This is a genomic window from Nakamurella endophytica, assembly GCF_014646215.1.
GTDB classification, from domain to species: Bacteria; Actinomycetota; Actinomycetes; order Mycobacteriales; family Nakamurellaceae; genus Nakamurella; species Nakamurella endophytica.
Genome location: NZ_BMNA01000001.1, coordinates 326,799 through 383,826, shown reverse-complemented (window position 1 = coordinate 383,826; position 57,028 = coordinate 326,799). Strand labels below are relative to the sequence as shown.

Sequence of the window (57,028 nt, the reverse complement as noted above, 5' to 3'; positions counted from 1 at the left end):
TGGACGCGGTCACCCTGGCGCACTCGTCCGGCTACCGCTGCATGATGAGCCACCGGTCCGGCGAGACCGAGGACACCACCATCGCCGACCTGGCGGTGGCCACCGGGTGCGGTCAGATCAAGACCGGCGCGCCGGCCCGGTCCGAGCGGGTGGCCAAGTACAACCAGCTGCTCCGCATCGAGGAGAACCTCGGGGACGCCGCCCGGTACCTGGGCGAGCTGGCCTTCCCGCGGTACTCGGCCAAGTAGCCGCCCGTGCCGTCGCAGCAGCAGGGACCTGGCGGCACCGGGCCCCACCGGCCGTCCCGGCGATCCGGCGGCCGCGGGGCCCGCGGACCCCGGTCCGGCCCGCGCCGCGACGCCGAGTCGGCGCCGCGGCAGGCCGGTCGCCGCGGCGGCCCGGCCAGCCGGACCGGCGGGTCCGCCCCGGTCGGCGGGCGGCTGTCACGCAACGGCCGGCGGCCGTCCCCGGTGGACGGCGGCTCCCGGCCGCCGGCGGTCCCGCGCCGCCGTTCGCCGCTGGCGCGGCAGATCCTGGTACTCGGCCTGGTGCTGTCGGCGGTCGCCCTGGTGCTCGCCTTCCCCTTGCGCACGTACCTGTCCGGCCGTGCCGATCTCAACGACGCGGTGCGCACCGAACAGACCCTGCAGCAGCGGCTCGACGACCTGGCGCTGCGCAAGGCCGCACTGCAGGACCCGGACTACATCCGCGCAGAGGCCCGCCGCCGGCTGCAGTACGTCAGCCCCGGCGACACCGTCTACGTCATCGCCGCGCCGGCGCCCGCCCCGGTGAGCGCCGGGACGCCCCGGCCCGCGGCGCCGGCCCGACCCTGGTACTCGCAGATGTGGACCTCGCTCACCGAGCAGCCGGCGTCCGCCGACCGGCCCTGACGCGCCGATGGACCGGCCGTCCGACCTCGACCTGCTGCAGCGCCTCGCCGCCCTGCCAGGCGGTCCGGTGGACCCGCGGCCGCCCACGTCCGACGACCTGGAGACGCTGGCGCACGAGCTGGGCCGGCCGGCCCGCGGGGTGCTGGCCGTGGCGCACCGGTGCCGGCACGGCGTCCCGGCGTCTGTCCTCACCGCGCCGCGGCTGCCGGACGGCACCCCGTTCCCGACGCTGTACTACCTGACCTGCTCGGTGCTGTCCGCCGCGGTGAGCCGGCTGGAGTCGGCCGGTGTCATGCGGGAGATGACCGCGCGGCTCGCCGCCGACCCGGACCTGGCGCAGCGGTACCGCACCGCGCACGAGACCTACCTGGCGACCCGCGACGCGGTCGAGGACCTGGGCATCGCGGTGACCGCCGGGGGCATGCCGGACCGGGTCAAGTGCCTGCACGTCCTCGTCGCCCACACCCTGGCGGTGGGGCCCGGGATCAACCCGCTGGGCGACGATTCCGTGCTGCTGCTCCCGGAGGCCTTCCGCGGAGAGCCGCCGTGCGTCGGGCCGGTGCCCGGGTGAGCCGCGTCGGGGTCGCCCGGATCGGCGCGTCCGCCGCCGTCCGGGTGTGACGGCGCCCCGCCCCGCGGACCTGCCACGTCCTGGTGGGCACACTGGCACGGTGCAGCACCAGACAGAGCCCCGGACGCCGCAGCCCGCACCCGGCGCCGCTCCGGATGACGGACCGGCCCCGGGGACCCGGACCGGCGACGAGCTGGAGTCGGCGATCCTCGGGCTGCTGGACCGCCGGGCCGCCGACGCCAGCATCTGCCCCAGCGAGGTGGCGAGGGCCGTCGCCGGGGACGGCGACTGGCGGGCACTGATGGAGCCGGTACGGGAAGCGGCACGCCGGTTGACCCGCGACGGCACGGTGGAGATCACCCGCGGCGGCGAGGTGGTCGAGCCGGGCACCGGCAAGGGACCCGTCCGGATCCGGCGGGGACGCCGGTGAGCGGCCGGGCGGTTGCGGTCGCGTCCTGCGGTCGGGGCACCGCCGGCGGCCGGCGGCGGGCGACGACGAGCGGCAGGAGGCGACGGTGACGGATCGGGAGCCGGCCCGCGGGACGGGCGGACCGACCCGGGTCGCGGCGATCGACTGCGGCACGAACTCGATCCGGCTGCTCGTCGCCGACGTCCGGACCGGGCAGGGACGGCTGGCCCGGCTGGTCGACGTGCACCGCGAGATGCGGGTGGTGCGGCTCGGCGAGGGCGTCGACGCCACCGGCCGGCTGTCGCCCGGTGCGCTGGACCGGACCTGGCACGCCCTGGCCGAGTACGCCGCCGTGCTGCGCGGCCTCGGTGCCGTCCGGGTGCGGATGGCCGCCACGTCGGCGACCCGGGACGCGCAGAACCGCACCGACTTCGTCGCGATGGTGCGTGGGGTCCTCGGCCAGGATCCCGAGGTGATCACCGGCGCGGAGGAGGCGGAACTGTCGTTCCGCGGGGCGGTCGGGGACCTGCTGCCGGACCGCGGGCCGTTCCTGGTCGCCGACATCGGCGGCGGCTCCACCGAGCTGGTCGTCGGGAGGCTGCGTGCGGACGCCGGCGGGGACGGCCCGGCGGTCGAGGTCACCGGCCGGGCCAGCCTGGACATCGGCTGCGTGCGGATGACGGAACGGGTGCTGCGCGGCGATCCGCCGACGCCGGACGAGGTCGCCGCCGCAAGGACGTGGGCCCGCGAGACCCTGGCGTCCGGGCTGGACGGCCTGCCGCTCGCCGGCGTGCACCGGTTCGTGGCGGTGTCCGGCACGGCGACGACGGTGGCGGCCGCCGCCCTGCGGTTGCCCCGGTACGACGCCGACCGCATCCACCTGTCCCGGATCCCGGTGGCGGACGTCCACCGGGTGGCCGCCGACCTGCTCCGGCAGCCGCGGGCGCAGCGGGCCGTGCACGGCTACATGCACCCGGGCCGGGTCGACGTCATCGGCAGCGGCGCGCTGATCCTGTCGACGCTGACCGACCTGGTGGCAGCCCGCACATCGGTCGACGAGGTGACCGTGTCCGAGCACGACATCCTGGACGGGCTCGCCCTGTCGCTGGCGTAGTGACCCGCCGCCGGGCCGGGAGCGGTCAGGCGTCCGGGTTCGGCCCCCCGGTGGCCCACCGGACGAAGTCGGCCAGGTCCGCGGACTGCGCGACCCGGGTCGGCTCGTGGACGTACATCATGTGGCCGGCGGGGTAGTAGCGGCGCGAGATGTCGGCGCGGCGGGCGTCCGGGATCCGCAGGTGCGCCAGGCAGTGCTCGGCGGCGGCCATCGGTGTGGCGCCGTCGTAGTAGCCGAACGCCACGTGCACCTTGAGGAACGGGTTGGCCCGCATGGCCTTGGCCAGGTCGTCGAGCACGGACACCGACCGGTTCTCGAACTCGCGGTAGGACCAGGGCTGCACCCGGTCGGTGAGGATCTCGTAGGGCAGGTCCGACTCGTACCCCAGCTCCGCCCGCAGGTAGTGGTTGGCGGCGGCGGTGTACGGCGCCTGGATGTGCCAGTAGGACGCGTCGTCGTCGATGGTCGCCGCGGTCAGGTCGGCCGGCGCGCCGGTGAACCGGCCGTCCAGCCGGCCGATCATGCGCCCGCGGTGGCGCAGCAGCTCGGCGAAGAAGTGCTGGTGCTCCACCCGCAGGTCGGCGCGGAGCAGGTAGTCGACGGACAGCCCCGTCACGTCGGCCAGCCGGGTGGCCATCTCGGCGCGCTCGTCCGGGGTCAGCCGCGACCCGCGCTCCAGGGCCCAGCGGTAGTCCCGGTCGGCCAGCGCCTGGGCGTCGGCGACCGCCTGCTGCAGGGTCCGGTCGGGCAGCAGCCCGTGGTAGTGGGCGAGGGCTGCGTAGGTCGGCAGGTAGTGCACGTAGGGGTCGTCGTCCCCGGGGGTGAAGAACACCGTGCCCAGGTCCAGCACGGACGAGACCAGGATCAGACCGTTCAGCGCCATCCCGGTGCGCTCGGCGAGGTGCCCGGCGAGCGCCGCGGCCCGCAGGGTCCCGTACGACTCGCCGACCAGGAACTTCGGCGACAGCCACCGGTTGTTGCGGGTGGTCCACAGCCGGATCAGCTCCGCGACGGCGTCCCGGTCCGGGGTGAAGCCGTGGTAGTCGGCCGGCTTGCCGCCGGTGACGGTGCGGGTGTAGCCGGTGGAGACCGGGTCGATGAAGACCAGGTCGCTGTGGGCCAGCAGGCTCTCCGGGTTGTCGGCCAGACCGTAGGGCGGCGGGGCCGGGTCGTCGACGTCGCCGGCGACCACCCGCCGCGGGCCCAGCAGCCCCAGGTGGAGCCAGACGGACGACGAGCCGGGGCCGCCGTTGAAGGCGAAGGTGACCGGCCGGGTCGCCGGATCGGCGCCGTCGAGCATGTACGCCACGACGAACATCTCGACCTTGGCGCGGTGCCCGCCGAACGCACCGTCCGTGATCACCTCCTCGCGCAGCACCACCCGACCGGCGGAGGCGGTGTAGGTGGCGTCGCCGAACCGGTGGGAGGTGGTGACCAGGTCGTCGGTCGGGTCGGGCGCCGGCTCGGCCCGGCCCCGACCGTCCGCGGCGGTGTCCGTGTTCGTGTTCGCGCTCGTGTCCGTGCTGGTCGTGGGACTGCCGGAGGCGGAGTCGTCGCCCTGCTGCAGCGGTGGACGGGGACTGTCCGCAGGACGGTCGGGGTCGGCCATGGACCGACCCTAGGCGGTGCCGCCGACAGTGCCGGTGACCGAGTGCAGCGGGCGCCCGCGCCGATCAGGTGTCGGGGCGAAAAACGTCACGTCTCGGGGCAGATTCAAAATGGTCACTTTCATGTAACGTACCCCGCGGCACCTACACCCGCCGGTCGGGCGGACCCGTGATCGACACGCGGGAATCTTCTGAGGAAAGCGAGATCGATGAGCGCTCACAGCGCTGTGAACACCACCGTTTCGCGACGGGACGAGCAGGCCGCGCAGCGCGGGCGGCGCCGCCGGGCGCGGCTCGTCGGGTCCGCCGTGGCAACCGCCGTCGGTCTCGGCCTGCTGGTCGGCCCCACGGTCGGGACCGCCAGCGCGGATCCGACGGCGGAGGACTGGGCCAAGATCCGCCAGTGCGAGTCCGGCGGCAACTACCAGATCAACACCGGCAACGGCTACTACGGCGCCTACCAGTTCGACCTGGGGACCTGGCGGAGCGTCGGCGGGTCCGGGTACCCGAACGAGGCCAGCCCGGCGACGCAGGACGCGCTCGCACTGCGGCTGTGGCGCTCCCGCGGCTGGAGCCCGTGGGCCTGCGCGTCGATGGTCAGCCTGAGCGACGGCACCGCCCCGCCCATCGCCACCGCTCCGGCGCCCGCGCCGAAGCCCAAGCCGCGGTTCCCGCAGCTGAGCCACCGCGCGGCCGCCGGCTACGTGAACCACCTGTTCTCGTCGGTGCTGCGCCGCACCGGCTCGCCGGCCGGCGCCTGGATCGCGGCGCTCGAGGCGGGAACCGCACCACGGTCCAAGGTGGCCGCGGCCATCGCGACGTCGTCGGAGCGGCGGGAGCGGATGGTGCGCAACACCTACGCCGGCTGCGTGTCCCGCACGCCGAGCGGGGCCGAGCTGGCGTCGCGGACCCGGGCGCTGGCCAAGGGCACGGTGCAGGCGCTGTGGGAGTCGGTCTGCGGCACCTCCGAGTCGCTGCACCGGTCCGGCGGGCTGGCCGCCTGGGTCAACCGCGTCAGCGTCGTGCTGATCGGCCGCACCGGCACGCTGGCCGAGCGCCGGCACTGGATCGGCACCGCGCAGCACTACGGGCTGCGGGCCGTCGTCGGCAACATCGTCAAGTCGGCGGAGTGGCGCAACGCGCAGCTGGACGCGGTGTACCGGGCGATGCTGGGCCGCACGGCCGACGCAAACGCCCGGAAGGTCCTGGCGGCGTCGATGGCCCACCGCGGCCTGTTCGGCGCGGTGACCTTCGTCGCCGGCTCCGGGGAGTTCGCCCGGAAGTCGTGACGACGAGCTGAGGCGGGCCCGGCCGGGCCTGCAGACACCGACGGGCCGGTGGGGGAGACCCCACCGGCCCGTCGTCGTCGGTGCCGTGTGCCGCGGTCGCCGTGCCGTCCCGTCCCGCCGCCCGGCCGTGCTCGCCGGCATTCGGCAGCCGGGCCGGCGGACGACCGCCGGCCCGGCGGACCGCCCGCTGCGGCGCCGTGACGCCGGGGCCGGCAGCCCGGGCTAGCGTGGGCGGGCGCCGCGCGACGCCCGCCCCCGTAGCCCAATCGGCAGAGGCAGCCGACTTAAAATCGGCCCAGTGTGGGTTCGAGTCCCACCGGGGGCACGCACCATCGGGGCAACCCCGGACGGGCCCCCGTCCTGGTCCGGCCGGGGCCGCAGGTCAGCTCTCGGTCCTGGTGATCGGCGACTCGGACAGGGCCGCGTCGACGACCAGGCCGACGCCGATCGCAGCGAGCCACAGGTCCTTGGCCAGTCCCACGCCGTTGCCGACCGGCCGGTAGTACCGGTCGTGGACGCCCTCGGTCCTGGCGTACAGACCCACCAGGCCGCCGGCGAAGGCCGTCAGGCCGATGCCCACCAGACCGGCCGGGATGACGGGCAGCAGCAGCGCGGCCCCGAGCGCGGTCTCGGTGACGGCCAGCGCCCGGGTGAACGGCGTCGGGGTCAGCTTGTTCAGGAACGGGTATGCACCGGTGGCCATGCCGTGCAGTCCCTGCGCGGTGCCCTCGTCGGCCTTGAGCTTGCCGATGCCGGAGTTGAGGATGTACGCCCCCGCGGCGATGCGTACGGGAGCCCGGCGCAGCTTGGCGGCGATCGACATGTGCACTCCTATCGTGGGCGGCCGGGACCGGTGTCGGCCCCGTCGGTGTGCGTTCTTTCTAGTCCTCCCGCGGCCATCCGGACGCACCAGCCCCGAGCACCAGGCCCGATCGGGTCCCGCAGGGGTCGGACCGGTCGGCGGGCGCCGGCGGGAACCGGCGGTGGCCGCGGGGCCGGCGCAGGCGGATCGCGGGCGATCGCAGTGGGGAACCTCTCGACGGACGTCCGCGTTGCACAGGTGGACCGGCCGGACCGCTGCCCCGATCGAGGTGTGGTGGCCACCCCCACCGGTGGCTTCCGTCATCACTTCGTGATCCGGAGGCGGCACCTGGCGGGTCCGATGTCGATAGCGTCTATCGAGTCGTCCGACGGGCAAGGAGCCAACCGTGCAGAGCAGTAATCCGGCCTTCCGGAATCTCGGCCAGGCGCCCGGGGGCAATGTCGCGCCCCCGCCGCCGAGCGCCGACTACCTCCAGCAGATGTACAACCAGCCGTCCACCACGGCGCCGGCGCGCGAGCGCTTCCTGACGCTGGACGACGTGGTCGCCAAGACCGCGACCGTCCTGGGCGTCGGGATCGTCGCCGCGATCCTGACCATGTACTTCAGCTCGACCTGGGTGCTCGCGCTGCCGGCCCTGCTCGTCGGGTTCGTGCTGTCGCTGGTCATCATCTTCAAGCAGTCCTCGAACCCCGCGCTGATCCTGACGTACGCGGTCGCCGAGGGCATCTTCCTGGGCGCCATCACAGGCGTCTTCGAGTCGATCCCGAACTACCAGGGCATCGGTCTGCAGGCCTTGGTCGGCACGCTCGGCGTCTTCGCCGGGATGCTGGTGGTCTACAAGACCGGGGCCATCCGGGTCACCCCCAAGTTCACCAAGTTCCTGCTCGGCGCGATGATCGGCGTCGTCGTGCTGGTGCTGTTCAACCTGGTGATGAGCCTGTTCGGGGTCAACACGCACCTGCGCGACGGCAGCCCGCTGGCCATGGTGATCTCCGTGGTGATCATCGCCATCGCGGCGCTGAGCTTCCTGCTGGACTTCGACCAGATCGACCGCGCGATCAAGGGCGGCGCCCCGGCGCGGATGGCGTGGTACTTCGCCTTCGGGCTCATGGTCACCCTGGTCTGGCTGTACCTGGAGATCCTGCGCTTCCTGAGCTACCTGCGGGACTGAGTCCCGTCGGCGGTCACCCGGAGCACGCACGGCCCCGGGCGGACCGCACGCCTCGCGACGACACCCCAGGCCCGCAGGCCCGTGCCCTGGCACGGCGCCTGCGGGCCTGGTCGTCGTCGTCCTGGCGGCACGCGGACCGGCTCGACGACACCCGCGCCGCGCTGCAGCGCCTGGCGGACCTGGCCGCGGCGGCGCGCGGGGGACCGCGCCGCGCGGTGCCGGACGAGGGTTGGTACGTGCTCGCCGACCAGCTCGTCGTGCTCACCGACGACGCGGTGGCCGCCGGAGCCGACCCCGGGGCGGTCGCCGCGGAACTGGCCGGCCTCGCCGCTCGGTCCGGGTTCCGGTCCGGCTGACCGGGGGCACCGCTGCGAGGTCAACCGGCGGCCCGCTCCGGACGCTGCCCCCCGACGGCGGCGACCACTTCCGGCAGCAGCGCCGCGACCGCCCGGGCGTAGCCGGCCCCGGACGGGTGGAACCCGTCGTCGGCGAACAGCTCCGGGTGCCCGGCGAAGCCGGGGCTGACCAGCCGGCCGATCGGCACGGCCCGCCCGCCGGCCGCCTCGGTGGCCCTGGCCTGCAGCGCGGCCAGCCGCCCGGACCAGGCGTGCAGCACCGACCGCAGCGGTTGCGGGATGGGTGCGATGACACCGAGGTCCGGACAGGTTCCGACCACCACGGGCACGCCCTGTGCGACGAGCGCGGCGACCGTCGCCCCCAGCCGTTGCGCGGACTGCCACGGCGGCACCTTGTCGGTGACGTCGTTGGCCCCGATGACGATCACCGCGACGTCCGGGGCGTCCGGCAGGGCCGCCGCGACCTGCCGGGTCAGGTCCGCCGCGCCGGCCCCGACCAGGCCGTACGTGTGCAGCAGGACGGGCCGGCCGACGGCCGCGGCCAGCTGCCGGGACAGCGCCACCGCGGGCAGCTCGTCGGCGTCGTGCACGCCGTAGCCGACCGCCGTCGAATCGCCCAGCATGGCCAGCACGAGGGGCCGGCCGCCCGGCGCCCGGAGCGGCGCGCCGCCGTCCGGCAGCGGGAGCCAGCCGCCGTCGGGCAGGTGGAGGCCATCCCGGCGCGGCACGGGCAGCTCGGCGACGCGCAGCCGGCGACCCGTCTCCTCGAGCAGACCGGCGGCACGCGCGGCGTCCAGCGCCGCGGCCTCGATCGCCTGCCGGGCGGTGCCGGCCTGCCGCAGCAGCGCCACCAATGCGGCCCCGGCCAACCCCGCCAGCAGGCCTGCACCGGCCGCGGCCGTCACCACCGCCCGCGCGGCCGCCGCATCCTCGCCGCCCCTGTGCCCCCGCCTGTCCGCCGGCATCGCCGCTGCCTCCTTCGCATCCGCAACGATTCTGCGCCGTCGGTCAACGGCCGCGGCGAGGCCGGCCGCCGGGCGGCCGTCGGGGCACGGCCCGACCGGCGGATAACCTGCAGGCGGCACGGCGCAGGCCGGGCGACGGCCGTCGCGGACGGCCGTGGGACGACAGCAGGGAGACATGCCGTGCGGTACGCCGAATCGGTCATCGACCTCGTCGGCGGCACGCCGCTGGTGCGGCTGAACCGGTTGACCGAGGGCCTTGCCCCGCTCGTGCTCGCCAAGGTCGAGTACTTCAATCCGGGCGGCTCGGTCAAGGACCGCATCGCGGTCAAGATGGTGGACGCCGCCGAGCAGTCCGGCGAACTCCGTCCCGGCGGCACCATCGTCGAGCCGACCAGCGGCAACACCGGCGTCGGCCTCGCGCTGGTCGCCCAGCAGCGCGGCTACCGGTGCGTGTTCGTCTGCCCGGACAAGGTCAGCGAGGACAAGCGCAACGTGCTGCGGGCCTACGGCGCCGAGGTCGTGGTCTGCCCGACCGCCGTCGCGCCGGAGGACCCGAAATCGTACTACTCGGTGTCCGACCGGTTGACCCGGGAGATCCCCGGGGCGTGGAAGCCGAACCAGTACGCGAACCCGATGAACGCCGCGAGCCACTACGCCACCACCGGACCGGAGATCTGGACGGACACCGAGGGGCGCATCACGCACTTCGTCACCGGTGTCGGCACCGGGGGCACCATCTCCGGAACCGGCCGGTACCTCAAGGAGGTGTCCGACGGCCGCGTCCAGATCATCGGCGCGGATCCCGAGGGCTCGGTCTACTCGGGCGGCACGGGCCGGCCGTACCTGGTCGAGGGCGTCGGCGAGGACTTCTGGCCGGACGCCTACGACCGCACCGTCGCGGACCGCATCGTCCCCGTGTCCGACGCCGAGTCGTTCGAGACGACCCGCCGGCTGGCGCGCGAGGAGGGCCTGCTGGTCGGCGGCTCGTGCGGGATGGCGGTGGCCGCCGCGCTCCAGGTCGCCCGGGACCTGACGGCCGACGACGTGCTGGTCGTGCTGCTGCCCGACGGCGGCCGCGGATACCTGTCGAAGATCTTCTCGGACCGGTGGATGGCCTCCTACGGCTTCCTCAGCCGGGACGGCAACACCACGGTCGGCGACGTGCTGCGCCGCAAGGGCGGTCAGCTCCCGGCGCTGGTGCACACCCACCCCACGGAGACCGTCCGCGACGCGGTGGAGATCCTGCACGAGTACTCGGTGTCGCAGATGCCGGTGGTGTCGGCCGAGCCGCCGGTGATGGCCGGCGAGGTGGTGGGTTCGGTGTCCGAGCGGGCGCTGCTCGAGGACCTGTTCACCGGCCGGGCGTCGCTGTCCGACCGGGTGTCCGCGCACATGGCCCCGGCGTTCCCGCTGGTCGGGTCGGGGGAGGACGTCCCGGCCCTGCGGGTGGCGCTGGAGCAGTCGGACGCGGTGATGGTGGTGGACGACGGCAAGCCGGCCGGCGTGCTCACCCGCGCCGACCTGCTGAGCTTCCTGGCGGACTGACCGGCGGAACCGCCGGCCGGACGGAGCGTCGGCGTGCCGACCTAGAGTGGCCGGGTGAGTGACCTCCCGCCGGTGCAGCCGGCACCGGATCCGGCCGACCGCACGTCCTCGCAGGCGGGCGCCGGCGACGGCTTTGCCACCCGCGCCATCCACGCCGGCCAGGAGCCGGACGGCGGGACCGGCGCGGTCGCGGTGCCGATCTTCCAGACCTCCACGTTCGCCCAGGACGTCGTCGGCGAGACCAGGGCGGGGTACGACTACTCGCGCGCCGGCAACCCGACGCGCACCGCACTGGAGACCGCGCTGGCCGCCCTGGAGGGCGGCCGGCACGGCACCGCCTGGGCGTCCGGGATGGCGGCGGCGGACGCGGCCATCCGCGCCCTGCTCCGTCCGGGCGACCACCTGGTGATCCCGGACGACGCCTACGGCGGGACGTTCCGGCTGGTCGACCGGATCTGCGTGCCCTGGGGCATCACCTACAGCACTGCGCCGCTGCACGACCCGGCGGCGGTCGCCGCGGCCGTGACCGACCGCACCCGGTTGATCTGGTGCGAGACACCCACCAACCCGCTGCTCGCGGTCGCCGACATCGCCGCGCTGGCCGAGCTCGCGCGCCGCAGCGGTGCCCGGCTGCTGGTCGACAACACGTTCGCCTCGCCGTACCTGCAGCAGCCGCTGGCGCTCGGTGCCGACGTCGTCCTGCATTCGACCACCAAGTACATCGGCGGCCACTCGGACGTCATCGGCGGCGCCCTGGTGACGTCGGACGACGAGCTGGGCGAGGCCTTCGCGTTCCACGCCAAGTCCATGGGTGGCGTCGCCGGGCCGTTCGACTCCTGGCTGACCCTGCGCGGCCTGCGCACGCTGGCTCTGCGGATGCAGGCGCACTGCGCCAACGCGGCCGCCGTCGCCGACATGCTGCTCGGGCTGCCGAAGGTGGGCCGGGTGCTGTACCCGGGTCTGGCCGGCCACCCGCAGCACGAGGTCGCCGCCCGGCAGATGCGCGACTTCGGCGGCATGGTCTCGTTCACCGTCGTCGGCGGGGTGGAGGAAGCCGTCAAGGTCTGCTCGCGGACCCGGCTGTTCACCCTGGCCGAGTCGCTCGGCGGGGTCGAGTCGCTGATCGAGCACCCGGCGCTGATGACGCACGCGAGCGTGGCCGGTTCGGCGCTGCAGGTCCCGGACGACCTGATCCGGCTGTCCGTGGGCATCGAGGACGTCGACGACCTGCTCGCGGACCTCGCGGACGCCCTGGCCTGACCCCGCTCGCCGTGCGGGGCCCGGCGGCCCCGGCCGTGCCGCACAATCCCGGTGTGGCCGCCGCTCCCGCACCCGCACCGGACCCAGGGCCGGACCCCGGCTCCGTGCGTCACGGGACCGGGACGGACTGGTCCCGGCGGGCCCTGGCGGTCGACATCGGCGGGACCAAGTTCGCGGCCGCCGTGGTCACCGAGCTGGGCGAGATCGTGGCGTCGCGGCGCATGCCCACGCCCCGGAGCCGGGACGGCGACGTGCTGTTCGCGGCGTTGACCGAGGCGGTCGACGCGGTGCTGCACGCCGTCGGGCTGGAGCCGCACGAGGCGGCGGTGCTGCCGGCCGTGGGCGTCGCCACTGCAGCCCCGCTCGACCTCGGCGCCGGCACGGTGTCCCCGGTGAACATCCCGGGATGGCGGGACTTCCCCCTCCGGGACCGGCTGGTCGAGCGGTACGGCTGCGAGGTCCGGATGCTCGGCGACGCGGTCGCCGTGGCCGTGGGGGAGCACTGGCGGGGCGCGGCCCGCGGTCGGCGCAACGTCCTGGGGATGGTGGTCTCGACGGGGGTCGGTGGCGGGGTCGTGGTGGACGGCCGCGTCGTGGCAGGTACCACCGGGAACGCGGGCCACATCGGCCATGTCAGCGTCGACCCGTTCGGACCGGCCTGCGTGTGCGGCGGCACGGGGTGCCTGGAGGCCGTCGCCAGCGGCACGTCGATCACCCGCTGGGCGCGCGAGCACGGCCTGGCCGACGGCGACGCGGCCGCGGGGGCCGCCGGGGTCGCGGACGCCGCGCTCCGCGGCGACCCGATCGCGCTGGCCACGTTCCGCCGTGCCGGCGAGGCCATCGGGCTGGCGGTGGCCGGTGCCGTCACGCTGCTGGACCTGGACGTCGTGGTCATCGGCGGCGGGGTCGCGCTGGCCGGTCCGGTGCTGTTCGACCCGATCGCGGACGGGTACGCCCGGTACGCGGCCCTGGGCTACGCGTCGTCGCCACGGGTGGTCCCGGCACTGCTCGGCGGGGACGCCGGACTCATCGGCGCGGCCGGCGCCGTGCTGCGGGCCGACGCCTATTGGCCCCACGGCCGCTGAGCGCGGCTGGCAGTATGGCGCGGGTGGCGAGCGCGCAGCTGGACCGGATCGGTGTCGAGGAGATCCGGGAGGCGGCGCGGGTGTTGACCGGCGTCGTCCGCAGGACCCCGATGGAGTCCTCCCGGCCGCTGCAGGAGCTGGTCGGCGGCCCGGTCCACCTCAAGTGCGAGAACCTCCAGCGCACCGGCTCCTTCAAGATCCGCGGGGCGTACCTGCGGATCTCCCGGCTGTCGGAGGACGAGAAGGCTGCCGGCGTGGTCGCCGCCAGCGCCGGCAACCACGCGCAGGGCGTCGCGCTGGCGGCGGCCATGCTGGGGGTCCGGGCCACCGTCTACATGCCGGTCGGCGCGTCGATCGCCAAGCTCGCCGCCACCCGCGCGTACGGCGCCGAGGTGCACCTCGTCGGCGAGACGCTGGACGACTCGCTGGTGCACGCCCGCGAGTTCTCGGCCACGACCGGTGCGGTGCTGGTGCACCCGTTCGACCACCCGGACATCCTCCGCGGCCAGGGCACGGTCGGGCTGGAGATCCTCGAGCAGTGCCCGGACGTCGCGACCGTCGTGGTGTCCGCGGGCGGCGGGGGTCTGCTGTCCGGCATCGCCGCGGCCATCCGCCCGCAACGTCCGGACGTCCGGATCGTCGGGGTGCAGGCGGTGCAGGCCGCGGCCTGGCCGGGCTCGCTGGCCGCCGGGCGGCCGGTGCGGCTGGCCCAGATGTCGACGCTGGCGGACGGCATCGCCGTCGGCGAGCCGACCGCGCTCACCTTCGCGCACGTCCAGCAGATGGTGGACGACATCGTCACCGTCACCGAGGACCAGCTGTCCCGGGCGATGCTGCTCTGCCTGGAGCGCGCCAAACTGGTCGTGGAGCCGGCGGGCGTGGCGGCCGTAGCCGCGGTGATGACCGACCCGGAGCGGTTCCGGCCGCCGGTCGTCGCGGTGCTGTCCGGCGGGAACATCGACCCGCTGGTGCTGCTGCACGTCACCGAGCACGGGCTGGTCGCGGCCGGCCGGTTCCTGTCGCTGCGGCTCGAGATCTCCGACCGGCCGGGCTCGCTGGCCCGCCTGCTGTCCCGGGTCGGGGAGCTCGGGGCATCCGTGGTGGACGTCGAGCAGTCCCGGCTGGGCGCCGGGCTGGCCCTCGGCGATGTCGAGGTGGACCTGCGGCTGGAGTGCCGCGGCGACCAGCACCGCGACGACCTGATCAAGGTGCTGTCCGACGCCCCGGGCGTCCGCATCCTCGACCACAGCTGACCCCGGCCGGGCGGCCCGGCCGGGGACGGCGCGGCTCAGCCGGTGAAGGGCTCGACCTCGATGACGGTGACCTTCTGCGTCCGCCCGTTGGGGAGCAGGTACTCGCGCGAGTCGCCCGGCGCGGCGCCCAGGATCGACTCACCCAGCGGGGACTGCGGCGAGTAGACGGCGAGCGAGCCGTGGGAACCCTCCTCGCGCGAGCCGAGCAGGAAGGTCTCCTGGTCGCTGTCGTCGCCGTCGTAGGCGACCGTGACGACCATGCCCGGCTCGACGGTGCCGCCGTCCGACGCGCGGACGCCGACCTGCGCCTGCCGCAGCAGCTCCTGGATCTTGCGGATCCGGTCCTCCTGCTTGGCCTGCTCGTCGCGGGCGGCGTGGTAGCCGCCGTTCTCCTTGAGGTCGCCCTCCTCGCGGCGGGCGTTGATCTCCGCGGCGATGACGGGACGCTGGGCCACGAGCTCGTCGAGCTCGTGCTGCAGCCGGTCGTAGGCCTCCTGGGTGAGCCAGGTGATGGCGGTTCCGGTCATGGCGACTCCTTCTGCTGTGGTGCCGGTGCCAGCCGTTGCCCGACCTGCGCCGGGACGCGGCCGACGGTGTGCGGTCGCGAGCGGCGACGAGGCGGGTGAGCGACAACCCGAGGCGGTCGCGAGGCGCGGTTCTCGCACTCGTAGGTCGCTGCCAAACGGCTGACGGCCCCCGAGGGGGCCGTCCTGTGCGCCGATTCTACCACGGTGACCCCTTCGGGGACCCGGATGCGACGGCCGCCGCAGGGCCGCCGCGCCGTCCGCGGGCGGTCCCCGGCCGCCGCCGTGACCAGCGGTGACACCGCCGCTGGAGCCTCGCGGAAGGCGCCGGACGGGCACGGCCAGGCCGCGGCGCTCCTCGCGCGGCCGCGGCGGCCGAAGCTGTCGGTGGGACGGGGGACAATGGTCGACGGTGGGTGCCCCGAGTGGGCACCACCTCCCGGTTCACCGGCCGCGGGCGTCCGTGCCCGTGGCGGCGGAGTGGGGGGCTGCCGGGACGGTGCAGCCGTCGCAACGGGGCGGTCGCCGGAGGACGGCGGCACGAGGAGAGGATCTGGACAGGCGTGAGCGAGACCGTGTTCGAGACGCCGGCGACCGGACCGGCGGCGGCCCACGTCGAGCGCCCGGTGGTGGCGTCCGAGCGCCGCGCTTCGGTGGCCGCCGAGGCGCCGCTGCGGTTGATGGCCGTCCACGCGCACCCCGACGACGAGTCGAGCAAGGGCGCGGCGAGCTTGGCCAAGTACGGCGCCGAGGGTGCCGGCGTGATGGTGGTGTCCTGCACCGGCGGTGAGCGGGGCGACGTGCTCAACCCCAACTTCGTGCTCGGCGACCGCGACATGCCGGCGTTGCGGCAGGCGGAGATGGCGCGGGCGGCGGAGATCCTCGGTGTCGCGCACACCTGGCTCGGCTTCGAGGACTCCGGCTACCACGAGGGCAGCCCGGACAGCTGGCAGCTGCCGCCCGGCAGCTTCGGCGCGCTCGACGCGCAGATCGAGATCGAGGCCCTGGTCCGGGTGGTGCGGGCCTTCCGGCCGCACGTCATGACGACGTACGACGAGAACGGCGGGTATCCGCACCCGGACCACATCCGGTGCCACGTCGTCTCCGTGGCGGCGTTCGAGGCCGCGGGCGACCCGGACGCGTTCCCGGACGCGGGCGAGCCCTGGCAGCCCTTGAAGCTCTACTACAACGTCGGCTTCTCGCGGGAACGGCTGACCCGGATCAACGACGCGGTGCGCGAGCGGACCGGCACCGGGCCGTTCGACGAGTGGCTCGCCCGGTTCACCAACGAGGAGAACCCGCGGCCGGACCCGGGTGCGCGGATCACCACAAGGATCCCGGTCGCCGACTACTTCGACCTCCGGGACGCCGCGCTGCGGGCCCACGAGACGCAGATCGACCCGGACTCGCACTGGTTCTCCGTGCCGCACGACATCGAGGCCGAGGTCTGGGGGACGGACGACTACGAGCTGGCCCGCTCGCTGGTGGAGACCGACCTCCCGGAGACCGACCTCTTCGCCGGGGTCCGCGAGCAGGTCGTCCGATGAACGGGCTGACGGCCGCGCTGGCCGCGGTCCGCGGGTCGGTGTCCGCCGTGCCCGACGCGGTCGGGCGGGTGCTCGCGGGCAACTCGCCCGCGGACGTCGACCCGACCACCGGCAAGGGCCCGGAGTGGGGCAAGGCGGCCCCCATCGGGCTGCTCATCATCGTCCTGATGTGCGTCGTCTGCTACTTCCTCGCCCGCTCGATGAGCAAGAACCTCAAGCGCGTGCCGGAGAGCTTCGACACCCCCGCCGACGCCGGTGACCCGGCCGGCGCCGGATCACCCGCCGACGCGGCGGCCACCGCCGGTGCCGCGACGGGCAAGGGTGCCGGGGCGGCCCGTCCCGCGGCCGGTGCGGCGGGGCGTCCCGGCGCCGCGAAGTCCGGGCGCAGCGATCCGCCGTCCGCGCGCTCCGGCCGCAAGCGCTGACCCCGGTCCGTCCGGCCCGCTGAGACCGGGCGGCTCGCGGACGTCCAAGTTCGGGGCGCGCCGTGCTCGCGCCCGTCCGCCGGCTGAGGGGTGCCGGGTCGCCGCCGCGCCGAGCGTGGAACGGCGGTGACTCGCGAGCGGTGAGCCCAGGCACGGCGAACTGCGATCGCCGGACCGGCCCGGTGCGGCGCAGGCGTCGGACCCGGGGGCCGGGACCTCGCCGGAACGGGGGGCAGCCGGGCGGGGGCACCGTGCGGTCCCGCCGTCCGGTGGTTCCTGCTCGTTGCCGCGCGTTCGTCGATCGACGCTGTGGGGCGAACGGCCGCCGGCCGACCGCCGCGCCGGTGGGTCGTACGCGCCACCGGACTTCCGTTCCAGGCTCAGGCAGCCGGTGCGGACGTTGGCCCCGGTCCACCCGCGGCGGTCGGTCCGCTGGGCGGGCCAGCTGCTGACGCGGGCCAACGCGGCGTACGTCCGATACGAACCTCCCCTCGCGACGCTGTCCGTTGCGCCTGCCTCGCCCCTCCGTACTGCCGGGCAAGCCAGCGCCGGCCGTCCTGCGCGGTGTCCTGTCCTGCCGCCGCGCCCCCGCTCCGTCCGCCTCGCTTGCCGTCGCGCCTCTCGCCTGCGGTCGTGCTGGCCGGCCCTCGTGCCGAGCTGCCAGCCGTCGTGCCGTGCCGCCTGCCGTCGTGCCGTGCCGCCTGCCGTCGTGCCTTTGCCGTCATGCCGTCGAGCGGTCGGGCCGTCCGCCATCTGCCGCCCGGCGCTGCGCCGTCCTGTGCCGTCCGTGCCGTCCTGCCGGCCTCCGGTCGTCCGGTCGCCGCCTACTGCGCACGTCGACGAGACGTAGCCACTGGTGCATCGTCTGCAAGAGGTGTAACAATGTAATCATCACATCACGTGACAAGGAGAGAGCATGAGGCACAACCATCCACACCACCCCCGGTCCTTCGGACCGGGCTTGCCGGCGTTCGGACCGGGACAGGACGACGACGAACGCGGGTCGGGCGGTGGTCCGCGACGCGGTCCCGGCGGTCCCGGCTGGCCGTTCGGTCCCGGCGGTCCCGGCGGTCCCGGCGGTCACGGTGGCCCTGGCGGTCGCGGCGGCCGCGGCTTCGGTCCGCGGGGACGGGGGCGCGGGGGTGCCCCCGACGCTCCCGACGCCTCCGGCGCCTCCGGCGCCGCCGGCTGGTTCGCCGGCCGGTTGTCGGACCAGTGGTTCACCGGCACGCCCTCGGTGACGGTCGACCGCGACGAGATCCTGGTCGTCGGCCAGCTGCCGCCGCTGGAGGGTCAGGACGGCGCCGATGCGGCGACCCTGGCCGCTGCGGAGGCCGGGCGGATCGCCCGGTTCCGCGAGGAGACCCGGGAGCAGCGCATCGAGATCGCCCGGCAGGCCGAGCACCAGTACGGGCGGCAGGTGTCCTGGGGTGCCACGGTCGGCGGCACCACCGAGCTGTTCACCACCGCGTCCGTCCCGGTGATGACCCGGCTGCGCCAGCCGGAGCGGCAGATTCTGGACACCCTGGTCGACTCCGGGGTGGCCCGGTCCCGGTCGGACGCGCTGGTCTGGGCGATCCGGCTGGTCGGCGACCACGCCCAGGAGTGGCTGGGACAGCTGCGGGAGGCCATGTCCGAGGTCAACCGCCTCCGCGACCAGGGTCCGGACCTCGGCTGAGACGCGGTCCGGAACAGCCGGGTGGGCGGGCCGCACACCGGGCGGGCCGCCCGTCCCGTCCGACGTGCGCTCCGGCCGGTGCCCGGTGTGCCCGCCGCCCGTCGTCCGCGAGCGGCCGCGCTGCTACAGCAGCAACCAGATGGCGACGCAGTGGCAGATCGCGGCCAGCGAGACGGCGGCGTGGAAGCACTCGTGGTAGCCGAAGGTCAGCGGCCACGGGTTGGGCCGGCGGGTCGCGTAGAACACCGCGCCCACCGTGTACAGCATCCCGCCCGCCACCAGCAGGACGACGGCGGCGACACCGCCGCTGTGCAGCAGGTCCGGCATGACGAAGATCGCGACCCAGCCGAGTGCCAGGTAGAACGGCACACCCAGCCAGCGGGGTGCGTGCGGGAACAGCATCTTCATGGCGACCCCGCCGACCGCGCCGGCCCAGACGACGGTCAGCACCCACCGGGCCGTCGGCGGCGGTAGCGCCAGCGCCGCGATCGGGCTGTACGTCCCCGCGATGAACACGAAGATCATCGAGTGGTCGGCCCGCTTCATCCACGTGCGCGCCCGCACGGACACCCAGGTGTGCCGGTGGTAGGTCGCGCTCACGCCGAACAGACCCACGATGGTCACGGCGTACACCGCGCACGCCACGGCGGCACCCGGACCGGAGGTCCCGGCGGCGACCGCCACGAGCGCGATGCCCATGAGCGCCGCGACGCCGGTCGAGTAGAGGTGGATCCACCCCCGGGCGCGCGGTCGCGCCAGGGGTGGGCGGACCTGCAACGCGGTGTCGGGCACCAGGCCCATGTTCCCCGAGCGGCGCCCGCCGTACCACCCGGGGCGGTATCGCACAGGACACTCCCATGCCACCGCACCGACGCTGGGCGGTCCCGGCCGTCGGCCCCGGCGTCCGTCCCGGTCGCCGGACCGGGGCGGCCCACCGACCATCCCGACCGCCGCCCGCTGGCCGACCGCTGCCGCCCGGGCGCCGGACGGTCGCGCGGCGCCGTCGGGTCCGCCGGGTCGGCTCAGTAGGGTGCAAGCCGTGAGGTTGCCCGCCCTGCTGTACCGGGTGTACGAGGAGCGGCTCCGGCGAGGGCTGACGGGTGCGCCGCTGCCGCGGCACGTCGGCGTCATCATCGACGGCAACCGGCGCTGGGCTCGGAAGATCGGCCTCGCCGATCCGAGCGACGGGCACCGGGCCGGCGCCGCCCACATCGCCAACCTGCTCGATTGGTGCCGGGAGACCGGCATCGGCATGGTGACGCTCTGGTTGCTCTCCACCGACAACCTGCACCGGCGGGACGAGGCCGAGCTGCAGTCGCTGCTGTCGATCATCACCGACGTGGTCGACGACCTTGCCGCACCCACCACCGGCTGGAAGCTGCGCATCGTCGGCTCGATGAGCGTGCTGCCGCCGTGGATGGTCACCAGGCTGACCGCCGCCGAGATGCGGACCGAGGGGCGGACGGGCGTCGAGGTGAACATCGCCGTGGGCTACGGCGGCCGGCAGGAGATTGCCGACGCGGTCATCTCGCTGCTGCGGCAGCAGGCGCAGGCCGGCCACACGCTCGAGGAGGCCACCGCGTCGCTCACCGTCGACGCGATCGCCGAGCACCTGTACACGTCCGGCCAGCCGGACCCCGACCTGGTGATCCGCACGTCGGGGGAGCAGCGGCTGTCCGGATTCCTGCTCTGGCAGAGCGCGCACTCGGAGTACTGGTTCTACGAGGCCGACTGGCCGGACTTCCGTCGCGTCGACTTCCTGCGGGCTCTGCGCGACTACGCGGCACGACACCGCCGCTTCGGCGAGTGACCCGGTCCGGCTGTCGGTGCCCGGGCCTACCGTGGGCCCGATGGACGTGAGGCAACCCGGGTCCGCTGCGGTCGCCGGTCCGGACGTGGTGCGCGAGTACGTGCGGCTCGGTCTGCGGTTCGGCCGGCTGGTCGACGGCTTCGTCGACGCGTACACCGGTGATCCGGCGCTGGCCCGCGAGGTCGACGACGAGCCGGCACCCGATGCCGCCGGGCTGGCCGCCCGGGCGCAGGAGCTCGTCCGGGCGCTGCCGGACGCCGGGCTGCCGGAGCCACGGCAGAGTTTCCTGCGGTCGCACCTGTCGGCGCTGGCCGTGGCGGGTCGCCGGCTCGCCGGCGACGAGCTGTCCTTCGTCGACGAGGTCGAGGCGTACTTCGACGTCCGCATCGAGCCCACCGATCCGGACGTCTACGCCGCCGCGCACGACCGCCTCGGCGAGCTGCTCGGCGGTTCCAGGACCGTGGCGGAGCGCATGGCGCGCTTCCGAGCCGCCGAGGCGTGCCCGCCGGACCAGGTCGAACGCGCCGTGCGGGCGGTGGCGGCGGCGTTGCGGCCGGAGGTCGTCCGGCGCGCCGGGCTGCCCGACGGCGAGCACGTCGACTTCGAGATCGAGCGGGACGTGGCCTGGAGCGGGTTCAACTACTACGGGGGCGACTACCGGTCCCGGGTGGCCGTCAACGCCGACGTCGGTCACCGGATGAGCGGCTTCCCGGTGCTGGTGGCGCACGAGTGCTACCCGGGCCACCACACCGAGCACTGCCGCAAGGAGCTGCTGCTGGTCCGCGGCGACGACCAGCAGGAGCAGACCGTCTTCCTGGTCAACACGCCGCAGTGCGTGATGGCCGAGGGCCTGGGCGACCTGGCGCTCGCGGCCGCGGTCGGCCCCGGCTGGGGGCGGTGGGCGGCACAGGTGCTGGACGGCATCGGCCCCCGCTTCGACGCCGACCTGGTCGAGGAGCTGGAGGTGGCCGCCCGGCCGCTGAACAGCGTGCGGCAGGACGCGGCGATCCTGCTGCACGACCGCGGCGCCGACCCGAACGACGTGCTGGAGTATTTGCAGCGGTGGGGGCTGGTGGACGAGCGGCGGGCGCGGCAGCAGCTGCGCTTCGCGACCGATCCCCTGTGGCGGGCCTACACGTCGACCTACGTCGAGGGTGAGCGCCTGCTGCGCCCGTGGCTCGAGGCCCGGCCGGCCGGCCAGGACCGTTTCGACCGCTTCCGCCGGCTGCTCGACGAGCCGCTCACCCCTGAGGTGATCCGGCAGGAGCTCGACGCCGCGGGCGCCGGGACCATCGGAACGGCGCCGACCGTCGCCACGGCTGGGGGCGCAGGGTCCGTGGCCGCCGCCGGTCCGGTGACGCCGGGGTCCGACGGTCCACCCGGGTAGGCTCGCGGCCGCCGCAAGGTCACCGCGGCCGGCCGCCCGGGCCGGGTGACGGACGCCTCGCCGACGCGGGCGCAACCGGTGCCCACCCCCGGGGCGTCCATCCAGGCCACCGCCGGACCTGCGCCTGCCGGTCCGTCCCGGTCCGTCCCGGACCAGGCCGTCCGGCCCATCCCTGTCAGGAGTCCTGCACCCGTGACGTCGTCCCAGCCCGCCGGTCCGTCCGGCGCCGCCGCCCGGATGCCGACCACCGGCGTCCGCGCGGCCGGCGCCGACCCGCGGTCCGGTGCCCGGCCGTCGGACCTGTCCGGTGCCGGGTCGACCCATTCGTCCGGCGCCGGCCCGGTGGACGTGTCCGGCGCCACGGCGACGGACGTCCCCGCCGTCCCCGCCGTCCCCGCCGACCCGGCCGCGCCGGTCGCTGCACGCTCCCGCGGCCGCTCGCTGTCGCGGCTGTTGCGGATCGGCTTCCTCGTCCTGGTGGTCCTGTTCGCGGCGTACTGGGTGTGGCGCAACCGGTCCGAGGTCGGCCAGGCCTGGCAGCGGGTCGACGTCTGGGCGGTGCTGGCCGCGGCGGCGCTCGGTGCGGGCGGCGCGTGGTCGGGCGTCCCGGCCTGGCGCGACCTGCTCACCGGCCTGGGCTCGCGGCTACGGCTGCGGGACGCCCAGCGGGTCTTCCTGATGGGCCAGCTCGGCAAGTACATCCCCGGCGGGGTGTGGACCGTCGTGGCCCAGGCGAGCATGGCGCGCGACCTGCACGTCCCGCGGTCCCGCAGCGCCACCGCCAGCCTGCTGTCCATCCTGGTCTCCGTCGTCACCGCAGGGGTCCTGGGTGCGGTCGGCCTGCTGTTCGGCGGCAGCGCGGTGCTCGGCCGGTACGGGTGGTTGCTGCTCTTCCTGGTGCCGCTGATCGTGCTGCTGCACCCGGCCGTGCTGGTGTGGGTGGGGCGGCTGGCCGCCCGGGTCACCGGCCGTGCGGTCGCCCTGGAACGGATGCCGGCGCGCGACCTGCTGGGCGCGGCCGGCTGGCTGGCCGCCGGGCAGGTCCTCATCGGTGCGCAGTTCTACGTGCTGGTTGGCAGCATCAGCGGCCGGTGGGACCAGCCGCTGCTGGACATGGGACTGTGCCTGCTCGCCACCGCGGCCGGCGTGGTGGTGGTGTTCGCCCCGGCCGGGGCCGGTCCCCGCGAGCTCATCCTGGGCATCGGCCTGTCCGGTGTCCTCGACCCGGGGTCCGTGGTGCTGGTGGTCCTGCTGTCCCGGCTCGTGCTGACCGTCGTCGACGTCCTGCTGGCCGCCGGCGCCGCGGCGCTGGCCCGCCGCGCCGGCGCCACCGCGGCGGAGCCTGCCTAGCGGCCGGTGCGTCCCGTGCGGTCCCCGGTCGGGCAGGATGCTGCGTCGACGCCGGCCGCGCGGTGCGGGCGCGGTGCGGGCGGCGCCAGGCGGACGCGCACCGGGCTCCCGGCTCCGCCCGTCCCGACCCGCAGGCAGCGCCGCGCCCACCGATCCCGAGGAGGACACCGACGTGCGCATCGTCGCGTTCGGCACGTACCAGGCCGACTCCCACCCGAGGGTGGCCGTGCTCATCGAAGGCCTGCGGGCGCACGGCCACGAGGTCGTCGAGCTGAACGAGCCGCTCGGGCTCTCGACCGCGGACCGGGTCGGCATGCTGCAGCGGCCGTGGCGCCTGCCGGTACTGGCCGGCCGGCTGGCCTCGCGCTGGTACCGGCTGTGGCGGCGCGGCCGGGCCCAGCTGCGCACCGCCCGGCCCGACGCGGTGCTCGTCGGCTACCTCGGCCACTTCGACGTCCAGCTGGCCGCGCTGACCTTCCGCGGCATCCCGGTCGTCCTCGACCACCTGATCTTCGCCGCCGGCACGGCGATCGACCGGGGGACCCGGCAGGGGCTGCGCACCCGGCTGCTGTCCGTGCTCGACCGGCGGGCGCTGGCTGCCGCGGACGTGGTCGTGCTGGACACCGAGGAGCACCGCCGCCAGGTGCCGCCCGACCTGCAGGACCGCGCCGTGGTGTGCCCGGTCGGCGCGGACGCCCGGTGGTTCGCCGCGGGCCGCTCCGCCGCCCCGGACCCCGCCCCCGGCGAACCGGTCCGGGTGGCGTTCTTCGGCCTCTACACACCGCTGCAGGGCGCGACGGTGATCGGCGCCGCCCTGGGCCGGCTCGCGGGCCGGGACGACCTGCAGGTCACCATGATCGGCGCCGGTCAGGACCTGGCGGCCACCCGGGGGGCGGCCGGCCCGGACGCTCCGGTGGTCTGGCGCGACCTGGTGCCGGCTGCCGAGCTGCCCGCCCTGATCGCCGGGCAGCACGTGGCCCTGGGCATCTTCGGCACGTCCGCCAAGGCGCTGCACGTGGTGCCGAACAAGGTCTTCCAGTCGGCCGCCGCGGGCAACGCCGTCGTCACCTCGGACACCGGGCCGCAACGCCGGCTGCTCGCCGACGACGCCCTGTTCGTGCCGCCGGGCGACGCCGGTGCGCTCGCCGCGGCGCTGGTCCGGCTCACCGAGGACCGCGCCGAACTCGCCCGGCTGCGGGCCGCCGCGACGCGACGCGCGGAGAGCTTCACGGCTGCCGCCGTCGTCGAGCCCCTGCTGCATAAGCTCGCGCGATGACCGTTCGTACCGGTGCGCCGGCCGCCCCCCTCACCCCGCGCGCCGCGCTGCGATGGCCCCTGATCAAGCGTGCGGTGCGCCGCGCCCAGCCGGGCACGATCGTGGAGATCGGCTGCGGCCAGGGCGCCATGGGCGCCCGGCTGGTCGGCCTGACCCGCGAGTACGTGGCCGTCGAGCCGGACCCGACGTCGTACCGGGTCGCCTGCGAGCGGATCGAGCCCCGCGGCGGCACGGTGGTCAACGGGCTGACCGACGACCTGCCCGCCGGCCGGACCTACGACATGGCGTGCGCCTTCGAGGTGCTCGAGCACCTCGAGGACGACGCCGGGGCGCTGCGGGACTGGGCGCCACGGATCCGGCCCGGCGGCCACCTGGTGCTGTCGGTCCCGGCGTGGCAGCACATGTTCGGCCCGTGGGACAAGGCGGTCGGCCACTACCGGCGCTACTCGCCGGACGACCTGGCCGGGACGCTGCGGGACAACGGCTTCGAGCCGGTCGACATCAGCCTGTACGGGTGGCCGCTGGCCTTCGCGCTGGAGGCCATCCGGAACCGGGTCGCGGACGGCTCGCCGATCCAGGAGGAGTCCGCGCCGGAGCAGACCGCGCACTCGGGCCGGTGGCTGCAACCGTCCAAGCGGATCAGCGACGTCGGCATCACGGTCGGCATCCTGCCGTTCCAGGCGCTGCAGCGGATCGTGCCGAAGAAGGGCAACGGCATCGTGGCGGTGGCCCGGCGGGTGTGACCGCCCGGCCCGACCCAGGGCACCCCGCCACGGGCGGGTGCCCCGCGGCGTCCGCGGGCACACACGGGCCCGACGCCGGCGCAGGATAGTTTGCCGGGGTGAGCGCCGCGCCTGTCCTGGACCGGCCCACCGGGTGGGCCACGGCGCACCCCCGCCGCACCGTGCTCGTCGTCGCCCTGCTGGTCTTCGCCGGCAAGGTGGCCATCGCGGCCACCACCTACGGCACGAACGACATCTCGCACTGGCACGACTTCGTCCTGGGCGTCCGCCGCGAGGGGCCGATCGGCATCTACGGCATCGACTTCGTCGCCGTCGACGGCTACCTGGCCTCGTTCTACAACCATCCGCCGCTGATGGGCGACATCCTGGTGCTGGTCGAGCGGCTGGACCGGATCGGCGTGCCGTGGAATCTGTCGATCCGGACGCTGGCCAGTGCCGCCGACGTGGCGACCGCACTGCTGGTGCTCGAACTGGTGCGGCGCCGCCGGTCCCTCCGGCAGGCCGTGGCCGCGGGCGTGCTGGTCGGGGTGTCGCCGGTGCTGCTGGCCGTGTCCGGCTTCCACGGCAACACCGACCCGGTGTTCACCATGCTGGTGCTGCTGGCCCTGTACCTGGCCGACCGGCGGTGGCCGGCCGTCGCCGGCGTCGTGGTCGTGCTGGCCACCGGCATCAAGATCGTGCCCGTCGTCGTCGTCCCGGCCTTCCTGGTGTGGGCGTGGCGCGCCGGGCGGCCGGTGGTCGTCCGGTTCCTGGCCGGTGCCGCGGTGGCGTTCGCGGTGACCTGGGTGCCGGCGCTGGTCCTGCAGTTCTCGCGGGTGCTCTCGCACGTCTGGGGCTACGCCGGCAGCTCGCTGTCGCAGTGGGGCTTCTCCCAGCTGGCGCACCTGCTCGGGGATCCGGGGTGGCTGTCGGTCTACGCCGGTCCCGGTCGCATGCTGGTGGTCGCGGTGTGCGCGCTCGCCCCCGCCGCGGCGGTCTGGCGGTGGCCGGACCGCCTTCCGCTGGCCGTCGCCGTGGCGCTGGCCGGTTTCCTCGCGCTGTCGCCGGCCTTCGGCGTGCAGTACCTGGTGTGGGCGGTCGCCGTCCTGTACCTGGTCGACCTGACCTGGGCCACGGCGTACAACGTGGCGGCCGGTGCCGGGCTGATCGCGGTGTACATCGGCTGGACGTACAACGACAGGGGCACCCCGTTCGACGACGCCCGCGCCGCGCCGCTGACCTCCGGCGAGACCTGGGTCTACCTGGCGGTCTGGCTGGTGCTCTGCGTGGCCGTGGCCCGGGCCGTCCGCGACCTGGTGGCCGGTCCCGGCGCCGCCGGTCCCGTCGCCGGTGACCTGCTCGGACGCCGGCCGGACCCGGTGGCCGGTCCGGCGGACCGACCGGGTGGGGTAGGAACGACACAGCAGGCGGGGACGCCGGGGGACGGACCGCGGGGCGACCGCGGGTGATGGAGGGCATCGGATGACGGCGACGGGCAGCAGCGCGCGGCCCCAGGGCAGGCTGGTCCGGGACGGCCGTACCGGACCGGAGCTGCGGATCGGCATCGTGGTCGTTGCGTACAACGCCGCCACCACGCTGCTGGAGACGCTGGACCGGATCCCGGTCGACTTCCGGTCGCGCATCGCCGAGGTGATCGTCTGCGACGACGCCAGCCGGGACAACACCTTCGAGCTCGGGCGGCTGTGGGCCGAGCGGCCCGAGACGCCGCCCACCACGGTGCTGCGGCACACCAAGAACCTCGGCTACGGCGGCAACCAGAAGGCCGCCTACTCGCTCGCCATCGAGCGCGGCCTCGACGTCGTGGTGCTGCTGCACGGCGACGGCCAGTACGCGCCCGAGTGCCTGCCGGACATGGTCGCCCCGTTCGACGATCCGGACGTCGACGCGGTGTTCGGCTCGCGGATGATGGACCGCGGCGCGGCCCGCCGCGGCGGCATGCCGCTCTACAAGCGGTGGGGCAACCGGATCCTGACCACGGTCGAGAACCGGGTGTTGGGGCTGTCGCTGACCGAGTTCCACAGCGGCTACCGGGCCTACCGGACCAGCATGCTGGCCGCGGTGCCGTTCACCTCGAACAGCGACGGCTTCGACTTCGACACCCAGATCATCGCCCAGGTGGTGCACGCCGGCGGGCGCATCCTGGAGATCCCGATCCCGACGTTCTACGGCGACGAGATCTGCTACGTCGACGGCGTCCGGTACGCCAAGGACGTCCTCAAGGACGTCGTCGAGTACAAACTGGCCACGCGCGGCTTCGGCACGGCGCCCTGGGTGCCGACGCCCGAGGAGTACGCCTTCAAGGAGGGCGACGGGTCCTCGCACACGATCATCCTGGACATGCTGCGCCGGCTGCCGCCGTCCCGGGTGCTGGACCTGGGCTGCTCGGCCGGGGTGCTGGCCGAGCAGATGCGGGCGGCCGGGCACACCGTCGTCGGCGTGGACGCGCTCGAGCTGCTCGGGGTCCGCGACCGGACGGACGAGTTCCACCGCGCCGACCTCGAGCGGCCGCTGCCGCCCGAGATCGGCTCCGGGTACGACGTGGTGGTGGCCGGGGACATCATCGAGCACCTGTCCCACCCGCAGGACCTGCTGCGGCAGGTGCGGGAACTGCTGCGGCCCGGCGGCCGGCTGGTGCTCTCGGTGCCGAACTTCGGGCACTGGTACCCGCGGTCCCGGGTCGCGCTCGGGATCTTCGGCTACGACCGCCGCGGCATCCTGGACAACACCCACCTGCGGTTCTTCACCCGCTCGCTGCTGCGCCGGATGGTCCGTGACTGCGGCTTCGACATCGTCGCCGAGTCGGCGACCGGTCTGCCGCTGGGCCCGGTGGGCGGCAGCGGCCGGCTGACGGCGGCCGTCCGCGCCGTCGACGACCGGTTGGTCCGGCTGCGGCCGACGCTGTTCGGGTACCAGCACGTCTTCCAGCTGGTGCCGCACGCCGAGGACACCGTCCGGGCGGACGTGGTCAAGGTGCCGCACAGCGCGACCACCGACCGCGCCCCGGGCCGGTCCGGATATGCCTCCGCGTGAGCAGCGCGACGCCAGCGCCGGTGCCGGTCGACCCGCGCCGGTCCCGGTGGCCGGTCCGGTCGGCCGGGCGTCCGGTGGGCGGCGCCGGGTGACCGCGGCCAACCTGGCCGTGCTGCTGGTGGCCGTCGCGCTGGCCGCCACCGGCCAGCTGCTGCTCAAGCACGGCATGAACGGGGCCGCGGAGCGGGCGCGCTCGTCCGACCGGTCGCTGCTGGTCACCGCCGCGACCTCGCCGTGGGTGCTGGGCGGGCTGGCCGTGTTCGCCCTCTCCGCGGTGGCCTGGCTGCTGACGCTGTCCCGGGTGCCGCTGAGCCAGGCGTACCCGTTCAACGCCCTGGGGTTCTTGGTGATCCTGCTGGCGAGCTCGGTGCTGCTGCGCGAGCACACCAACGTCTGGACCTGGCTGGGCACCGGCCTCGTCGTCGGCGGCCTGGTCGTCGTGGTGACCCTGTCGCCGGCCGGCAGCGGCGGCTGACCGGACCCGGATTCCCAGGCGGCTCCCACCTGCCTGCCATGCCCTCCGGCCGGGGCTCCGCTGTGCTGGTCCGGTGCAATCGACCGGTCCTGCGGCGGTCCGCTCCGCCGGCGGGGGAGAATCCCGAACCATGACGACGCAGGCCAAGCTGCTGGTGGTCGACGACGAGCCCTCGCTGCAGGACATCGTCGCCACCTCGATGAGATTCCTCGGGTACGAGGTGCACGTCGCCGCGACCGGCCGGGAGGCGGTGCGGGTGGCCGGCGAGGTGCGTCCCGACCTGATCATCCTCGACGTCATGCTGCCCGACTTCGACGGGCTCGAGGTCATGCGGCGGGTACGCGCGGCGGGCATCGACGCCGGCGTGGTGTTCCTGTCGGCGCTGGACACGCCCAAGGACAAGATCGCCGGGCTGACCGCGGGCGGGGACGACTACGTCACCAAGCCGTTCGGGCTGGAGGAGCTCGCCGCCCGGGTCAGCGCGGTGCTGCGGCGGGTGCGGCCGGAGGACTCCGGCGACGGCGTGCTCAAGGTCGGCGACCTCGAGCTGGACCCGGAGACGTACCACGTCACCCGCGCCGGCCGGGACATCGACCTGGCGCCGACCGAGTACAAGATGCTGCGGTACCTGATGATCAACGCCAACGTCGTGCTGTCCCGGCAGCAGCTGCTCGACGCGGTGTGGGGTACCGACTTCTACGGCGACGACTCGGTGGTCGCCACCTACATCTCCTACCTGCGGCGCAAGGTCGACGCCGAGGGCGAGCCGCTGATCCACACCCACCGCGGGTTCGGCTACGTGCTGCGCGCGCCGCGGCATTGAACCGTCCCAGCCGGCGCCGGATGCGGCGGACCCCTCACCCCGCCCCGGCGTGGCGATGACGTCGGGCCGGCAGGACCGCACCGACCCGGTGGCCCCCTCTTCAGCCGGCCCGCTGACGCCCGGGGCACCGGCGCGGCCGGGTCCGCCGGCGCCGCACCCGGGTGCCCTCGCCGACCACGGGCTGCCACTGCTGCCGCACCCGCCGCGCTCCCGGTGGACGCTGCGTGCCCGGCTGATCGCGCTGGTGCTGGCCGTGGCGGCGCTGGCGCTGGCGGCGGTGGACGTGCTGCTGCCGCTCAACCTGCGCAGCTCACTGCTCAGCGACCGGGACACGACGCTGACCAGCGTGGTGTCCGCGCTGCCCCGGGCGTCCTCGGGCGGTCAGCTGGATCCGGAGAGCCTGGCGCAGATCAGCAACGACAACCCGTTGCGCGGCGAGATCGGCTGGTCCGTCGTCACCGCCACCGGCATCGCCAAGGTCGTGGTCCGGCCGGCGCAGGACAGCGCGAGCAACCCCGCCGTCGGGTTCCCGCCGCCCACCGTGGTCCCGGGGACCGTGGTCGACGTGGACACCGGCCGCCAGTACCGGATCCTGGCCGTGCCGGCCACCGTCGGCGGACAGCGCGGCGGCTTCCTGGTCGCCTGGTCGCCGATCAGCGACATCAACGCCACGGTGCGCCGGCTGGTGCTCCTGGAGCTGCTGGTCACCGCAGGCCTGCTGGTGCTGCTCGGCGCCACCGCGAGCCTGGTCATCCGCCGCGAGCTGCGGCCGCTGGAGGTCATGGCCTCCGCCGCCGACGACATCGCCGCCGGCGACCTCCAGGTCCGGGTGGACGCCGGTGACCCGGGCACCGAGGTGGGGCGGCTGGGGACCGCGTTCAACGGCATGCTCGACGGCGTCGGCGCCCTGCTGGACGAGCGGATCCGCGGCGAGGATCGGCTGCGCCAGTTCCTCGCCGACGCCGGGCACGAGCTGCGGACGCCTGTCGCGGCGGTGCAGGGCTACGCCGACCTGTACGCCGCCGGAGCGCTGCCCGACCGGGCCGCGGTCGGGCGGGCGATGGACCGGATGGGGTTCGAGGCCCGGCGGATGGGCGCGCTGGTCGAGGACCTGCTCACCCTGGTCCGCGCCGACGCCTCGGCCACCCCGGACCGGGAGCCGGTCGAGCTGTCCGAGCTGCTCGGCGGGGTCGTCGACGACGCCGCGGTGATCGACCCGTCGCGCAGCTGGCGGCTCGTCGGCGACGGCCGGCCGGTCGTCGTCGAGGGCGACAGGATGCGGCTGCACCAGCTGTTCGCCAACCTGCTGGCCAACGTCCGCACCCACACCCCGCCCGGGACGGTCGCCACCGTGTCGCTGCTGCCCGGGCAGGACGGGGTCGCGGTGGTGGTGAGCGACGACGGGCCCGGCGTCGACGACGCGGACCTGGGCCGGATCTTCGACCGGTTCTACCGCGCCGAGAAGTCCCGCAGCCGCGAGCACGGCGGCACCGGCCTCGGGCTGTCGATCGTGGCCGCCATCGTCCGGGCGCACGGCGGCCAGGTGATGGCCGGGCACAGCCCCGGCGGCGGCCTGAGCGTCACGGTCGTGCTGCCGCTGGCCGCCGGCACCGCGGCGGTGAGCCCGCCGCCGGCGGCCGCCGACGCCGACCCGGTGACCGCGCCGACGCCCGTCGCGGGCCGCAGCCGCGCCGAAACCTAGAGTTCACCCGGCGTTGCGCGTCCTTGCCGCGGAGGCGGGCGCGCCGCGCGTAGCGTCCCGCACGTGGACCGCGGCACCGCGGGACACACGGGAGGCCCCGAACGTGCCAGTGCTGGTCAGGCTCCGCGCCGCGGAGCACGGATCGACTCAGGCGAGGGGGCCGGTACCGGGCTCCCTGGACGCCGGCCACGGCCGGCGCCCGGCGGGGAACCACCGGCCGCCCCACCGCCGTGGGTGCGCGTATCCGCGCCCGCCGAGGAGATCCCGTGGTCGCACGCCGTCCCGCCAGCGCCGCCTCCCCGTCCACCGCTCCGACCGGTGACACCACCGGCCGGCGGACCTACGTCATCGACACCTCCGTCCTGCTGTCCGACCCGTGGGCACTGCACCGGTTCGACGAGCACGAGGTCGTCCTGCCGCTGGTCGTGATCTCCGAGCTGGAGGGCAAGCGGCACCACCCGGAACTGGGCTACTTCGCCCGGCAGGCGCTGCGGATCCTGGACGACCTGCGCATCGAGCACGGGCGGCTGGACGCCCCGGTGCCGGTCGGCGAGGCCGGCGGCACGCTGCACGTCGAGCTGAACCACACCGACCCGACGGTGCTGCCGCTGGGCTTCCGCACGGACAGCAACGACGCCCGCATCCTGGCCTGTGCGCTGAACCTGCAGGCCGAGAAGGCGCCGGGCACGGTCAGCCTGGTCACCAAGGACATGCCGCTGCGGGTGAAGGCGTCCGCCGTCGGGCTCGCCGCGGACGAGTACCGGGCCCAGGACGTCGTGCCGTCGGGGTGGACCGGGATGGCCGAGGTCCCGGTGACCGCCGAGCAGATCGACATGCTGTTCCACGCCGGCGTCATCGACGTCGACGCGGCGCGGGAGCTGCCCTGCCACACCGGCGTGAAGCTGGTCGGCGGCACCGGTTCAGCGCTGGGCCGGGTCACGCCGGGCAAGCAGGTCCGGCTGGTGCGCGGGGAGCGCGAGGCCTTCGGCCTGCGCGGCCGGTCGGCGGAGCAGCGCATCGCCCTCGACCTGTTGATGGACGACGAGGTAGGCATCGTCTCGCTGGGCGGGCGGGCCGGCACCGGGAAGTCGGCGCTGGCGCTGTGCGCCGGTCTCGAGCTGGTCATGGAGCGGCGGGCGCACCGCAAGGTGGTGGTGTTCCGGCCGCTGTACGCCGTGGGCGGGCAGGAGCTCGGCTACCTGCCCGGCAGCGAGGGCGACAAGATGCAGCCCTGGGCCCAGGCGGTGTTCGACACCTTGTCGGCGGTGGCGTCGCCGGCCGTCGTGGACGAGGTGGTGGCGCGCGGCATGCTCGAGGTGCTGCCGCTGACCCACATCCGCGGCCGGTCGCTGCACGACGCGTTCGTCATCGTGGACGAGGCCCAGTCCCTCGAGCGCAACGTGCTGCTCACCGTGCTGTCGCGGCTCGGCAGCAACAGCCGCGTGGTGCTGACCCACGACGTGGCCCAGCGCGACAACCTGCGGGTGGGTCGGCACGACGGCATCGCCGCGGTCATCGAGGCGCTCAAGGGCCACCCGCTGTTCGCGCACGTGACGCTCACCCGGTCCGAGCGGTCACCGATCGCGGCCCTGGTCACCGAGCTGCTGGAGTCGCCGGACCTGGCCTGAGCGGAGCGGCGAACGGCCGTCGCGGGCGGTGAGCCGTCCGTGCGGCCGGCGGCCGGTGCGTCAAGATGAGCCGGTGATGACCCGGTGAGCGGCCCCTCTGACGCCCGGACCGCCGCCCGCACGCGGCGCTGGCTGGCCTGGAGTTTGGCCGCGGTGGCGTTGACCGGCGGCGTGCTGGTCGCCGGCCCGGGCGGGACCGTCACCCCGGTGCGGGCCGCCCCGGCTCCCGCGGCGACCGGCGCGGCGACGGGTGCCGCCGCGCCGGGTGCTGCCGGGACGGGTGCTGTCGGGACGGCGGCTGCGGTCACCGGAGCCGCCGCCACGGGCGCCGCGGTCACCGGAGCCGTGGCGGAGGCAGCCGCCGCGCCGGCGTCCACCGCGAGCGGTCCGGTGCGCCTGCTGGTCGACCCGGCCACCGCGCTGGACCCGGCGGGCGCCCGCATCACCGTGTCGGGCAGCGGTTACAACGCCGGTGTCCCGCTGCTCGTCGCCGTGTGCGCCGCCGGTGGCTCGTCGCTCGACGACTGCGTGGGCGGGCCGGTGCCGGCCGGGAACGGCAGCACGGCCTGGGCCTACGTCACCGGTGACGGGGCGGCGCCGCCGGACGGCGGCGGGGTGCGCGCCCGGTTCGGCCCCGGCGGCGCGTTCTCCGTGCAGCTGCGACTGCCGGCCGTCGGCTCCGGTCCAGGACCCGACTGCACCACCGCGCGGTGCGCGGTGGTCACCCGCCCCGCCACCGGCGGCGACGACGGCGCCCTGTCCGTCCCGGTGTCGTTCGCCGGGGGACCGACCACCGGGCCGACGACCGCCTCCACGACCCGTACGACCACCGCGAGCAGCACCTCCACCACGACGACCACCTCGACCGCCACGTCCACGACGGAGTCGAGCACGACCTCGTCGTCGACGGAGACGTCCAGCCCGCCGCCGACCAGCATCTCCACCCGGCCGGCGCCCTCGACGCTGGCCGCGAAGACGATCCGGGCCGACACCATCGCCGCCGGCGCGCAGCAGCAGGTCGCTTTCCTGGGCTTCGACCCGGGCGAGAAGGTGACGGTGCTGCTGTTCTCCGACCCGATCCCGCTGCCGTCCCGCACGGTCGACCAGTCCGGCTTCGTGGTCATCGACTTCACCGTGCCCGCCGACCTGGCGCCCGGGACGCACGTGCTGCAGGTGACCGGGGCGCGGTCGCGGAACGTCGGGATCGCCCGGTTCGAGGTGACCGCCCCGCCGGCGACCACCACGAGCTCGACCGCACCGGCCCCCACGCCGACCGCGTCGCCGACTCCGAGCTCGACGCCGACGACGTCCACACCGGCCAGCAGCTCCGCGCCGGTGAGCACGGCGGCGTCGTCGGCGGCCCCGCCGATCCCCGCCCCGGCCGCGCCGACCAACACCCGGCCGGTGTGGCCCTGGTTCGTCCTCGGCGGCCTGGTCCTGCTGCTGGCCGGCTTCGGCATCTTCATCTGGGGCCAGCGCCGGCGCCGGCTCGACGAGGAGCAGGAGCGGGAACGGACCCTGGCCGCGGCGGCCGCCGAGGAGCACCAGCGGGCGGTCCGGGCGCTGCGAGATGCCAACGCCGACGCGCCCACCACGCAGCTCGGCCCGTACGGCCATCCGGAGCCGCCGCCGTTCGGCGCCGACCCGGGGCTGCTGTCGGGTCGCGACGACCCCTACAACCCGCCGCTGCTGTCCGGTCGGCAGCCGTACCCCTCGCCGGGTGGGTCGCCGGGCGACGCGCCGACGTTCCGGCCCGGGTCGGAGCCGGCGCGCCCGCCGCTGTCCCCGGAGGGTGACCCGGGCAGCGGGCCGGGCACCGAGCAGTGGCGGCCGGACTGGGCCGAGGGCAGCGGCCGCCGAGCGCAACCCGGGCCCGACGAGGGCCCGTCGACGCAGCAGTGGCGTCCGGACGACGAGGGGCAGCAGCAGTGGCGTCCGGACGACGGGGGACCGTCGACGCAGCAGTGGCGTCCGGACGACGACGACCCGTCGGGACCGCCGCGGCGCTGATCGCCCGTGCCCGTGCAGTCCGGTCGTGTCCGACCGCTTTGCCGTGGGACCGGGTCCTGTCGGGCCGGTCCACTTGTGGCCGGTCCACCGGGGAACCGGGTCCTGCCGGACCGCTGCTGCCCGCCGGTCGGCGCCGCACCGGCGCTGGCCGGCCGGGGGTGACGCCCCGGGGACCGCCTCGGCGGCCGCCCGTCAGCAGCAGGTCAGGGGTGCGTCATCGACAGCACGTCCAGGGCCGCATCCAGCTGTTCCGCGGACACCTTCCCGGACTCGACGTGCCCGCGCTCGAGGACCACGGCCTTGATCGTCTTGCCGTCCTTGAGCGCCTGCTTGGCGATCGAGGCGGCCTCCTCGTAGCCCAGGTAGCGGTTGAGCGGCGTGACGATGGACGGCGAGGACTCCGCGTACGCCAGGCAGCGCTCCTCGTCGGCGACGATGCCGTCGATGCAGCGGTCGGCCAGCAGCCGGGTCACGCTGGACAGCAACCGGATCGACTCGAGCAGGTTCCGCGCGACGACCGGCAGCATGACGTTCAGCTCGAACGTCCCGGTGGTGCCGGCGAACGCCACGGTGCTGTCGTTGCCGATCACCTGCGCCGCCACCATCAGCGTGGCCTCGGGCAGCACCGGGTTGACCTTGCCGGGCATGATCGACGACCCGGGCTGCAGGTCCGGCAGGTGGATCTCGGACAGGCCGGCGCGCGGGCCGGACCCCATCCACCGGATGTCGTTGCAGATCTTGACCAGCGCGACGGCCACGGTCCGCAGCTGCCCGGACGTCTCGACCAGCCGGTCGACCGAGCCCTGCGCCTCGAAGTGGTTGCGCGCCTCGGTGAAGGGCAGCCCGGTGACCTCGGCGAGCCGGTCGATGACCTTGGTCGTGAAGCCGGGCGGGGTGTTGATGCCGGTGCCGACGGCGGTGCCGCCCAGCGGCAGCTCGGCCAGCCGGGGCAGCGACGACCGCAGTCGTTCCACGCCGCCGCGGATCTGCGCGGCGTACCCGCCGAACTCCTGCCCGAGGGTGACCGGGGTGGCGTCCATCAGGTGCGTCCGGCCGGACTTGACGACGGCGGCCCACTGCTCGGCCTTGGCCTCCAGTGCGGACGCCAGGTGCTCCAGCGCCGGCACCAGCTCGCGGGTGACGCCCTCGGTCGCGGCGACGTGGATCGACGTCGGGAAGACGTCGTTCGAGGACTGCGACGCGTTGACCCGGTCGTTCGGGTGGACGGTGCGCCCCAGCGACCGGGTGGCCAGCGTGCCGATCACCTCGTTGGCGTTCATGTTCGAGCTGGTGCCCGATCCGGTCTGGAACACGTCGAGCGGGAAGTGCTCGTCCACCTCGCCGGCCGCGACCTGCTCGGCGGCGGCCTCGATGGCCGCAGCGACGTCCTGGTCCACGACGCCCAGCTCGGCGTTGACCCGGGCCGCCGCTCCCTTGATCAGCGCGAGGGCACGGATCTGGCTGCGCTCGAGACCGCGGCCGGAGACCGGGAAGTTCTCCCGGGCCCGCTGGGTCTGCGCCTGGTACAGCGCGTCGGCCGGTACCCGCACCTCGCCCATGGTGTCGTGCTCGATGCGGAAGCCGGCCTCCGCGCCACCGCCGCCGGCGGTCGCTGCGGGCGGTGCGTCGAGGGCGGTGGAGGGGCGTCGACCGGCCCCAGGGGCGAACTCGCCGTTGTGTTCTGCCATGCGGCAACGGTATCGGCGGCCCGGCGGGGCGATCCACCACGCCCGGCCCGATCTTCCTCACAGCGACGGCCCGGCCGCGCGGCGGGCGGTGCGGGTGTGCGGCCGGCGTGCTCGTCCGGCGGGTGGCGGTCGAGGGGTCGCGTGCGGTCGGTGGCCGCGGTTCTCCCGCGGCGGCCGGCGGGTGCGGCCGATGCCGCGTGGCACGATGGCGACGTGGCGGGACGGCGGAACAAGACGCTGCGCGACATGCTGCTGTCGATGGCCGTCATCCTGGTCGGCGTCTTCGTCATCGCGCTGTTCCAGGGCGGCGTCTCGTTCGCGCCGGGCGGCGTCAGCGGCGGTTCGGTGCCCAGCGCGGACATCGGCACCGGTTTCGCGAACGCCCAGGCCGTGGTGGGCTTCCCGGTCGTCGCGCCGCGGAACATCCCGTCCGGCTGGCAGGGCAACTCCTTCACCACCACGCCTCCCGGCGGCGCGGGTGCGGCGCCCGCCGCGGTCCGTGCCGGGTGGGTCACCCCGTCCGGTGCCTTCGTCACGCTGATCGAGTCCGCCGGGGCGCCCGACGCCGTGCAGCGGGCGGAGCTGGGCGTGGCCGGCTCCGCCACCGGCAGCATCGACGCCGGCGGCGCCACCTGGACGGTCGTCCCCGGCCGGCGGTCGGAGATGGCCTGGATCCGCACCACCGGCGGTCTGACCTACCTGATCACCGGCAGCGCCTCGGGCACCGACTTCACCACCGTCGCGGAGTCCGTCGCAGGCTAGGCGGATCCGCCCGGGTCGGGACGTGCCCGCGCAGCGCCGCCACCGTCCCGGCGACTCTGTCCCGGCCTGTCCCGGCGACTCGGCCGCCATGGCCGGTGCCGTCGCGCTGATCCGCGGGTCGGCCGGCTCGTCGCCCGGCGGTCGTCGCGGCTGTGGAGGGCGCCGGCCGTCCCTCAGCCGGGCGGACGCCCGCCGCGGGGCGGCACCGAGGACGTCCCGGGGCGGGAGGCGCCGAGTGCGCTGGACCCGGGCTCGGGCGCCAGCCGGAGCCGCTGCACCACCTCCGCCGCCTCCTGCGCCGGCCGCCGGCCGGCGATGTCGACGGTCAGCACCTGCTCGTCGGGTCCGGGCGGCTCGAGCGTGGACAGCTGGGAGTCCAGCAACGCCGCCGGCATGAAGTGGTTCACCCGGGCCGCCATCCGCGCGCCGATCATGTCCCGGGATCCGCGCAGGTACACGAACACCACGTCAGGGCCGCGCAGCACGTCCCGGTAGCTCCGCTTGAGGGCCGAGCAGGTGATGATCCCGGGCAGCCCGGCCATGGTGTGTTCCATGATCCAGGACGCCACCGTCTCCAGCCAGGGCCAGCGGTCCTGATCGGTCAGCGGCGTCCCGGCGGCCATCTTGGCGACGTTCTCGGGCGGGTGCAGGTCGTCACCCTCCTCGAGGTCCCACCCCAGCTGGCCGGCGAGCAGCGCGGCGACCGTCGACTTGCCGGACCCGGACACCCCCATCACCACCAGGACCGGCTGCTGGTGCCCCGGCTCGCGGCGCAGCCGGTCGGCCTCCGGGTCCGCGGCCGTTCCGCCGTCGGGTGGCTGCGTCACCGTCACAGCACCAGGCTCAGCAGGAGGACGCCGACCAGGCCGCAGACCGAGATGACGCACTCCATGACGGTCCAGGTCTTCAGGTTCTGCCCGACGGACAACCCCAGGTACTGCTTGACGAGCCAGAAGCCGGCGTCGTTGACGTGCGACAGGAACAGCGAACCGGCTCCGATCGCCAGCACCATGAGCGCCACGTGCGAGCTGGACAGGTCGGCGGCGACGGGCGCCAGGATGCCGGCGGCGGTCACCGTCGCGACGGTGGCGGACCCGGTGGCGATGCGGATCGCGACGGCCACCAGCCAGGCCAGGAACAGCACGGACAGCTTGCTGCCGGCGGCCGCGTCGGCGATGACGCTGCTGATCCCGGTGTCGACCAGGACCTGCTTCAGGCCGCCGCCGGCGCCGACGATGAAGATGATGCCGGCGATCGGCGGCAGCGAGTGCTCGAGCGTGGTGGCGATCCGGGCCCGGTCCATCCGCGCCGGCAGGCCCAGCAGCGCGATCCCGGCGAGCACCGCGATGGCCAGCGCCACGACGGGGGTGCCGAGGAAGTCGACGACGGACTTGACCGTGCCGGTCGACTTCGGTGCGACCACGTCCGCGACCGCCTTGGCCAGCATCAGCACCACCGGGAGCAGGATGCTGACCAGCGCGGCGAGGAAAGTGGGCCTGGGCCGGTCGGCGGCCGCGCCGCCCGCGGTGCCGGCTCGCGCCGGTGTGGCGCCGCCGCGGGCGGGCATGCCCCCGCCGGCGCCCCCGGGCCCGGTTCGCGGCCGGGTGGTGGCGGCGCTCGCCCGGGCTCCCGGCCGGGTGAGCGTGCGGGTGCCGCCGCCGCGCAGCTCGGCGTCACCGGAGCCGTCGCCCAGCTCGTGGCGCTCCTGCTCGGCCGACTCGGCCTGGAACAGCTCGGGGGCCGGGACGTCGACCCAGCGCGCGGCCAGCTTGCTGAACAGCGGGCCGGCGATGATCGCGGTGGGGACGGCGATCAGCACGCCCAACGCGAGCGTCAACCCCAGATTGGCGTTCAGCGCGGTGACGGCCGTCAGCGGCCCGGGGTGCGGCGGCACCAGCCCGTGCATGACCGACAGCCCGGCCAGGGTGGGGATGGCGACCCGCATCAACGGGATCGAGGCGCGGCGGGCGACCAGCACGACGACCGGGATCAGCAGGACCAGGCCGATCTCGAAGAACATCGGCAGACCGATGATCGCGCCGACCAGGGCCATGGTCCACGGCAGCGACCGGGGACCGGATCGGGAGACGAGCGTGTCGACGATGCGGTCCGCGCCGCCCGAGTCGGCCAGCAGCTTGCCGTACATGGCGCCCAGCCCGATCAGCACACCGACGCTGCCCAGCGTCGAGCCGAACCCGTTCCCGAAGCTCGTCACCGCGCCGGCCGCCGGCAGCCCGGCGCCGATGCCGATGCCCACCGCGCCGAGCGCCAGCGCGAGGAAGGGGTGCAGTTTCAGCCAGGTGATCAGCACGACGATGACCACGATGCCGACGACGGCCGCGATGATCAATTGGGCGGTGCTGCCGGACGGCTTCGGCTCGTCCGCCGCGAGCAGGACGGCGGTGGTCGCGATGTGCATGGGGTCCCCGATCCGCAGCAGAGCGACGGCCTCGTCGCTGACCGGCTGATTGTGGTCCCCGGCCCTGCGGGCTCTTCCGGCGCGGTCCCCACACCGGTCCTGAGCTGCCCCAGGTGGTGGGCGGGCCGCGGCTGCACGGCCCCCGACGGTGGTGGGCGAGCCGGCGGCCACCCCAATGGCGCCCCGCCGCGCCGACCCTCGGGCGGCGTCCGGAGTGGACGGGTCCGGCTCAGTCCTCGTCGGCGCGGGCCAGAGCCGCCTCGACGCGTTGCCGGGCACCGTCGAGGAAGCGGGTGCAGATGCGCGCCAGGTGCTCGCCGCGCTCCCACAGCGCCAGGGACTCGTCCAGCCCGAGCCCGCCCGCCTCCAGTCGCGCGACGACCTGGGCGAGCTCGTCCCGCGCGTGCTCGTAGGTCGCCGGGTCCGGTCCGGTGCCGGATCCGTCGGTGGCTGCAGCGCGGTTGCTCACGTCGTCCTCCTCGCCCTGCGGGCCGCCCGGGTCGGTGCAGCCGGTCCGCCGTCCGCCGTCCCGTCCACCGGATCGGGCTGCTCGGTCCCCAGGCTGCGGGCGGCCAGCGCTCCGTCGGCGACGCGGATCCGCAGCTGCGCTCCGGCCGGTGCCTCGTCCACCGACCGCAGCACAAGGTGGCCGACCTGCACGACGGCGTACCCCCGGGCCAGGGTCGCGGCCGGTCCGAGGGCAGTGAGCTGCGCCCGGCGGTGCGCGACGTCGCGATCGTCGCGGTCGATGCGGGCGGTGATCACCGCGCGGCCGCGGTCCCGCCAGCGGCCGATCTCGTCCGCCCGGCGCTCGACCGGCGCCAGCGGGTCGGCGAGCACCGTCGCCGCGGTCAGCCGGGACAGCCGGGCGGCCTCGCCGTCGACCCAGCCGGCCAGTGCCCGGCGGGCCCGGGTGCGCAGTCCGTCCACCGCCGCCGCCTCCGCCCGGGCGTCCGGGACCACCCGCTTGCCGGCGTCGGTGGGTGTGGAGCAGCGCACGTCGGCGACGTCGTCGACGATCGGGTGGTCCGGCTCGTGGCCGATCGCCGACACCACGGGCGTGCGGCAGGCCGAGACCGCCCGGCAGAGCGCCTCGTCGGAGAACGGCAGGAGGTCCTCGGTGCTGCCACCGCCACGGGCCAGCACGATGACCTCGACGTGCGGGTCGGCGTCCAGCCGCTGCAGCGCCGCGATCATCTGCGTCACCGCCGAGAGTCCCTGCACGGCCGGGTTCTCCACCCGGAACCGGACGGCGGGCCACCGGGCGCGGGCGTTGGCCAGCACGTCCGACTCGGCGGCGCTGGCCTTGCCGGTGACCAGCCCGACGGTGTGCGGCAGGAACGGCAGCCGGCGCTTGCGTTCCGGGGCGGTGAGGCCCTCGGCGGCGAGCAGCCGGCGCAGCCGCTCGAGCCGGGCGAGCAGCTCACCTAGGCCGACGGGATGCAGCTCGTCGGCGCGGAAGGACAGCGACCCGCGCGGTGCGTAGAACTCGAACCTGCCGTGCACCACGACCCGCGCGCCCTCGGTGGGCGGCACGGGCAGCGCCGCCAGGGTGCTGCGGGCGCAGGTGACCTGCAGGGAGATGTCGGCCGCCGCGTCGCGCAGCGTCAGGAACACCGTGGCCGCGGCCGAGGAACGGCCGAGCTGGGCGATCTGCCCCTCGATCCAGGCGGCCGGCGCCCGGTCGACGTACTGCGCCATCCGCTGGGCCAACGCCCGCACCGGCCAGGGGTTCTCCCGACTGGTGTCGGCCGCCGTGGCCGGGAAGGGTGCCGGGCGGCCGCCCGCGCTGGTCCCCGACGCGGCCGGCCCGCCGGCCGTCGCCGGTGGTGTCACGACGACCCGTGCTCCAGGGTGGTCAGCCGGTTCGACAGCAGGGTCAGGTAGGCGGCGCGGTTGGCGCCCTCCTCCTCCTCGCGGAGCAGCTGGCGCACCTGCGGCTCACCGAGCTGGTCGACGTGCGCCTTCAGCTCGGCGGTGGTGAGCAGCAGCGGGTCCTGGGCGACCAGCGGCCCGGCTCCGGGCGGTGCCGGCAGGTCCGCGGGTCCGGGCACGCCGGCAGCGGGTGGGACGGCGGCCGGCCCGTCGGGACCGCCGACCGTGATCGACGACGTGCCGGCGCCACCGGCACCGGAGTCCCGGGCGGCGGTCCCGCGTGGGCGTCGGGTCGCCCGGGCCGCGGTGCCGCTGCCGGGTGTGGTGCCGCTCGGTGGGCGGGTGGCGCGCGGGGTGCGGCTGCGGGTGCCGGCGGTGTGCGGCGTCTCGGCGGCGGCCCGGGCCCGGCGCGCCGCATCGGCAGATGCCGAACCCTGACCGCCGCTGCTGGCGGGCGTGTCGAACTCGTCGACGCCGGCCGGCTCGGTACCGGGCGTCGGGGTGCCGGCCTGCCGGCCGCGCGCGGCGGCCCGGGCCCGGGCTGCGGCCCCGGCTGCGGCGGCGGCCCGGGTCGCGCCGGTGCCGGTGGCGCCACCGGTCGCCGGTGCGTCCACGGCGGCTCCGATCGCCGAGGCGGCGGCCGCGATGTCGGCCGCGTCCGCGACGGGCGACTCGCCGCCGAGGCCGGCCCGCGCGCCGGCACCGGCCGTCGCAGTGCCGGCGCCCGCGGCTGTGCTCGGTGCGCCCGCGGCTGCGGCTGTGGCGGTGCCTGCGGCCGTCGCCCCGGTGCCGCCCGCCCCGGTCCCTGGTCCTGCTGCGGTGGACGGTGCACCGGCGCCGGTGTCCTGGTCCTCGTCGAACACGGCCCATGCCGGCGCGGTCTCCGGGCGACCGGTCAGGCCGGACAGCACCTCGTCGCCGCGGGTCGCGAGCTCGGCGACCTGCTGCCGGAAGCGGAGCGAGAGCCGGAAGGCCTGGCCCGCGGCGGACACCGCGAGCACCGGCAGATCCTGGGGGAGGGCGCGGAGCCGGTCCTTGGCCACGCCGGCCAGGCCGGCGGCCACACGGATCGGGGTCGGCAGTGTGAGGGCCATGACACCAGCCTGCCGTATCCGGAGGTGGTCCGGTGGCCGGGGGCCGTGCGGGACCGGGATCACCGGGACGGTGCGTCCCGCCCGCCTACCATGGAGGCATGACGGAACCTGGCGCATCCCGGCCCAAGCGGGTCCTGCTGGCCCGCCCGCGCGGGTACTGCGCCGGCGTCGATCGTGCCGTGGTGACCGTCGAGAAGGCGCTGGAGCAGTACGGGGCGCCGGTCTACGTCCGCAAGCAGATCGTCCACAACAAGCACGTGGTGGCGACGCTGCAGGCGAGGGGTGCGGTGTTCGTCGACGAGACCGACGAGGTGCCCGAGGGTGCCGTGGTGGTGTTCTCCGCCCACGGCGTCTCGCCGGCGGTGCACGAGCAGGCCCGGGCCCGGGACCTGCGGGTGATCGACGCGACGTGCCCGCTGGTCACCAAGGTGCACAAGGAGGCGGGCAGGTTCGCGGCGGACGGCTACGAGATCCTGCTGGTCGGCCACCGCGGTCACGAGGAGGTCGAGGGCACGCAGGGCGAGGCGCCCGATGCCATCCAGGTCGTCGACAGCGCCGCGGACGTCGACGCCGTGCAGGTCCGGGATCCGGAGCGGGTCGTCTGGTTGTCCCAGACCACCCTGTCGGTGGACGAGACGCTGACCACGGTGGACCTGCTGCGCAAGCGGTTCCCGCTGCTGACCTCGCCGCCGAGCGACGACATCTGCTACGCCACGCAGAACCGCCAGGAGGTCGTCAAGCAGATCGCCGGCGACTGCGACCTGGTGCTGGTCGTCGGCTCCCGGAACTCCTCCAACTCGGTACGGCTGGTCGAGGTGGCGCTGGACGCCGGTGCCCGTACCTCACACCTGGTGGACGACGCGGGGGAGATCGACCCGAGCTGGCTGGACGGCGTGTCCACCGTCGGCGTCACGTCGGGTGCATCGGTGCCGGAGGACCTGGTGCAGGGTGTCCTGGGCTGGCTGGCCGGCCGCGGCTTCGGCGACGTCGAGGAGTTCACCGCGGCGACCGAGACGCTGACCTTCTCGTTGCCCAAGGAGCTGCGGCGCGACCTGCGGCCGGCGCGGAGCTGACCCCGGCGCGGCGGTGACCCCAGCGATCGGCACGGAGCTGACCCCGGCGCGGAGCTGACCCCGGCGGCCGGCGCGGACCGGCCGGGCGGGTGCAACGGGCGAGGTCCTCCACGACCGGCGAGGCGCGCAACGGCTGGGCGCCGGTCCGTCCGGTGCTGCCTTCAGCACCGGAGCTCCTGGCCGCCGTGCGCGGCCCGGGCTGTGCAGCCTCAGGCTTGTGCGGTCCGGGGCTGGCGGCTCCGGCTTCTGGGTCGCGGATCAGGCGTGCGCGCGGCGTCCTGCGGCGGTGCGGTCGGCCGGGCGGCGCAGCGCCTGCGCGAGGATCCGGATGAGTCCGAGCACCAGCCCGACCGCCGTGCCGATGGCCATCGTGGGGAACGCCTGCACGACGGCGATCAGGGTCAGCGTGAGCCGGCCGGAGATCGTCAGCAGCGACACCACCAGGTCGACGACCAGCAGGACCAGGGGCGCCTGCACCATGGCCGTGAAGATCGACCCGCGCCGTACCGCCAGCGCGGCCGCCGCGATGCCCACGACGAGGCCGACGAGCATCCCGGCACCCAGGCGTCCGCTCACCGCCTGGTCGATCACCGCGCCGACCACCGTGGCGGCGACCGCGACCAGCACCGCCGCCCAGGACGGGATGCCGCGCACCGACGGCAGGACGCTGGCGTCCGCGGGGTCGGGTCGCCGGTCCGCCGACGGGGACGGGGGGCCGGGTCTCGCACTGCGCACCCGGTCACGGTAGCGGTCCGGGCGTGCCGAACCCGTGAGTCGCGGGCGGTGGGTCAGGGTGGGCGGCTCCGCCGGGACCCGAGCGCTGCCCATGCCGTGGTGGCTCCGTCCCGCCGCCCGCGCCGGCAAGCCGGGCATCGTCCGTGCCGGTCGCGGCCCCTCGCTGCCCGACGCGCCGTCCGGCCCGAGCGGGGTGGGTACCGACCGCTGCGCGCCCGTACCGTTCGTCCCACTCGGCGGCCGCGTCGAGCGGTGGAACCGGCGCGGAACGGAGGACGTCCGGGGGCGGCTCCCCGCGGTCCCGACCCCGCCTCCCCGTCCCCGACCGGAGGGTCGTCCCGGCCCCGGCCCCGGCCCCGGCCCCGGCCCCGGCCCCGGCCCCGGCCCCGGCCCCGGCCCTGGCCCCCCGGTGCTCGTCACCGTCACCGTCGAGCTCGTCACCGCCGGGGACCGCCTCGTCCGGTACCGCACGGGGGCGCTCCGCTTCGCCGGGGTCCGGGGCGTCCCGCCGCCACCGGTCGACGTCCGGATCCCGCACCGTGCTGGCGAGCGGGTCGAGGGGCGGCAGCGGGTCGCCGCCGGCTCCCAGGTCCGACAGCCGCCGGGCCGTCACCATCACCCGGCTCTGCACGGAGCCCATCGCGGCGTTGTAGGCCTGCACCGCGCGGTCCAGCGACCGTCCCAGCGCGGTCAGGTGCCCGCCGACCGTGGCGAGGCGGCGATGCAGGTCGCGGCCGAGCAGCAGGATCTCCTCCGCCGACTCCGCCAGCCGCTCCTGGCGCCACCCGAACGCGACCGTCCGGAGCAGGGCGATCAACGTCGTCGGCGTCGCGATGACCACCCGCTGCTCGAAGGCGTGCTCGGCCAGCCCGGGGTCCGCCTGCAACGCCGCGTCGAGCAGGGCCTCGCCGGGGACGAACAGCACGACGAACTCCGGCGCCGGCGAGAACGCCTCCCAGTAGGCCTTGGCGGCCAGCGCGTCGACGTGCGCGCGGAGCGCGCGGGCGTGCGCCTGCAGTCGTGCCCGTTCTACGCCCGGCGGGCCGGCCGACCCCTGCTGCAGGGCGAGCCACGCCTCCAACGGCACCTTGGCGTCCACCGGGATGCTGCGCCCGCCGGCCAGCCGCACGACCAGGTCCGGTCGGACCCCGCCGCCGAGCGCGTCCGCACCGCGGACCTGGCGGTCGAAGTCGCAGTGCTCGACCATGCCGGCCAGCTCGACGATGCGCTGCAGCTGCAGCTCCCCCCACCGCCCCCGCACCGACGGCGAGCGGAGCGCCCCGGCCAGCGCTCCGGCCTGCCGGCCCACCTCCGCGGACACCTGCTGCAGCGACGCCACCTGCTGCGACAGTCCGGCGTACGCGCCGGCGCGGCTGCGTTCGACCTCCCGCAGCTGCTGCTCCACCCGGTCCAGGGCCGAGGCGGCCGGAGCGAGCAGGGCCGCCACCTCGGCCCCGGTGGCCGCGGGACGGGAGCCGGCCCGCCGGCGCATCGCGCCCAGGACCAGGCCCAGTGCCAGCCCGACGGCCAGCCCGACGGCCAGCAGCAGGGCCCCGACGAACAGCTGGGCAGTGGTCACGGGCAGAGCATGGCCGAGGGCACCGACAGTCCCCGTCGTGGCGCGGTCGGGGCCCCGGCGCGGGTGGTCCCGTCGGACGTGCCCGGCAGGTCGGCGGGGGCGCCGCGCCGTCGGCGGGTGACCGGCGTCCCACATGATGAGCAGCCTTCCCAGTAGGTGGTACGTCGCCGCGGGCGCTAGGCTGACCCGCATGTCTGCACGGGTGCCGTTGGTGGGCCGCCGCGAGGTCGACCTCGTGCGCGTCGCCAGCGCCGTGTGTTGCGCCGGCCGCTGACGCCCGCCACCGCCCGCCCGGGTGGTGCCGCGCCCCCTGGCACGGTCCCGTTCGACGTTCGTGCCCCGGGGTGCCCCATCGACACCCGAGGATGCCCGTGCCTGCTGTCCCGACCCACCCTTCCGTGCGTGCTGCTGCCGGCGCTGCGGCCGAGGTCGCCGCTCCGGCGACCGGTGCGGCGGCGGCGTCGTCCGCCGCTCCGCAGGGCCGCCCGCAGCGGCGCCCGCAGGCGGCCCGCGGCCAGGGGCAGTGGGCGCTCGGCCACCGGGAGCCGCTGAACCCCAACGAGCGGATGAAGCGGGACGACGACGGCCTGCACTGCCGGGCGCGCATCGAGAACGTCTACCGTCACACCGGGTTCGACGGGATCGACCCCGGTGACCTGCGGGGGCGGTTCCGCTGGTGGGGCCTGTACACCCAGCGGGCACCGGGCATCGACGGCGGCCGCACCGCCGTCCTCGAGCCGGAGGAGCTCGAGGACAAGTTCTTCATGCTCCGCGTCCGGCTGGACGGCGGCCTGCTGACCACCGACGCGCTGCGCGCCATCGGCACCGTGTCCACCCGCTACGGCCGCGACACCGCCGACCTGACCGACCGGCAGAACGTGCAGCTGCACTGGGTGCGGATCGAGGACGTGCCCGACATCTGGCAGGAGCTGGAGGCGGTGGGCCTCAGCACCGCCGAGGCGTGCGGCGACACCCCGCGGGTCATCCTCGGCTCGCCCCTGGCGGGCATCGCCGAGGACGAGATCCTCGACGGCACACCGGCCATCGAGGAGATCCAGCGGCGCTACATCGGCAGCGAGGAGTTCTCCAACCTGCCGCGCAAGTTCAAGACCTCGATCTCCGGTTCGCCTCGGCAGGACGTCGCCCACGAGATCGCCGACGTGGCGTTCGTCGGCGTCGTGCATCCGGAACTCGGCCCGGGTTTCGACGTCTGGGTCGGCGGCGGGCTGTCCACCAACCCGATGCTCGGCCAGCGGCTGGGCGTGTTCTCGACCCTCGACGAGGTGCCGGACATCTGGGCCGGCGTGGTGTCGATCTTCCGGGACTTCGGCTACCGGCGGCTGCGCAACCGGGCCCGGCTCAAGTTCCTGGTGGCCGACTGGGGTATCGCCCGCTTCCGCGAGGTGCTCGAGACCCGGTACCTGGGACGGGCCCTCACCGACGGCCCCGCCCCGCCCGTCCCGGACGGCCCCCGGGACCACGTCGGCGTGCACCGGCAGCGCGACGGCCGCTTCTACGTCGGCGTGACGCCGACCGTCGGCCGGGTCAGCGGAACCCTGCTGACGGCACTGGCCGACCTGGCCGAGGCGCACGGGTCCAAGCGCGTGCGCACCACCACCGATCAGGGGCTGGTCGTCCTGGACATCGCGGCCGACCGAGTCGATTCGCTCGTCGAGGGGCTGGAGGCCCTCGGCCTGCACACCCGGCCGTCCACCTTCCGGCGGAACATGATGGCGTGCACGGGCATCGAGTTCTGCAAGCTGGCGATCGTCGAGACCAAGGCGCGCGGCATGGCGCTGGTCGACGAGCTCGAGCGGCGCATCGGCGACCTGGACGTGCCGCTCACCATCAACATCAACGGCTGCCCCAACGCCTGCGCACGCACGCAGATCGCCGACATCGGGCTCAAGGGCATGATCGTCACCGACACCGCGGGGCGGCAGGTGGACGGCTTCCAGGTGCACCTGGGCGGAGGCCTCGGCCTGGACGCGGGTTTCGGCCGGAAGGTGCGGGGCCACAAGGTCACCGGCGACGAGCTCGCGGACTACGTGGAGCGCGTCGTGCGCAGCTTCCAGTCCTCCCGGGAGCCGGGGGAGCGGTTCGCCCAGTGGGTCGCCCGGTCCGACGAGGAGGCGCTGCGGTGATGACCGAGAACCGCGCTCCCGCCCAGTACTGCCCGTACTGCGGCGAGACGAACCTGTGGCCGCACGAGGACTCGCACGGTGCCTGGCGGTGCGGTGACTGCTACCGCGTCTTCGCGGTGCGGTTCATCGGCGTGGCCGGCCGCGGCGGCGATCCCGTCGGCGTCCCGGCGGCGGGCTCCACCGGACCGGACGTGTCGGCGTGATCGGCACGGTGCGCAGCCCGGCCGAGCTCCGCGGGCTCGCGGAGGCCGCGGCGGTCCGGCTGGAAGGGGCCCCGGCCGAGGAGATCCTGCGGTGGGCGGCCGACGAGTTCGGCGCGGGGCTGGCCGTGTCGGCGTCCATGCAGGACACCGTGCTGGCGCACCTGGCATCCCGGGTGGTGCCGGGCCTCGACGTGCTGTTCCTGGACACCGGCTACCACTTCGTCGAGACCCTCGGCACGGCCGATGCCGTGGAGGCGGTGTACCCGGTGCGCCTGCGCCGGCTGCTGCCGCTGCAGACCGTCGCCGAGCAGGACGCCCGCTACGGCAGCGCCCTGTACGCCCGGGATCCTGACCTGTGCTGCGCGCTGCGCAAGGTGGCGCCGATGAACCGGGCCCTGGAGGACTACGAGGCGTGGGCCACCGGACTGCGGCGGGCCGAGTCGGCGTCCAGGGCCGCGACGCCCGTCGTCGCGTTCGACGAACGCCGGCAGCGGGTCAAGATCGCGCCGCTGGCGGCGTGGACCGACGACGACGTGGACCGGTACATCTCGGCACACGGCGTGCTGGTCAACCCCTTGCTGTCCGCGGAGTACCCGTCGATCGGCTGCGAACCGTGCACGCGTGCGGTGCGGCCCGGTGACGACCCACGCTCCGGCCGGTGGGCCGGTCGGGCCAAGACCGAGTGCGGGCTGCACACGTGACCGCCGCCGCTGCCACCCGTCCCGGGACGGAGGCCACCACGGGCGCGCGACGCGGGGTGACGCTCTGGCTGTCCGGCCTGCCCAGCGCCGGCAAGACGACCCTCGCCCTGGCGGTGGCCGACGAGCTGCGCCGACGGGGCACCGACGTCGAGGTGCTCGACGGCGACGAGGTGCGCACGCACCTGTCCGCCGGACTCGGGTTCAGCCGCGCCGACCGCGACACCCACGTCGACCGCATCGGTTTCGTGGCCGAGCTGCTCGCCCGGCACGGGGTCACGGTGCTGGTCCCGGTCATCGCCCCGTACGAGCGGGCCAGGGAGCTGGTCCGCCGGCACCACGCGGAGCACGGCACCCGCATGCTCCTGGTGCACCTGTCCACCTCGTTCGAGGTCTGCGCCGGGCGCGACGTGAAGGGACTGTACGCCAAGGCGCTCCGCGGCGAGATCCGGTCGATGACCGGGGTGGACGACCCGTACGAGGTGCCGCCGACGCCGGACCTGCGACTGGACACCGGCCGGCTGTCCCTGGACCAGTCGGTCGCCGCACTGCTGGACCTGGTGGCCGGGGACGCCGACGGGGCTGCCGCCGCAGCGCCCGCCGGCACCGTGGCGCACCCACCGGCCCACACCTCCGCGGACGGAGAACCCTCGTGACGACCGCCACCACAGCGCCGGCCACCACACCACCCACCACCACGGCGTCCGCCACCACGCCGTCCGCGACCACGCCGTCCGTCAGCACGCCGCCCGCCAGCACGCCGACGGCCCGGACCGCCGGTGGCCGTCGGCGCGGCCACCTGCACGACCTCGAGTCCGAGGCGGTGCACATCCTGCGCGAGGTCGCCGGCCAGTTCGACCGGCCGGTCGTGCTGTTCTCCGGCGGCAAGGACTCCGTCGTCGTGCTGCACCTGGCGCGCAAGGCCTTCCACCCGGCGCCGGTCCCGTTCGTGCTGCTGCACGTGGACACCGGCCACAACTTCCCGGAGGTCCTCGAGTTCCGGGACCGCGCCGTGCAGCGCGCCGGCGCGCGGCTGATCGTGGCCGCGGTGCAGGACTGGATCGACGACGGCCGGCTCGCCGAACGACCGGACGGCACCCGCAACCCGCTGCAGACCGTGCCGCTGGTCGACACCATCGTCGAGCAGCGCTTCGACGCGGTGATCGGCGGCGCCCGGCGGGACGAGGAGAAGGCCAGGGCCAAGGAGCGGATCTTCTCGCTGCGGGACGCCTTCGGGGGCTGGGATCCACGCCGCCAGCGACCGGAGCTGTGGGACCTGTACAACGGCCGCCACGCGCCCGGCGAGCACGTGCGCGTCTTCCCGCTGTCCAACTGGACCGAGCTGGACGTCTGGTCCTACATCCGCGCCGAGGGCATCGAGCTGCCCGAGATCTACTACGCCCACGAGCGTCCGGTGTTCCGCCGGGACGGCATGTGGCTCACCCCGGGCGACTGGGGCGGACCCCGGCCGGGCGAGACGGTGGAGCGTCGCAGCGTCCGCTACCGGACCGTCGGCGACATGTCCTGCACTGGCGCCGTCGAGTCCGCCGCGGCCGACGTCGCCGCGGTGATCGAGGAGATCCGGGCCACCCGGATCACCGAGCGCGGGGCGACCCGGGCGGACGACCGGCTCACCGAGGCGGCCATGGAGGACCGGAAGCGGGAGGGGTACTTCTAGTGGCAGCCACCACGACCCGGGACGCGGCAGCAGGCCCGGACACGGCGACCGACACCACGACGGACGTCCTCGGTGTCGCCGACGGGATGTCGTCGCTCGACGCCGCGCAGTTCGCCGCGCACGCCGCCGACGGCGGTGCGGATATCGATGGCGATCCCGGCTCGGCCGAGGAGCGGCACGGGTTGCTCCGGTTCGCCACCGCCGGCTCCGTCGACGACGGCAAGTCCACCCTCGTCGGGCGGTTGCTGCACGACTCGAAGTCCGTGCTGGCCGACCAGCTGGACGCCGTGGAGCGCACGTCGCAGGCCCGCGGGCTGGCGACCGCCGATCTGTCCCTGCTCGTCGACGGGCTGCGGGCGGAACGCGAACAGGGCATCACCATCGACGTCGCGTACCGCTACTTCGCCACCCCCCGGCGCAGCTTCATCCTCGCCGACACTCCCGGCCACGAGCAGTACACCCGCAACACGGTGACCGGTGCGTCCACCGCCGACCTGGTGGTCATCCTGGTCGACGCCCGGACCGGCGTCGTGTCGCAGACCCGGCGGCACGCGGCGGTGGCCGCGCTCGTCGGGGTGCCGCACCTGCTGCTGGCGGTCAACAAGATCGACCTCGTCGACTTCGACGAGGACGTGTTCGACCGCATCGCCGCCGAGTTCGACGTCTACTGCCGGGAACTCGGGATCGGCGAGGTGACCGCCATCCCGATCTCCGCGCTGCACGGGGACAACGTGGTGACCCGGTCCGAGCGGATCCGCTGGTACACCGGACCCAGCGTCCTCGAGCACCTGGAGACCGTGTCCCTGGACGGCGATCCCGCCGCCGAGGACGCCGGCGGCCCGGCCGGCGCGCAGCCTGCGGCCGACCCGGCCGGGCTGCGGTTCCCGGTGCAGTACGTCATCCGGCCGCGGACGGCGGACCTGCCGGACTACCGCGGCTACGCCGGGCGGATCGCCGCAGGCACCGTCCGCGCCGGCGACCGGGTGGTCGTGCTGCCGTCCGGCCGGGACACCAAGGTGACCGGGATCGACACGGCCGACGGTTCGCTGCCGGAGGCCGGCGCCGGGGACTCGGTGGTGCTGCTGCTGGCCGACGACGTCGACATCGCCCGCGGCGACCTGATCGCCGGCGTCCACGACGCGCCGCCGCCGGTCACCGAGTTCACCGCGACCGTCGCCCACCTGGCCGACAAGCCGCTGCGACCGGGGCTGCGGGCCCTGCTCCGCTACGGCACCACGGCCGCACCGGTCCTGGTCTCGGCCATCGAGCACCGGTTGGACATCGACACCCTGGCCACCGACGCCGCCGCGGACGCCCTGCGACTCAACGACATCGGCCAGGTCCGGTTCCGACTGGCCGCGCCGTTGCCCGTCGAGGACTTCCGTCCCGGCGGAACCGTCGGGGCGCTGCTGGTCGTCGATCCGTCGGACGGGACGACCCTGGCCGCCGGGATGGCCGGCGACCGCCGCTCGGCGTTGCGGCCGCGGCCCGGCGGCGTGGTGCAGAAGGACGGCACGGTCACGGTGACGCCGGTCGTCGTCCCCGCCGCGCGGGACGAGGACCGATGTCCCGGCGACCGCCCGGCCGCCGAACGCGCGGCCGGGCCCGCGAACCACCGCGGTCCCCTCACCGACCCCGACACCCTGTCCACCCCCGGTCCCTGACCCCCGTCGAGCCCCGCTCCGGAAAGGCCCCGTCATGCTCGCAGCACCATCCCGCCGTCCCTCCCGGCACCGCCGGAGCACAAACCGGCTCGCCGCGGTCGCCACCGCCGCGGCCGCCGCGGTGCTGCTGGCCGGCTGCGGCTCCGGTTCGTCCTCTGCCGGCTCCAGCAGCGCGGCACCCGCCGCTTCCGGTGCCGCCGGCGGCACTGCGGCCGCCACCCTGCGGCTGGGGTACTTCGCCAACGTCACCCACGCCGCGGCCGTGCTCGGTGTCGCGGACGGGGGCTTCCAGAAGGCGCTGGGCAGCACCAAGCTCGAGACGCAGGTCTTCAACGCCGGTCCCGCGGCGATCGAGGCGCTCAACGCGGGAGCCATCGACGCCGCCTTCCTCGGCCCCAGCCCGGCGATCAACGCCTACGCCAAGTCCAAGGGCGAGTCGCTGCGGATCGTCGCCGGAGCCACCGACAACGGGGCCTCGCTCGTCGTCAAGCCGTCGATCACCTCGGCCGGCCAGCTCAAGGGCACCACCATCGCCACACCGCAGCTGGGCGGGACGCAGGACGTCGCGCTGCGGACGTACCTGGCGCAGAACGGGCTGAAGACCCAGACCACCGGCGGCAGCGACGTCGACGTGGTGAACCAGGACAACTCGCAGACCCTGGACCTGTTCCGGTCCGGCCAGGTCGACGGCGGCTGGCTGCCCGAGCCGTGGGCGTCCCGCCTGGTGATCGACGCGGGCGCCAAGGTCCTCGTCGACGAGGCCACCCTGTGGCCCCAGAAGCGGTTCCCCACCACGATCGTCGTCGTCGCCAAGGGGTACCTGGACGCGCATCCGGACACCGTCCAGGCGCTGCTGACCGGCGAGGTGGCCGAGGCGGGCGTCATCGCCCAGGACCCGACCGCGGCGCAGGCGAAGATCAACGACGCGATCGGCCAGCTGACCGGCAAGAAGCTGTCGGACGCGGTGATGGCCGCGTCCTTCAAGAACATCCAGGTGACGGTGGATCCGATGGCCTCCACGTACCAGGCGTCCGGCGAGCACGCGGTCACCGCCGGTCTGCTCAAGACCGCGCCGGACATCCAGGGGATCTTCGACCTCCGGTTGCTCAACAAGGTTCTCGCCGCGGCCGGCAAGCCCGCCGTCTCCGCGGCCTCGCTGGGACAGGAGTAGCCGTGACCGTCACGCTGCAGGACGACTCGGCCGCCGCGCCGTCTCCGGACGACGACCCGCGCGTCGTCCCACCGCTGCCGGTCCGACCGCTTGGTGCCGCCGGGGTGCAGATCGACGGCGTCAGCAAGGTGTTCCGCGGTCCCGGCGGCAGCACCGTGCACGCCCTGGATTCGATCGATCTCACCGTGGCACCCGGGGAGTTCGTCTGCCTGCTCGGTGCGTCCGGCTGCGGCAAGAGCACGCTGCTCAACCTCGTCGCGGGGCTCGACCGGCCGACCTCCGGCACCGTCCGGGTGTCCGGCCGCCCCGCGCTGATGTTCCAGGAGGCCGCGCTGTTCCCGTGGCTGACGGCCGGCGGCAACATCTCGCTGGCACTCAAGCGGGCCGGCGTCGCCCGCCGGGACCGGCCGGCCCGGGTGGCGGAACTGCTCGCGCTGGTGCGGCTCTCGGGCACGGCGGACCGGCGGGTGCACGAGCTGTCCGGCGGCCAGCGGCAGCGCGTCGCACTGGCCCGGGCACTCGCCCAGGGCGGTCAGGTCCTCCTGATGGACGAGCCGTTCGCGGCGTTGGATGCGATCACCCGCGACGTCCTGCACGACGAGCTGACCCGCGTCTGGAAGGACACCGGCCGCAGCGTCGTCTTCGTCACGCACAACGTGCGCGAGGCGGTGCGGCTGGGTCAGCGGGTGGTGCTGCTGTCGTCGCGGCCGGGGCGGGTCGTGGGGGAGTGGCCGGTCCGGATCCAGGGCCCGCGCACGATCGAGCACACGGAGGTGTCGGCGCTGGCCGCGCAGATCACCGTCCGCTTGCGGGAGGAGATCGCCAGCCATGCCGAGGCCTGAGGACCTCCGGCCGGTCGACACCGCCGGACCGGTCGGCACGGCGGGGTACCGGCCGGCCGGGCCTGTCCTGGTCGCGGCGGGCCCGGCCGAGCGGGTCGAGCGCGAGGACACCGCCGCCGTCGGCGCGGGTCTGGACGCGCTGGAACGCACGACGGACACCCGGCCGCCGGCCTGGCGACGGTTCCTGTCCGGTGCCTACCCGCCGGTCATCGCCCTGGTGGTGCTGCTGGGCCTCTGGCAGGTCGCCTACACGCAGCGGTGGAAGCCGGAGTATGTGCTGCCGTCACCGGCGAGCGTGTGGGACACGTTCGCCGGCATGGTGTCCGACGGGTCGGCGTTCTCGGTGATCTGGACGAGCGTCAGCCGCGGGCTGGTCGGCTTCGCGGCCTCCATCGTCCTGGGCACGGTGGTCGGGCTGCTGCTGTTCCGGTTCCGGTGGCTGCGGGCGTCCGTCGGCCCGCTGCTCACCGGACTGCAGTCCCTGCCGTCGGTCTCGTGGGTGCCGATGGCGGTGCTGTGGTTCGGGTTGACCGACGGTGCCATCTACGCCGTCGTGCTGCTGGGAGCCGTGCCGTCCATCGCCAACGGGTTGATCTCCGGCATGGACCAGGTGCCGCCGCTGCTCACCCGGGTGGGACGGGTGCTGGGCCTGGGGCCGGTGGGCCTGATGAAGGACGTCCTGGTGCCTGCCGCGCTCCCCGGCTACCTGGCGGGACTCCGCCAGGGCTGGGCGTTCTCGTGGCGTTCGTTGATGGCGGCGGAACTGATCGCCACCTCGAGCAAGCTGGGGCTGGGTCTCGGGCAGCTGATGGACCAGGGTCGCTCGCTCGGCGACCCGCCGACCATGTACACCGCGCTGGTGTTGATCTTCCTGGTCGGCATCGGCATCGAGCTGCTGTTCTTCCGACCGGTGGAGCGCCACATCCTGCGGGTGCGTGGGCTCGCGCCCGCGACGTGACGGGCGACGTGACGGGCGACCTGACGGGCGCCGGGGCGGTTCGCGAGGCGACCGCGGAAGGGACCGGCACGGCCGGACCTCCGCTGCCGTTGATCGGTCTGGCGCACGGCAGCCGCGATCCGCGCGCCGGTGCCGCGATCGCGGCGCTGCTGCGCGCCGTCGCCGACGCCCGTCCCGGCCTGCAGGCCGAGCCGGCGTTCCTCGACCTCACCGACCCGGACCTGGGCACGGCGGTCCGGGCGCTGGACGCCGATCGCGCCGTGGTCGTCCCGCTGCTGTTCTCGTCGGCGTTCCACGCCCGGGTCGACGCGCCGGAGGCGGTGGAGCGGGCCGAGCGGGAGACCGGGACCTGCCTGGTCCGGGCGGACATCCTCGGGCTGGGCGCGCCGGTCCTGCGGGCACTGCGGCGCGCCGCCGAACGAGCCGGCATCGGTGACGAGGTGCCCGTCCTGCTGCTGGCCGTCGGCTCGTCCGTCCCGGCCGCCAACGCGGCGGTGCAGGCGCTCGCCGAGCAGTGGTCCACACACCGGCCGGCGCCGGTGCGGGCGGTGTTCGCCACGTCGGAGCCGCGGGCGGTACCCGCGCTGGAGCAGGCCCGCGGTCAGGGGCCGGTGGCCGTGGTGCCGTTGTTCCTCGCGCCCGGCCTGCTGCTCGACCAGGTCCGCGACCACCCGGCCGCCGCCGGCGTTCCGTTCGCCGAGCCGCTCGGGACCCTGCTGGCCGGACTGGTTCTCGAGCGCTACGACGCGGCGCTGCCGGAGAACAGGGCCGCCTCGCGCTGATCGCCGGACTCGTGGTCGAGCAGCCACCGCTTGACCGGCAGGCCCCACCGGAATCCGCCGAGAGTGCCGTCGGTGCGCAGGATCCGATGGCACGGGACGAACAGCGCCGCCGCGTTCCGGGCGCAGGCCGAAGCCGCGGCCCGGACCGCCGCCGGCCGCCCGGTCAGCACGGCGAACGCGGCGTAGCTCAGCGGGGCTCCGGCCGGCACCGTGCGCAGGACCGCCAGCGCGTGGTCCAGGTACGGACCGGCGGCCTGCCGGACCGGGACCCGGTCGACCGCGGCCAGATCGCCGTCGTGGTAGGCGAGCACCGCGTCGGTGACCCCGTCGATCCGGGAGGCCTGCTGCCACCGCAGCGGCCGGACCCGCGCGGTGATCAACGGCAGCAGCGTCGCCACGTCGCCGGTCCAGCCGGCGGCCAGCACGGTGGCCGGTCCTCTGCCGCCGACGTCCGCGACGACGGTGAACGGCCCTGCCGGCGTCCGCACGGTGGCGACCGCGGCATCGGCGACCGCCGGCACGGCCGCGGGAACGGGACGGGCCGGCCGCGGCGGCGCCGCGGTCGCCGGTGCGGCGCTGTTCCCGCCGATCGGACCGCTGGGCGCCCCGGGGGCGGTGGTCGTGGTGGTGCTGTCAGCTGGCACGGGGCACATCCCTTCGTCGGCGGGTGGCCGCCATCGCGGCCGCCGCGCGCCACAGGTGGGCGCCGGCATAGGAGCGGAACGGCCGCCAGGCGGCGGCTCGGACGGCGAGCGCGGCGTCGTCCGGCGGAAGACCGAGGGCGGCGGCGCCCTGCCGCAGGCCGACGTCGCCGGGCAGCAGCACATCGGGGTCGCCGAGCACGCGCATGGTGACGTACCCGGCCGTCCACGGGCCGATGCCCGGACGGGCGGCGAGCTGTGCGGTGAGGTCGCCCG

At 75.1% G+C, this 57,028-nt stretch carries 55 protein-coding genes and 1 tRNA gene (2 of these 56 only partly in view); 41 read left to right on the top strand and 15 right to left on the bottom strand.

Translation table 11 applies throughout. The annotated features are described in order from the left end of the window. The 5 genes from eno to IEY37_RS01720 all read left to right on the top strand — a co-directional run. Positions 1-248, top strand: partial view of a phosphopyruvate hydratase gene (gene eno / locus IEY37_RS01740; RefSeq protein ID WP_188939762.1) — the final stretch only. The gene continues 1,036 nt to the left of window position 1, outside the view; 248 of the gene's 1,284 nt are visible here — the last part of the coding sequence; its start codon lies off the left edge, out of view; the stop codon is at positions 246-248. 222 nt (positions 249-470) lie between these two features. Beyond that, positions 471-890: a septum formation initiator family protein gene (locus IEY37_RS01735; protein WP_188939761.1), complete on the top strand. Its 420-nt coding sequence runs from the start codon at positions 471-473 to the stop codon at positions 888-890. 7 nt (positions 891-897) lie between these two features. Then, the gene (locus IEY37_RS01730; RefSeq protein ID WP_188939760.1) at positions 898-1,461 is read left to right on the top strand and encodes a DUF501 domain-containing protein; all 564 of its coding nucleotides are present in this window, start codon (positions 898-900) and stop codon (positions 1,459-1,461) included. A gap of 193 nt (positions 1,462-1,654) precedes the next feature. Further along, positions 1,655-1,891: a DUF3253 domain-containing protein gene (locus tag IEY37_RS01725; RefSeq protein WP_373298239.1), complete on the top strand. Its 237-nt coding sequence runs from the start codon at positions 1,655-1,657 to the stop codon at positions 1,889-1,891. 85 nt (positions 1,892-1,976) lie between these two features. After that, positions 1,977-2,984 (top strand): Ppx/GppA phosphatase family protein, encoded by a 1,008-nt coding sequence (locus tag IEY37_RS01720; RefSeq protein ID WP_188939758.1) that lies wholly within the window; start codon positions 1,977-1,979, stop codon positions 2,982-2,984. Between the two features lie 25 nt (positions 2,985-3,009). On the opposite strand, the gene IEY37_RS01715 is transcribed toward IEY37_RS01720, so the two are convergent. Next, the gene (locus tag IEY37_RS01715) at positions 3,010-4,593 is read right to left on the bottom strand and encodes a S10 family peptidase (protein ID WP_188939757.1); all 1,584 of its coding nucleotides are present in this window, start codon (positions 4,591-4,593) and stop codon (positions 3,010-3,012) included. A gap of 207 nt (positions 4,594-4,800) precedes the next feature. Here IEY37_RS01715 and IEY37_RS01710 point away from each other — a divergent pair, with 207 nt between their 5' ends. Together IEY37_RS01710 and IEY37_RS01705 are read left to right on the top strand one after the other, a co-directional pair. Then, on the top strand, positions 4,801-5,880 hold the full coding sequence (locus IEY37_RS01710; RefSeq protein ID WP_188939756.1) for a transglycosylase family protein: 1,080 nt from the start codon (positions 4,801-4,803) through the stop codon (positions 5,878-5,880). 251 nt (positions 5,881-6,131) lie between these two features. Next, positions 6,132-6,205: transfer RNA gene (locus IEY37_RS01705), tRNA-Leu, on the top strand. 57 nt (positions 6,206-6,262) lie between these two features. On the opposite strand, the gene IEY37_RS01700 is transcribed toward IEY37_RS01705, so the two are convergent. Beyond that, the gene (locus IEY37_RS01700; protein WP_188939755.1) at positions 6,263-6,703 is read right to left on the bottom strand and encodes a hypothetical protein; all 441 of its coding nucleotides are present in this window, start codon (positions 6,701-6,703) and stop codon (positions 6,263-6,265) included. 385 nt (positions 6,704-7,088) lie between these two features. On the opposite strand from IEY37_RS01700, the gene IEY37_RS01695 reads away from it, so the two are divergent. Both IEY37_RS01695 and IEY37_RS01690 read left to right on the top strand, forming a co-directional pair. Then, a complete protein-coding gene (locus IEY37_RS01695; RefSeq protein ID WP_229673554.1) occupies positions 7,089-7,874 on the top strand; it encodes a Bax inhibitor-1/YccA family protein in 786 nt (261 codons plus the stop codon). A gap of 215 nt (positions 7,875-8,089) precedes the next feature. Further along, positions 8,090-8,230, top strand: coding sequence for a hypothetical protein (locus IEY37_RS01690; RefSeq protein ID WP_188939754.1), 141 nt, complete (start codon positions 8,090-8,092; stop codon positions 8,228-8,230). Positions 8,231-8,250: 20 nt separating this feature from the next. Here the strand turns inward: IEY37_RS01690 and IEY37_RS01685 are convergent, their stop codons facing one another. Then, on the bottom strand, positions 8,251-9,195 hold the full coding sequence (locus IEY37_RS01685) for an SGNH/GDSL hydrolase family protein (protein WP_188939753.1): 945 nt from the start codon (positions 9,193-9,195) through the stop codon (positions 8,251-8,253). 180 nt (positions 9,196-9,375) lie between these two features. On the opposite strand from IEY37_RS01685, the gene IEY37_RS01680 reads away from it, so the two are divergent. The 4 genes from IEY37_RS01680 (at position 9,376) to ilvA (ending at position 14,338) form a co-directional block, all read left to right on the top strand. Then, the gene (locus tag IEY37_RS01680; RefSeq protein WP_188939752.1) at positions 9,376-10,740 is read left to right on the top strand and encodes a cystathionine beta-synthase; all 1,365 of its coding nucleotides are present in this window, start codon (positions 9,376-9,378) and stop codon (positions 10,738-10,740) included. 72 nt (positions 10,741-10,812) lie between these two features. Then, positions 10,813-12,000 carry a cystathionine gamma-synthase gene (locus IEY37_RS01675; RefSeq protein WP_188940145.1) on the top strand — a complete coding sequence of 396 codons (1,188 nt, stop codon included), beginning with the start codon at positions 10,813-10,815 and terminating at the stop codon, positions 11,998-12,000. A 104-nt stretch (positions 12,001-12,104) separates the two neighbouring features. Further along, positions 12,105-13,085, top strand: coding sequence for an ROK family protein (locus IEY37_RS01670; protein ID WP_229673550.1), 981 nt, complete (start codon positions 12,105-12,107; stop codon positions 13,083-13,085). Between the two features lie 14 nt (positions 13,086-13,099). After that, complete coding sequence (ilvA, locus tag IEY37_RS01665) at positions 13,100-14,338, top strand: threonine ammonia-lyase (protein WP_188939751.1); 1,239 nt, start codon at positions 13,100-13,102, stop codon at positions 14,336-14,338. Between the two features lie 35 nt (positions 14,339-14,373). On the opposite strand, the gene greA is transcribed toward ilvA, so the two are convergent. Then, on the bottom strand, positions 14,374-14,865 hold the full coding sequence (gene greA / locus IEY37_RS01660; RefSeq protein ID WP_188939750.1) for a transcription elongation factor GreA: 492 nt from the start codon (positions 14,863-14,865) through the stop codon (positions 14,374-14,376). Between the two features lie 677 nt (positions 14,866-15,542). Here greA and mca point away from each other — a divergent pair. The 3 genes from mca (at position 15,543) to abmR (ending at position 18,512) form a co-directional block, all read left to right on the top strand. After that, positions 15,543-16,409, top strand: coding sequence for a mycothiol conjugate amidase Mca (mca, locus tag IEY37_RS01655; protein WP_188940143.1), 867 nt, complete (start codon positions 15,543-15,545; stop codon positions 16,407-16,409). Next, entirely contained in the window at positions 16,406-16,834 is a 429-nt protein-coding gene (locus tag IEY37_RS01650) for a hypothetical protein (protein ID WP_229673545.1), read from the top strand. The genes mca and IEY37_RS01650 overlap by 4 nt, the downstream gene beginning before the upstream one ends. Positions 16,835-18,038: 1,204 nt before the next feature. Continuing rightward, positions 18,039-18,512: an ATP-binding transcription factor AbmR gene (abmR, locus tag IEY37_RS01645; RefSeq protein WP_308426356.1), complete on the top strand. Its 474-nt coding sequence runs from the start codon at positions 18,039-18,041 to the stop codon at positions 18,510-18,512. A gap of 123 nt (positions 18,513-18,635) precedes the next feature. Here abmR and trhA read toward each other — a convergent pair whose 3' ends face one another. After that, entirely contained in the window at positions 18,636-19,313 is a 678-nt protein-coding gene (trhA, locus tag IEY37_RS01640) for a PAQR family membrane homeostasis protein TrhA (protein ID WP_188939749.1), read from the bottom strand. 238 nt (positions 19,314-19,551) lie between these two features. Between trhA and IEY37_RS01635 the strand changes: the two genes are divergently transcribed. The 12 genes from IEY37_RS01635 (at position 19,552) to IEY37_RS01580 (ending at position 34,746) form a co-directional block, all read left to right on the top strand. Continuing rightward, positions 19,552-20,322 (top strand): isoprenyl transferase, encoded by a 771-nt coding sequence (locus IEY37_RS01635; RefSeq protein ID WP_229673535.1) that lies wholly within the window; start codon positions 19,552-19,554, stop codon positions 20,320-20,322. Between the two features lie 40 nt (positions 20,323-20,362). Beyond that, positions 20,363-21,709, top strand: coding sequence for a DUF885 domain-containing protein (locus IEY37_RS01630; RefSeq protein ID WP_229673533.1), 1,347 nt, complete (start codon positions 20,363-20,365; stop codon positions 21,707-21,709). 192 nt (positions 21,710-21,901) lie between these two features. Then, positions 21,902-23,059, top strand: coding sequence for a lysylphosphatidylglycerol synthase transmembrane domain-containing protein (locus tag IEY37_RS01625; RefSeq protein WP_188939747.1), 1,158 nt, complete (start codon positions 21,902-21,904; stop codon positions 23,057-23,059). Positions 23,060-23,231: 172 nt separating this feature from the next. Beyond that, positions 23,232-24,335: a glycosyltransferase gene (locus tag IEY37_RS01620; RefSeq protein WP_229673532.1), complete on the top strand. Its 1,104-nt coding sequence runs from the start codon at positions 23,232-23,234 to the stop codon at positions 24,333-24,335. Next, positions 24,332-25,078: a class I SAM-dependent methyltransferase gene (locus IEY37_RS01615; RefSeq protein ID WP_188939745.1), complete on the top strand. Its 747-nt coding sequence runs from the start codon at positions 24,332-24,334 to the stop codon at positions 25,076-25,078. Before IEY37_RS01620 ends, IEY37_RS01615 begins: the two co-directional genes overlap by 4 nt. Positions 25,079-25,176: 98 nt before the next feature. After that, the gene (locus tag IEY37_RS01610) at positions 25,177-26,526 is read left to right on the top strand and encodes a glycosyltransferase 87 family protein (protein WP_188939744.1); all 1,350 of its coding nucleotides are present in this window, start codon (positions 25,177-25,179) and stop codon (positions 26,524-26,526) included. 13 nt (positions 26,527-26,539) lie between these two features. Further along, a complete protein-coding gene (locus IEY37_RS01605; protein ID WP_188939743.1) occupies positions 26,540-28,108 on the top strand; it encodes a bifunctional glycosyltransferase/class I SAM-dependent methyltransferase in 1,569 nt (522 codons plus the stop codon). An 88-nt stretch (positions 28,109-28,196) separates the two neighbouring features. Further along, positions 28,197-28,583: a DMT family transporter gene (locus IEY37_RS01600; protein ID WP_188939742.1), complete on the top strand. Its 387-nt coding sequence runs from the start codon at positions 28,197-28,199 to the stop codon at positions 28,581-28,583. 130 nt (positions 28,584-28,713) lie between these two features. Further along, positions 28,714-29,406 (top strand): response regulator transcription factor, encoded by a 693-nt coding sequence (locus IEY37_RS01595; protein WP_188939741.1) that lies wholly within the window; start codon positions 28,714-28,716, stop codon positions 29,404-29,406. A gap of 55 nt (positions 29,407-29,461) precedes the next feature. After that, positions 29,462-31,108: a sensor histidine kinase gene (locus IEY37_RS01590; RefSeq protein WP_229673739.1), complete on the top strand. Its 1,647-nt coding sequence runs from the start codon at positions 29,462-29,464 to the stop codon at positions 31,106-31,108. Between the two features lie 266 nt (positions 31,109-31,374). Next, complete coding sequence (gene phoH2, locus IEY37_RS01585) at positions 31,375-32,736, top strand: RNA 5'-3' helicase PhoH2 (RefSeq protein WP_229673531.1); 1,362 nt, start codon at positions 31,375-31,377, stop codon at positions 32,734-32,736. A gap of 84 nt (positions 32,737-32,820) precedes the next feature. After that, entirely contained in the window at positions 32,821-34,746 is a 1,926-nt protein-coding gene (locus IEY37_RS01580) for a chromosomal replication initiator protein DnaA (protein ID WP_188939739.1), read from the top strand. A gap of 203 nt (positions 34,747-34,949) precedes the next feature. Here the strand turns inward: IEY37_RS01580 and IEY37_RS01575 are convergent, their stop codons facing one another. Beyond that, positions 34,950-36,434 (bottom strand): class II fumarate hydratase, encoded by a 1,485-nt coding sequence (locus IEY37_RS01575; RefSeq protein ID WP_188939738.1) that lies wholly within the window; start codon positions 36,432-36,434, stop codon positions 34,950-34,952. A 213-nt stretch (positions 36,435-36,647) separates the two neighbouring features. Between IEY37_RS01575 and IEY37_RS01570 the strand changes: the two genes are divergently transcribed. After that, positions 36,648-37,196 (top strand): DUF4245 domain-containing protein, encoded by a 549-nt coding sequence (locus tag IEY37_RS01570; protein WP_188939737.1) that lies wholly within the window; start codon positions 36,648-36,650, stop codon positions 37,194-37,196. Between the two features lie 173 nt (positions 37,197-37,369). On the opposite strand, the gene IEY37_RS01565 is transcribed toward IEY37_RS01570, so the two are convergent. The 5 genes from IEY37_RS01565 to IEY37_RS01545 all read right to left on the bottom strand — a co-directional run bounded on the left by IEY37_RS01565 (position 37,370) and on the right by IEY37_RS01545 (position 42,584). After that, positions 37,370-37,930, bottom strand: coding sequence for a gluconokinase (locus IEY37_RS01565; RefSeq protein WP_188940140.1), 561 nt, complete (start codon positions 37,928-37,930; stop codon positions 37,370-37,372). 95 nt (positions 37,931-38,025) lie between these two features. Beyond that, positions 38,026-39,615, bottom strand: coding sequence for a GntP family permease (locus IEY37_RS01560; protein ID WP_188939736.1), 1,590 nt, complete (start codon positions 39,613-39,615; stop codon positions 38,026-38,028). A 229-nt stretch (positions 39,616-39,844) separates the two neighbouring features. Then, the gene (locus IEY37_RS01555) at positions 39,845-40,084 is read right to left on the bottom strand and encodes an exodeoxyribonuclease VII small subunit (protein WP_188939735.1); all 240 of its coding nucleotides are present in this window, start codon (positions 40,082-40,084) and stop codon (positions 39,845-39,847) included. Further along, positions 40,081-41,451, bottom strand: a complete 1,371-nt coding sequence (gene xseA / locus IEY37_RS01550; RefSeq protein WP_188939734.1) for an exodeoxyribonuclease VII large subunit — start codon at positions 41,449-41,451, stop codon at positions 40,081-40,083. The genes IEY37_RS01555 and xseA overlap by 4 nt, the downstream gene beginning before the upstream one ends. Further along, positions 41,448-42,584 (bottom strand): hypothetical protein, encoded by a 1,137-nt coding sequence (locus IEY37_RS01545; RefSeq protein WP_188939733.1) that lies wholly within the window; start codon positions 42,582-42,584, stop codon positions 41,448-41,450. The genes xseA and IEY37_RS01545 overlap by 4 nt, the downstream gene beginning before the upstream one ends. A 98-nt stretch (positions 42,585-42,682) precedes the next feature. On the opposite strand from IEY37_RS01545, the gene IEY37_RS01540 reads away from it, so the two are divergent. Then, positions 42,683-43,657: a 4-hydroxy-3-methylbut-2-enyl diphosphate reductase gene (locus tag IEY37_RS01540; RefSeq protein WP_188939732.1), complete on the top strand. Its 975-nt coding sequence runs from the start codon at positions 42,683-42,685 to the stop codon at positions 43,655-43,657. Between the two features lie 258 nt (positions 43,658-43,915). Here the strand turns inward: IEY37_RS01540 and IEY37_RS01535 are convergent, their stop codons facing one another. Together IEY37_RS01535 and IEY37_RS01530 are read right to left on the bottom strand one after the other, a co-directional pair. After that, positions 43,916-44,392: a DUF6542 domain-containing protein gene (locus tag IEY37_RS01535; RefSeq protein ID WP_188939731.1), complete on the bottom strand. Its 477-nt coding sequence runs from the start codon at positions 44,390-44,392 to the stop codon at positions 43,916-43,918. 4 nt (positions 44,393-44,396) lie between these two features. Continuing rightward, positions 44,397-45,971 (bottom strand): DNA recombination protein RmuC, encoded by a 1,575-nt coding sequence (locus IEY37_RS01530; protein ID WP_229673529.1) that lies wholly within the window; start codon positions 45,969-45,971, stop codon positions 44,397-44,399. 133 nt (positions 45,972-46,104) lie between these two features. On the opposite strand from IEY37_RS01530, the gene IEY37_RS22720 reads away from it, so the two are divergent. The 11 genes from IEY37_RS22720 to IEY37_RS01480 all read left to right on the top strand — a co-directional run bounded on the left by IEY37_RS22720 (position 46,105) and on the right by IEY37_RS01480 (position 56,111). Continuing rightward, positions 46,105-46,245, top strand: coding sequence for a putative leader peptide (locus IEY37_RS22720; RefSeq protein ID WP_373298232.1), 141 nt, complete (start codon positions 46,105-46,107; stop codon positions 46,243-46,245). Positions 46,246-46,336: 91 nt separating this feature from the next. Continuing rightward, on the top strand, positions 46,337-48,115 hold the full coding sequence (locus IEY37_RS01525; protein WP_188939730.1) for a nitrite/sulfite reductase: 1,779 nt from the start codon (positions 46,337-46,339) through the stop codon (positions 48,113-48,115). After that, positions 48,115-48,318 (top strand): hypothetical protein, encoded by a 204-nt coding sequence (locus tag IEY37_RS01520; protein WP_188939729.1) that lies wholly within the window; start codon positions 48,115-48,117, stop codon positions 48,316-48,318. The genes IEY37_RS01525 and IEY37_RS01520 overlap by 1 nt, the downstream gene beginning before the upstream one ends. Next, positions 48,315-49,019, top strand: a complete 705-nt coding sequence (locus tag IEY37_RS01515) for a phosphoadenylyl-sulfate reductase (RefSeq protein ID WP_188939728.1) — start codon at positions 48,315-48,317, stop codon at positions 49,017-49,019. The genes IEY37_RS01520 and IEY37_RS01515 overlap by 4 nt, the downstream gene beginning before the upstream one ends. Continuing rightward, positions 49,016-49,672 (top strand): adenylyl-sulfate kinase, encoded by a 657-nt coding sequence (gene cysC, locus IEY37_RS01510; RefSeq protein WP_188939727.1) that lies wholly within the window; start codon positions 49,016-49,018, stop codon positions 49,670-49,672. The genes IEY37_RS01515 and cysC overlap by 4 nt, the downstream gene beginning before the upstream one ends. After that, on the top strand, positions 49,669-50,694 hold the full coding sequence (gene cysD / locus IEY37_RS01505; protein WP_188939726.1) for a sulfate adenylyltransferase subunit CysD: 1,026 nt from the start codon (positions 49,669-49,671) through the stop codon (positions 50,692-50,694). The genes cysC and cysD overlap by 4 nt, the downstream gene beginning before the upstream one ends. Positions 50,695-50,780: 86 nt before the next feature. After that, complete coding sequence (locus IEY37_RS01500) at positions 50,781-52,358, top strand: sulfate adenylyltransferase subunit 1 (protein WP_188940138.1); 1,578 nt, start codon at positions 50,781-50,783, stop codon at positions 52,356-52,358. A 34-nt stretch (positions 52,359-52,392) separates the two neighbouring features. Then, positions 52,393-53,529: an ABC transporter substrate-binding protein gene (locus IEY37_RS01495; RefSeq protein WP_188939725.1), complete on the top strand. Its 1,137-nt coding sequence runs from the start codon at positions 52,393-52,395 to the stop codon at positions 53,527-53,529. Between the two features lie 74 nt (positions 53,530-53,603). Beyond that, positions 53,604-54,371 (top strand): ABC transporter ATP-binding protein, encoded by a 768-nt coding sequence (locus tag IEY37_RS01490; RefSeq protein ID WP_188940137.1) that lies wholly within the window; start codon positions 53,604-53,606, stop codon positions 54,369-54,371. Next, positions 54,358-55,329: an ABC transporter permease gene (locus tag IEY37_RS01485; protein WP_188939724.1), complete on the top strand. Its 972-nt coding sequence runs from the start codon at positions 54,358-54,360 to the stop codon at positions 55,327-55,329. Before IEY37_RS01490 ends, IEY37_RS01485 begins: the two co-directional genes overlap by 14 nt. A gap of 8 nt (positions 55,330-55,337) precedes the next feature. Beyond that, positions 55,338-56,111, top strand: a complete 774-nt coding sequence (locus tag IEY37_RS01480; RefSeq protein WP_229673525.1) for a sirohydrochlorin chelatase — start codon at positions 55,338-55,340, stop codon at positions 56,109-56,111. Here the strand turns inward: IEY37_RS01480 and IEY37_RS01475 are convergent. Beyond that, positions 56,069-56,632, bottom strand: coding sequence for a methylated-DNA--[protein]-cysteine S-methyltransferase (locus IEY37_RS01475; RefSeq protein WP_373298238.1), 564 nt, complete (start codon positions 56,630-56,632; stop codon positions 56,069-56,071). The genes IEY37_RS01480 and IEY37_RS01475 overlap by 43 nt on opposite strands. 112 nt (positions 56,633-56,744) lie before the next feature. Continuing rightward, positions 56,745-57,028, bottom strand: the 3' portion of a protein-coding gene (locus tag IEY37_RS01470) for an AlkA N-terminal domain-containing protein (RefSeq protein WP_188939722.1). Its footprint extends 1,285 nt past the window's final position; the window shows 284 of its 1,569 coding nt (coding positions 1,286-1,569); its start codon lies off the right edge, out of view — the gene reads right to left on this strand; it ends in the stop codon at positions 56,745-56,747.

Excerpts from the sequence above, each read along its gene's own strand:
- IEY37_RS01730 (WP_188939760.1), top strand. The coding sequence starts at position 898 with ATGGACCGGCCGTCCGACCTCGACCTGCTGCAGCGCCTCGCCGCCCTG.
- IEY37_RS01715 (WP_188939757.1), bottom strand. The coding sequence starts at position 4,593 with ATGGCCGACCCCGACCGTCCTGCGGACAGTCCCCGTCCACCGCTGCAG.
- IEY37_RS01710 (WP_188939756.1), top strand. The coding sequence starts at position 4,801 with ATGAGCGCTCACAGCGCTGTGAACACCACCGTTTCGCGACGGGACGAG.
- IEY37_RS01700 (WP_188939755.1), bottom strand. The coding sequence starts at position 6,703 with ATGTCGATCGCCGCCAAGCTGCGCCGGGCTCCCGTACGCATCGCCGCG.
- IEY37_RS01685 (WP_188939753.1), bottom strand. The coding sequence starts at position 9,195 with ATGCCGGCGGACAGGCGGGGGCACAGGGGCGGCGAGGATGCGGCGGCC.
- ilvA (WP_188939751.1), top strand. The coding sequence starts at position 13,100 with ATGGCGCGGGTGGCGAGCGCGCAGCTGGACCGGATCGGTGTCGAGGAG.
- greA (WP_188939750.1), bottom strand. The coding sequence starts at position 14,865 with ATGACCGGAACCGCCATCACCTGGCTCACCCAGGAGGCCTACGACCGG.
- mca (WP_188940143.1), top strand. The coding sequence starts at position 15,543 with ATGGCCGTCCACGCGCACCCCGACGACGAGTCGAGCAAGGGCGCGGCG.
- IEY37_RS01650 (WP_229673545.1), top strand. The coding sequence starts at position 16,406 with ATGAACGGGCTGACGGCCGCGCTGGCCGCGGTCCGCGGGTCGGTGTCC.
- trhA (WP_188939749.1), bottom strand. The coding sequence starts at position 19,313 with ATGGGCCTGGTGCCCGACACCGCGTTGCAGGTCCGCCCACCCCTGGCG.
- IEY37_RS01630 (WP_229673533.1), top strand. The coding sequence starts at position 20,363 with ATGGACGTGAGGCAACCCGGGTCCGCTGCGGTCGCCGGTCCGGACGTG.
- IEY37_RS01615 (WP_188939745.1), top strand. The coding sequence starts at position 24,332 with ATGACCGTTCGTACCGGTGCGCCGGCCGCCCCCCTCACCCCGCGCGCC.
- IEY37_RS01605 (WP_188939743.1), top strand. The coding sequence starts at position 26,540 with ATGACGGCGACGGGCAGCAGCGCGCGGCCCCAGGGCAGGCTGGTCCGG.
- IEY37_RS01595 (WP_188939741.1), top strand. The coding sequence starts at position 28,714 with ATGACGACGCAGGCCAAGCTGCTGGTGGTCGACGACGAGCCCTCGCTG.
- IEY37_RS01590 (WP_229673739.1), top strand. The coding sequence starts at position 29,462 with ATGACGTCGGGCCGGCAGGACCGCACCGACCCGGTGGCCCCCTCTTCA.
- IEY37_RS01575 (WP_188939738.1), bottom strand. The coding sequence starts at position 36,434 with ATGGCAGAACACAACGGCGAGTTCGCCCCTGGGGCCGGTCGACGCCCC.
- IEY37_RS01565 (WP_188940140.1), bottom strand. The coding sequence starts at position 37,930 with ATGGGGGTGTCCGGGTCCGGCAAGTCGACGGTCGCCGCGCTGCTCGCC.
- IEY37_RS01560 (WP_188939736.1), bottom strand. The coding sequence starts at position 39,615 with ATGCACATCGCGACCACCGCCGTCCTGCTCGCGGCGGACGAGCCGAAG.
- IEY37_RS01545 (WP_188939733.1), bottom strand. The coding sequence starts at position 42,584 with ATGGCCCTCACACTGCCGACCCCGATCCGTGTGGCCGCCGGCCTGGCC.
- IEY37_RS01540 (WP_188939732.1), top strand. The coding sequence starts at position 42,683 with ATGACGGAACCTGGCGCATCCCGGCCCAAGCGGGTCCTGCTGGCCCGC.
- IEY37_RS22720 (WP_373298232.1), top strand. The coding sequence starts at position 46,105 with ATGATGAGCAGCCTTCCCAGTAGGTGGTACGTCGCCGCGGGCGCTAGG.
- IEY37_RS01525 (WP_188939730.1), top strand. The coding sequence starts at position 46,337 with ATGCCCGTGCCTGCTGTCCCGACCCACCCTTCCGTGCGTGCTGCTGCC.
- IEY37_RS01520 (WP_188939729.1), top strand. The coding sequence starts at position 48,115 with ATGACCGAGAACCGCGCTCCCGCCCAGTACTGCCCGTACTGCGGCGAG.
- IEY37_RS01500 (WP_188940138.1), top strand. The coding sequence starts at position 50,781 with ATGTCGTCGCTCGACGCCGCGCAGTTCGCCGCGCACGCCGCCGACGGC.
- IEY37_RS01495 (WP_188939725.1), top strand. The coding sequence starts at position 52,393 with ATGCTCGCAGCACCATCCCGCCGTCCCTCCCGGCACCGCCGGAGCACA.
- IEY37_RS01485 (WP_188939724.1), top strand. The coding sequence starts at position 54,358 with ATGCCGAGGCCTGAGGACCTCCGGCCGGTCGACACCGCCGGACCGGTC.